General features: G+C 39.6%; 37 protein-coding genes and 1 pseudogene. 26 read left to right on the forward strand and 12 right to left on the reverse strand.

Translation table 11 applies throughout. The features are described 5' to 3' along the window. Positions 1 to 274: 274 nt before the first annotated feature. Positions 275 to 739, forward strand: a complete 465-nt coding sequence (locus tag QZ265_RS00945; protein WP_296402531.1) for a hypothetical protein — start codon at positions 275 to 277, stop codon at positions 737 to 739. Between the two features lie 347 nt (positions 740 to 1,086). Here the strand turns inward: QZ265_RS00945 and gltA are convergent, their stop codons facing one another. Then, complete coding sequence (gene gltA, locus QZ265_RS00950) at positions 1,087 to 2,367, reverse strand: citrate synthase (protein ID WP_296402476.1); 1,281 nt, start codon at positions 2,365 to 2,367, stop codon at positions 1,087 to 1,089. A 1,558-nt stretch (positions 2,368 to 3,925) separates the two neighbouring features. On the opposite strand from gltA, the gene sdhC reads away from it, so the two are divergent. The 12 genes from sdhC to QZ265_RS01010 all read left to right on the forward strand — a co-directional run bounded on the left by sdhC (position 3,926) and on the right by QZ265_RS01010 (position 21,264). Then, the gene (gene sdhC, locus QZ265_RS00955) at positions 3,926 to 4,303 is read left to right on the forward strand and encodes a succinate dehydrogenase, cytochrome b556 subunit (protein ID WP_296402478.1); all 378 of its coding nucleotides are present in this window, start codon (positions 3,926 to 3,928) and stop codon (positions 4,301 to 4,303) included. A 17-nt stretch (positions 4,304 to 4,320) separates the two neighbouring features. Further along, the gene (gene sdhD / locus QZ265_RS00960) at positions 4,321 to 4,674 is read left to right on the forward strand and encodes a succinate dehydrogenase, hydrophobic membrane anchor protein (RefSeq protein ID WP_296402533.1); all 354 of its coding nucleotides are present in this window, start codon (positions 4,321 to 4,323) and stop codon (positions 4,672 to 4,674) included. Positions 4,675 to 4,943: 269 nt separating this feature from the next. Then, positions 4,944 to 6,794, forward strand: a complete 1,851-nt coding sequence (gene sdhA / locus QZ265_RS00965; RefSeq protein WP_296402480.1) for a succinate dehydrogenase flavoprotein subunit — start codon at positions 4,944 to 4,946, stop codon at positions 6,792 to 6,794. Between the two features lie 116 nt (positions 6,795 to 6,910). Beyond that, positions 6,911 to 7,621, forward strand: coding sequence for a succinate dehydrogenase iron-sulfur subunit (locus QZ265_RS00970; protein WP_296402481.1), 711 nt, complete (start codon positions 6,911 to 6,913; stop codon positions 7,619 to 7,621). A gap of 708 nt (positions 7,622 to 8,329) precedes the next feature. After that, positions 8,330 to 11,215, forward strand: coding sequence for a 2-oxoglutarate dehydrogenase E1 component (locus QZ265_RS00975; RefSeq protein WP_296402483.1), 2,886 nt, complete (start codon positions 8,330 to 8,332; stop codon positions 11,213 to 11,215). Between the two features lie 225 nt (positions 11,216 to 11,440). Then, positions 11,441 to 12,760 (forward strand): 2-oxoglutarate dehydrogenase complex dihydrolipoyllysine-residue succinyltransferase, encoded by a 1,320-nt coding sequence (gene odhB / locus QZ265_RS00980; protein ID WP_296402485.1) that lies wholly within the window; start codon positions 11,441 to 11,443, stop codon positions 12,758 to 12,760. Positions 12,761 to 13,002: 242 nt separating this feature from the next. Then, complete coding sequence (gene lpdA / locus QZ265_RS00985) at positions 13,003 to 14,460, forward strand: dihydrolipoyl dehydrogenase (RefSeq protein WP_296402487.1); 1,458 nt, start codon at positions 13,003 to 13,005, stop codon at positions 14,458 to 14,460. 221 nt (positions 14,461 to 14,681) lie between these two features. Beyond that, on the forward strand, positions 14,682 to 15,851 hold the full coding sequence (gene sucC, locus QZ265_RS00990) for an ADP-forming succinate--CoA ligase subunit beta (RefSeq protein WP_296402489.1): 1,170 nt from the start codon (positions 14,682 to 14,684) through the stop codon (positions 15,849 to 15,851). A gap of 57 nt (positions 15,852 to 15,908) precedes the next feature. Next, positions 15,909 to 16,784, forward strand: coding sequence for a succinate--CoA ligase subunit alpha (gene sucD / locus QZ265_RS00995; protein ID WP_296402491.1), 876 nt, complete (start codon positions 15,909 to 15,911; stop codon positions 16,782 to 16,784). A 281-nt stretch (positions 16,785 to 17,065) separates the two neighbouring features. Continuing rightward, the gene (locus QZ265_RS01000) at positions 17,066 to 17,938 is read left to right on the forward strand and encodes a UTP--glucose-1-phosphate uridylyltransferase (RefSeq protein WP_296402493.1); all 873 of its coding nucleotides are present in this window, start codon (positions 17,066 to 17,068) and stop codon (positions 17,936 to 17,938) included. A gap of 178 nt (positions 17,939 to 18,116) precedes the next feature. Next, the gene (pgi, locus tag QZ265_RS01005) at positions 18,117 to 19,832 is read left to right on the forward strand and encodes a glucose-6-phosphate isomerase (protein WP_296402535.1); all 1,716 of its coding nucleotides are present in this window, start codon (positions 18,117 to 18,119) and stop codon (positions 19,830 to 19,832) included. A 100-nt stretch (positions 19,833 to 19,932) separates the two neighbouring features. Next, the gene (locus tag QZ265_RS01010; RefSeq protein WP_296402495.1) at positions 19,933 to 21,264 is read left to right on the forward strand and encodes a UDP-glucose/GDP-mannose dehydrogenase family protein; all 1,332 of its coding nucleotides are present in this window, start codon (positions 19,933 to 19,935) and stop codon (positions 21,262 to 21,264) included. Positions 21,265 to 21,560: 296 nt separating this feature from the next. On the opposite strand, the gene QZ265_RS01015 is transcribed toward QZ265_RS01010, so the two are convergent. Next, complete coding sequence (locus QZ265_RS01015) at positions 21,561 to 23,021, reverse strand: phosphomannomutase CpsG (RefSeq protein ID WP_296402496.1); 1,461 nt, start codon at positions 23,019 to 23,021, stop codon at positions 21,561 to 21,563. 124 nt (positions 23,022 to 23,145) lie between these two features. After that, positions 23,146 to 24,414 carry a nucleotide sugar dehydrogenase gene (locus tag QZ265_RS01020; RefSeq protein ID WP_296402497.1) on the reverse strand — a complete coding sequence of 423 codons (1,269 nt, stop codon included), beginning with the start codon at positions 24,412 to 24,414 and terminating at the stop codon, positions 23,146 to 23,148. Positions 24,415 to 24,707: 293 nt separating this feature from the next. On the opposite strand from QZ265_RS01020, the gene mazG reads away from it, so the two are divergent. Both mazG and QZ265_RS01030 read left to right on the forward strand, forming a co-directional pair. Next, on the forward strand, positions 24,708 to 25,508 hold the full coding sequence (gene mazG, locus QZ265_RS01025) for a nucleoside triphosphate pyrophosphohydrolase (RefSeq protein WP_296402537.1): 801 nt from the start codon (positions 24,708 to 24,710) through the stop codon (positions 25,506 to 25,508). Then, the gene (locus tag QZ265_RS01030; RefSeq protein WP_296402498.1) at positions 25,501 to 25,920 is read left to right on the forward strand and encodes a ComEA family DNA-binding protein; all 420 of its coding nucleotides are present in this window, start codon (positions 25,501 to 25,503) and stop codon (positions 25,918 to 25,920) included. The genes mazG and QZ265_RS01030 overlap by 8 nt, the downstream gene beginning before the upstream one ends. Before the next feature lie 15 nt (positions 25,921 to 25,935). On the opposite strand, the gene QZ265_RS01035 is transcribed toward QZ265_RS01030, so the two are convergent. From QZ265_RS01035 to QZ265_RS01050, 3 genes and pseudogenes are all read right to left on the reverse strand, one after another. After that, positions 25,936 to 26,478, reverse strand: a complete 543-nt coding sequence (locus tag QZ265_RS01035; RefSeq protein ID WP_296402499.1) for a hypothetical protein — start codon at positions 26,476 to 26,478, stop codon at positions 25,936 to 25,938. Between the two features lie 165 nt (positions 26,479 to 26,643). Beyond that, a pseudogene (locus QZ265_RS01040) lies at positions 26,644 to 28,513 on the reverse strand (sodium:solute symporter family protein). 3 nt (positions 28,514 to 28,516) lie between these two features. Beyond that, complete coding sequence (locus QZ265_RS01050) at positions 28,517 to 28,777, reverse strand: DUF4212 domain-containing protein (RefSeq protein WP_028859092.1); 261 nt, start codon at positions 28,775 to 28,777, stop codon at positions 28,517 to 28,519. Between the two features lie 530 nt (positions 28,778 to 29,307). On the opposite strand from QZ265_RS01050, the gene QZ265_RS01055 reads away from it, so the two are divergent. Next, positions 29,308 to 30,816, forward strand: a complete 1,509-nt coding sequence (locus QZ265_RS01055; RefSeq protein WP_296402502.1) for a sodium:alanine symporter family protein — start codon at positions 29,308 to 29,310, stop codon at positions 30,814 to 30,816. A 184-nt stretch (positions 30,817 to 31,000) separates the two neighbouring features. Here the strand turns inward: QZ265_RS01055 and QZ265_RS01060 are convergent, their stop codons facing one another. Further along, positions 31,001 to 32,668: an electron transfer flavoprotein-ubiquinone oxidoreductase gene (locus QZ265_RS01060; RefSeq protein WP_296402503.1), complete on the reverse strand. Its 1,668-nt coding sequence runs from the start codon at positions 32,666 to 32,668 to the stop codon at positions 31,001 to 31,003. 325 nt (positions 32,669 to 32,993) lie between these two features. On the opposite strand from QZ265_RS01060, the gene QZ265_RS01065 reads away from it, so the two are divergent. From QZ265_RS01065 to QZ265_RS01075, 3 genes are all read left to right on the forward strand, one after another. Beyond that, a complete protein-coding gene (locus QZ265_RS01065) occupies positions 32,994 to 33,599 on the forward strand; it encodes a DUF1285 domain-containing protein (protein ID WP_296402504.1) in 606 nt (201 codons plus the stop codon). Between the two features lie 136 nt (positions 33,600 to 33,735). Continuing rightward, positions 33,736 to 34,818, forward strand: coding sequence for a glutamate racemase (gene murI, locus QZ265_RS01070; protein WP_296402506.1), 1,083 nt, complete (start codon positions 33,736 to 33,738; stop codon positions 34,816 to 34,818). A gap of 287 nt (positions 34,819 to 35,105) precedes the next feature. Then, positions 35,106 to 35,402: a hypothetical protein gene (locus QZ265_RS01075; protein WP_296402508.1), complete on the forward strand. Its 297-nt coding sequence runs from the start codon at positions 35,106 to 35,108 to the stop codon at positions 35,400 to 35,402. A gap of 141 nt (positions 35,403 to 35,543) precedes the next feature. Here the strand turns inward: QZ265_RS01075 and QZ265_RS01080 are convergent, their stop codons facing one another. From QZ265_RS01080 to msrA, 4 genes are all read right to left on the reverse strand, one after another. Beyond that, positions 35,544 to 36,953: a lytic murein transglycosylase gene (locus QZ265_RS01080; RefSeq protein ID WP_296402509.1), complete on the reverse strand. Its 1,410-nt coding sequence runs from the start codon at positions 36,951 to 36,953 to the stop codon at positions 35,544 to 35,546. Between the two features lie 229 nt (positions 36,954 to 37,182). Then, the gene (locus QZ265_RS01085; RefSeq protein ID WP_296402511.1) at positions 37,183 to 38,091 is read right to left on the reverse strand and encodes a D-hexose-6-phosphate mutarotase; all 909 of its coding nucleotides are present in this window, start codon (positions 38,089 to 38,091) and stop codon (positions 37,183 to 37,185) included. An 87-nt stretch (positions 38,092 to 38,178) separates the two neighbouring features. Continuing rightward, the gene (locus tag QZ265_RS01090) at positions 38,179 to 38,895 is read right to left on the reverse strand and encodes a thiopurine S-methyltransferase (RefSeq protein WP_296402513.1); all 717 of its coding nucleotides are present in this window, start codon (positions 38,893 to 38,895) and stop codon (positions 38,179 to 38,181) included. A gap of 287 nt (positions 38,896 to 39,182) precedes the next feature. Beyond that, on the reverse strand, positions 39,183 to 39,713 hold the full coding sequence (msrA, locus tag QZ265_RS01095) for a peptide-methionine (S)-S-oxide reductase MsrA (RefSeq protein ID WP_296402514.1): 531 nt from the start codon (positions 39,711 to 39,713) through the stop codon (positions 39,183 to 39,185). A gap of 171 nt (positions 39,714 to 39,884) precedes the next feature. Between msrA and cmoA the strand changes: the two genes are divergently transcribed. From cmoA to QZ265_RS01115, 4 genes are all read left to right on the forward strand, one after another. After that, a complete protein-coding gene (cmoA, locus tag QZ265_RS01100) occupies positions 39,885 to 40,661 on the forward strand; it encodes a carboxy-S-adenosyl-L-methionine synthase CmoA (protein ID WP_296402539.1) in 777 nt (258 codons plus the stop codon). A gap of 116 nt (positions 40,662 to 40,777) precedes the next feature. Further along, the gene (locus QZ265_RS01105; protein ID WP_296402516.1) at positions 40,778 to 41,344 is read left to right on the forward strand and encodes a bifunctional adenosylcobinamide kinase/adenosylcobinamide-phosphate guanylyltransferase; all 567 of its coding nucleotides are present in this window, start codon (positions 40,778 to 40,780) and stop codon (positions 41,342 to 41,344) included. A 110-nt stretch (positions 41,345 to 41,454) separates the two neighbouring features. Continuing rightward, positions 41,455 to 42,549 carry a tRNA 5-methoxyuridine(34)/uridine 5-oxyacetic acid(34) synthase CmoB gene (cmoB, locus tag QZ265_RS01110; protein ID WP_296402518.1) on the forward strand — a complete coding sequence of 365 codons (1,095 nt, stop codon included), beginning with the start codon at positions 41,455 to 41,457 and terminating at the stop codon, positions 42,547 to 42,549. Between the two features lie 145 nt (positions 42,550 to 42,694). Next, a complete protein-coding gene (locus QZ265_RS01115) occupies positions 42,695 to 43,816 on the forward strand; it encodes a DUF1176 domain-containing protein (protein WP_296402520.1) in 1,122 nt (373 codons plus the stop codon). A gap of 135 nt (positions 43,817 to 43,951) precedes the next feature. Here the strand turns inward: QZ265_RS01115 and QZ265_RS01120 are convergent, their stop codons facing one another. Continuing rightward, entirely contained in the window at positions 43,952 to 44,182 is a 231-nt protein-coding gene (locus QZ265_RS01120) for a DUF2788 domain-containing protein (RefSeq protein ID WP_296402522.1), read from the reverse strand. 321 nt (positions 44,183 to 44,503) lie between these two features. Between QZ265_RS01120 and argS the strand changes: the two genes are divergently transcribed. From argS to QZ265_RS01135, 3 genes are all read left to right on the forward strand, one after another. Continuing rightward, positions 44,504 to 46,333 (forward strand): arginine--tRNA ligase, encoded by a 1,830-nt coding sequence (argS, locus tag QZ265_RS01125; protein ID WP_296402524.1) that lies wholly within the window; start codon positions 44,504 to 44,506, stop codon positions 46,331 to 46,333. Positions 46,334 to 46,488: 155 nt separating this feature from the next. Further along, positions 46,489 to 47,316, forward strand: a complete 828-nt coding sequence (locus QZ265_RS01130) for an SPOR domain-containing protein (RefSeq protein ID WP_296402526.1) — start codon at positions 46,489 to 46,491, stop codon at positions 47,314 to 47,316. Positions 47,317 to 47,363: 47 nt separating this feature from the next. After that, complete coding sequence (locus QZ265_RS01135; protein WP_296402528.1) at positions 47,364 to 48,122, forward strand: IclR family transcriptional regulator; 759 nt, start codon at positions 47,364 to 47,366, stop codon at positions 48,120 to 48,122. The last annotated feature ends 155 nt before the right edge of the window (positions 48,123 to 48,277 follow it).

Raw genomic sequence — 48,277 nt, forward strand, 5'->3', positions numbered from 1 at the left:
TACGAACTTAGCTTATGATGAACTGAAATAGTTTTATGTCAGATTAAATTGTTTTTAAATTTGGTATTATTGTCTTAATTGGTTGATGACCTTAATTAATGATGAGACTTAATTAAAATAAACTTTGATTGACTTCTATTTAGTTGGTTAATATAGAATTACTATTCTAACAACCTTTTTTAGAGTATTCGCTATGCGATCAAAATACAGACAGCAGCTGCAAAAATTGCTCAAGCCTCTGAATGGAGTGGCTAAAGTATCCACCCAAGACTTAATGACAAAATTTGGGCCTAAAAAAAGCCGACTGCTAAATGACGCTGAGATAAAAATGGCACAGTCAGTATTTGGTGCCGCCTTTGATGTCAGTGAGGTACGTCTAAAGACGGCATGGTGGGTATTAAAAAACTATGCTGTTAGTCCCAATGGCAATATCTATTTTAATCCAAATGACTGGATTGAGGACTTTAGCAAGCAGTCGTTAGGCAAAAAAAGTTGGTTAATTCATGAGTTAACGCATGTTTGGCAAATTCAACAGGGGTTAAAAGTGGTACGCGGTGCGCTACTCAATCGACGTTATGACTATGTATTAGAAGAAGGCAAATCCTTTTTTAAATACGGTATCGAACAACAAGCGCGTATGGTTGAAGATTACTTTGTGCGCCGCGAACAAGGTAGGGACTGTAACGCTTGGCAAGCTTGTATTCCATTTTTACAGCAAAGCAAGGATTTCCAGGCATGAATAATAGAACAACCTGTAAAACTCTTATAAATCTAACAAATCCAAACTATAGAGTTTAACGATTAAATTGCAAGTCATGACAAGCAGATTGAACAATTCAAACAACAGTTGAAAAAGTTCAAATAAGACTTTATTAGATAAGATAGTTGTACAAGTTTGAATGATTGAGTGCTTTAAATTAATGCATAAAAAAGGCCCCCGGTACTGATATCGGAGGCCTTTCGTTTAGCTTATTAATCATCAGTTGCCTATTAAGTTAGTTTTTATAGCTTAATAAATACTGAGCTTACTAAATATGAAGCTTACGAAATATAAACTACTATTTAGGATTTTCTATACAACTACGCTTATTTACGATCTTCAAGCTTAACAAAGTCACGCTGCGTTTCGCCAGTGTATAACTGACGAGGACGACCAATCTTAAATGGTGCTGAATGCATTTCTAACAAGTGGCTGATCCAACCTGAAGTACGCGCTAAAGCAAAGATAACAGTAAACATTGAAGTTGGGATGCCAATAGCTTTTAGGATGATACCTGAGTAGAAGTCAACGTTTGGATATAAATTACGTTTTACAAAGTACTCATCTTCAAGAGCGATTTTCTCAAGCTTCATAGCCAGCTCAAGCTTAGGATCATTGATACCTAAAGCGCCTAAAACTTCATCACAAGTTTCTTTCATAACTTTGGCACGTGGATCAAAGTTTTTATAAACGCGGTGACCAAAGCCCATTAGCTTCACTTCTTTACGTTTCACTTTTTCCATGAACTCGTCAACGTTTTCAACGGTACCAATTTCGTCTAGCATTTTTAGTACGGCTTCGTTAGCGCCACCGTGTGATGGACCCCAAAGTGCTACAATACCAGCAGCAATACACGCATAAGGGTTAGCGCCAGTTGAAGCTGTCAAACGAACCGTAGAGGTAGAAGCGTTTTGCTCATGGTCTGCATGCAGGGTGAAGATCTTATCCATTGCTTTAGCAATAATTGGATTTACTTTGTAATCTCTATCAGCAGGCGTAGCAAACATCATGTACAAGAAGTTTTCCGCGTAATTGAAGTCATTACGTGGGTACATGAAAGGTTCGCCCTTGGTGTATTTGTAGCTCATCGCGGCGAGAGTTGGCATTTTTGCGATTAAGCGAATAGCCGTAATGTCACGCTGTTTTTCATCAGTTACATCTAAGTTATCATGATAAAAAGCAGATAAAGCGCCGACCACACCTACCATAATAGCCATTGGGTGCGCATCACGACGGAAACCTTCATAAAATTTACGTAATTGATCATGAACGCCTGTATGTTCTCTTATGTTTTTATAGAACTCTTCTTTTTGTTCAGCATTTGGTAAATCACCATGAAGTAAGGCATAGCAAACTTCTAAGTATTCAGCATTATCAGCCAATTGATCGATGGGATAACCACGGTGTAACAACTCACCTTTATCACCATCAATATAGGTGATTTCTGATTCAACAGGTGCCGTTACTTTGAAACCTGGGTCATAAGTCCAATAGCCTGCTTCTTGAAAAGCTGAAACGTCAACTACTGATGGACCAAGAGTGCCCTTAATAATCGGTAATTCATATTCCTGTCCATCTACCTTTAGATATGCAGTTTCGTTAGCCATAAAATCCTCTTAATTATTGTAATAACAGTAAGTTTGGGGTGAATAACATTGATATAAGTCGAAAAGCATTGAGTTGGCTTTAAACCAATCTTAATCGCTTTATAAATAATAGTAATGCTATCGGGTCTAACACTTTAGTATAAATTTAATCTTTGCTCTATTTAATCTTTGTTCTATTAACTATCAATCCCTTTAGAATTAATGCTTTTAATAAAAAAAATGACTAAAACAGCGTTAAATAAATTTTTCAAAGCATTAATTTTACGCCTTGTTTAATAACACATGCCAGTATTTAGTAAATAATTACCCTTAAATATGCACTAACTCTGGCTTTATGTATGCACTATTTATGCCTTTTCCACAGTAAGGATGACTGAAAAAGGCCAAAATTGCTAGTTTTCTTCATCAATCGATTGCTTACAGTAGATAAGGGAGCACAGTAAGATTAAATCAAATCAATGATTTGATAGATTTAGGCATATACAAAGATCTAGATATATACCGACCATATAATATCAGTAAACAGACGATATTGAAAAAAACATTTATAACGTAAAATCGCCCCTATAGTCAATGTAAAGACTATATATGAACGTATCTTACAGGCTGATTTTTTAGTACATTTTGATGACAATTAAAATATTTAGCTATCATATAACCATAACCTAGAATTTTATTAACAAGTTTTGATTATTGTATGATTTTAAATTCGATTAATACAACTGAGTTACAGGATTGGACGGATTAGCGAATCCTGTTAATACGCTTTGATAGCAGTTATTTTATTATGCCTAAAAATATCAATCTAGCTGATTAAATTTGAATAAATAGGATGCAATCATTAAAAAAATACTACAATAGTTTGGTGTTAATTAAACGATAATATTAATAAGCATAAGATATAAGCATTTAACATCTTAGTTGCTTATAAAAAATTTGATGTAGCTTTATCAATAGTAACTAAATTGTTAGCGAATAAGTGACTGTTTAAGCTTATTTGGTATTTTAATTGTAATTGATAACAACAAACTCTATAATTACAGCGTTATAGATGCTGGCTTAGTATTTATCTGTTAGATTGCAAACTTTTTAAATAGTATAAATTTTGACTAGTAATAGCCTACACTTTATAAATAGTGGATGGTTACAACGTTTATTGTGAATAAAATTCGCTACATAACTAAAATAGTTTTAAATTTTTATGATATTTTTTGCGAATCAACAAATGATAGTTAAGTCGCCAACGCCTTTTGAGCGTAAGCTTTTGCATCGAATCTTAATACTCTAAAATTTTTATTTGTAATCATTCTTAGTTGTTCATATTACAAAAATTAGAGTGCTGTAGCTTTACAGTACGGCTAAATACTAATTTAGCTTGTTAGCAACTCCTTAACTTATAAGTCTCGTGCACGTATTAGACAACAGAACTTAAGCATTGAATCAAACAGATGGCATTGATAAAAGCTTGTAATGTTAAATAGGTTTGAAATTTTGCTTTTAGTAAGTGAAAGGTCTTAATAGCGTAATCACGAGTGTCAACCGCAAAAGGACGCCCGCTGTGAAAAGCAATCGACCGATTAATCTGCCACTTAGCCAAGTGATTAGCGTTAACAGTTCACCGACAGCCAGAGCATCGATTTTACATCGTATTTCAGGAGTTATTCTATTTTTATTAATTCCAGTTTTGCTATGGCTTCTACAAACTTCAATATATTCTCCTGAACGTTTTAATGCTGTTTTTGACAACATGGTATTGCGCTTTATTGTGTGGATATTTGTTGCTGCAACTGCTTACCATTTTGTGATGGGCATCAAGCATTTACTTGCCGATATGGGCTTTAATGAAGAGCTTCAATCTGGTAGAAGAGCGTCAATTGTGACCTTTATTATTGCTGCTATACTAATAGTGCTGTCATTTATATGGGTGATGTTCTAATGAGAAATGATTCTGGAATTAAAAGTGCGACCGGCCTAACTGGCTCAGGATCGCGCGATTGGATTATGCAACGTATAAGTGCTGTGGTATTAGCTGTATACACAGTGGTGATGGTGGCTTTCTTCTTGCTTCATGGTAGCGTAAATTATGAGCAATGGGTAACGTTCGTCATGAGCATGCCAATGCGTTTATTAAGTTTACTGGCGATAGTTGCCTTAGCGGTACACGCTTGGGTAGGCATGTGGACGATCTTTACTGACTATGTTAAATCTACTGGTCTGCGCATTGTATTACAGGCTGCTATGATCATCGCAATTTTAGTATACCTATTTTGGGGCGTCATGATTTTTTGGGGCCGTGGCATCATGTAACTTAATAGCTCGTTTATTTATATGATCTCTAAGTTTTAATACTTTAATTGGAATCTATAAATAGGCGCTATATAGTTAATAGATGAACCAAAACAACTTTAGACAAAAGCGAGCCTGTCTGGTAATGAGAGGCTATTTTAGTAACTTAATTGATTCAAGCAGCATTGGCTATATTAGCTAAAAAGTCTTAAGACAAGCTTGAAATAAGTTGCTTAATAGTGACCATCGCCAGCTAATATGACGACTAACGTATTCATTAGGAAAACGTAATGGCAACTAGACAAGACAATACAATAAGCAATATTAAAACCCTAAATTACGACTCTGTTATCGTTGGCGGTGGCGGCTCAGGTATGCGTGCAGCTCTGCAATTAGCAGATGGTGGCATGAAAGTAGCTGTTATTACCAAAGTATTCCCAACTCGTTCGCACACTGTTGCGGCTCAGGGTGGTATCGGTGCAAGTTTAGGTAACATGAGTGATGATAACTGGCACTTCCATTTTTATGACACTGTAAAAGGTTCAGATTGGTTGGGTGACCAAGACGCTATCGAATTTATGTGCCGTGAAGCGCCAAAAGTGGTTTATGAGCTTGAGCACATGGGTATGCCGTTTGACCGTAACCCAGATGGTACGATTTATCAACGTCCTTTTGGTGGTCATACCTCTAACTATGGTGAAAAAGCAGTACAACGTGCTTGTGCAGCGGCTGACCGTACAGGGCATGCTTTATTGCATACTTTATATCAAAAGAACTTAGAAGCGGGTACTGAATTCTTCATCGAGTGGATCGCATTAGATTTAATCAAAGATGAAAAAGGCGATATCAACGGTGTGGTAGCAATTGAACAAGAAACTGGTACCGTTGCTGTATTCCAAGCCACCAATACTGTATTAGCTACAGGTGGTGCAGGTCGTATATTCTCAGCATCAACAAACGCCTATATTAATACAGGTGATGGTTTAGGTATGGCAGTTCGTGCTGGTATTCCTTTACAAGATATGGAATTTTGGCAATTCCACCCTACCGGTGTATTCGGTGCAGGGGTACTTCTAACAGAAGGTTGTCGTGGTGAAGGTGCTATCTTACGTAATAAAGATGGTGAAGCCTTCATGGAACGTTACGCGCCTACGGTTAAAGATTTGGCGCCTCGTGACTTAGTATCACGTTCTATGGACCAAGAGATTAAAGAAGGTCGTGGCTGTGGACCAAATGCGGATCATATCGTAATGGACATGACGCATTTGGGTGTCGATACTATAATGAAGCGTCTGCCTTCAGTATTTGAAATTGGTAAAAACTTTGCTAACGTTGATATTACTAAAGAGCCAATCCCAGTTATTCCAACTATTCACTATATGATGGGCGGTATTCCAACCACTATTCATGGTCAGGTAATTGTTCCTAATTTAGAAGGGAATGTTGACGAGCACGGCTTATATACAGAAGGTAAGATTGTTAAAGGTCTATATGCCATTGGTGAGTGTGCTTGTGTAAGCGTTCACGGTGCTAACCGTTTAGGAACCAACTCTTTACTTGACTTGGTTGTCTTTGGACGCGCCGCTGGTAAACATATTATTGATAACTTTAGCAGCTCTGACCATACCTATCATCCTTTAAATCCACGTGTATTAGACTATACCGTTGGTCGCTTAAATAAATTACAGCAATCAACCCAAGGTTATAACGCACAAGAAGTAGCAGATGAAATCCGTGCCACCATGCAGAAGCATGCTAGTGTGTTCCGTACTCAAGCTTTGATGGACGAAGGGGTTCAAAAGTTATTAGCGCTTCAAGATAAGGTCGATAACATTCATTTAGCTGACAAGTCTCAAGTATTTAACACAGCGCGTATTGAAGCCTTAGAAGTTGCTAACCTTTATGAAGTTGCAAAAGCTACTATGCTTTCAGCTTCAAAACGTCAAGAGTGTCGTGGTGCGCATACTGTACTTGATTATGAGCGTCCAGAAGACGATGCAGTTGCGCCAAACGGTCGTAATGATAACGAGTGGATGAAGCATACAATATGGTATTCTGAAGGCAACAAGATTGTTTATAAGCCAGTTCGTAAAGTACCATTGACTGTTGATTATGTTGAACCAAAAGTGCGCGTTTACTAAGATAAGCTTGATTGACGTAGCCTATTTGAATTTAATTTTTTGAATTAGTAAAGCTGTTTAACTTTACCTTAGTTTGGTATTAAATTAGCAGTTTTACGCCGTGTGGAGTTAGCAATATGAGCCGAGGTACTCGCACCATAGAAATATACCGCTACGACCCTGATAAGGACGCAGCCCCTTACATGCAAACTTATACGATTGAGCTTCTAGACTCTGATCGTATGTTGCTTGACGTTTTACTTCGTTTGAAAAAACAAGATGAAGGCATCACCTTTAGACGCTCTTGCCGCGAAGGCATTTGTGGTTCTGATGGGGTTAACATCAATGGTAAAAACGGTCTAGCATGTTTAATTAACATGAACACTTTACCTGAGAAAATCACAGTACGTCCTCTACCAGGTCTGCCTGTGGTACGTGATTTGGTTGTGGACATGAACCAGTTCTATGAACAATATGAAAAAGTACACCCGTACTTAATCAATGATCAACCTGCACCGCCTACTGAGCGTTTACAATCTCCTGAAGACCGTGAGAAGTTAAATGGCTTATACGAGTGTATTTTATGTGCATGTTGTTCTACTAGCTGTCCATCATTTTGGTGGAATCCTGATAAATTCTTAGGACCATCTGCGTTACTCAATGCATATCGCTTTGTTGCAGATAGCCGTGACAGTGATACCCAAGCACGTTTAGCTCGTATGGACGATCCATTCAGTCTATTCCGTTGCCGCGGTATTATGAACTGTGTTGCAGTATGTCCTAAAGGTTTAAATCCAACTCGTGCTATTGGGCATCTACGTAACATGTTACTAGAGCAAGCTGGTTAAATTGAGTTAGCAATACTTTACGTGAATACCACAGACCTCTATTTGTTGATAGGGGTCTTTTTTTGTTAAAATTAACTCTGCTCAAATGATGAACATTTAGATTATAAATAGCTAATATTAATCATTCAAAACTTATTATTTTTGGTTATGTGATACCCTTATATTGAGTGTGCAACTGTATTCTAAAATTGTTACGATATACAGTATGGTGCATTAACATGGCGTAATAATTGCATAAATTATATAGATAACTAACTATGCCAATAGCTGCCAAAATGAAGTGCTTTAAACAAATGCTTTAGTTATTAGGTGATTTAGTTATCAGGTGATTTAGCTATTAAAATTCTATTTAAAATTTAATCGTATACAGCCGAATTTAGAACTAAAATAAAAATATGCAAAATTAATAAATTTAAAAAAATTTAGCTCTATATTAAAAATCTTAAAACAAATAATAAAATGAATAAATTACAGTTGATATAAGTGATGTATCCTATTATGAAAGAACAAATAAAAACATAGAAAGATAATAAAACTTATATCAATAAGTTTGTATATTTGACTTGCCGTAATTGTTGATTATTTCATAAATATTTTAAATCATTATATTTGAATATTTTAAATGCTTATTATTAATTATCAATTCATGCAATAGCTCTTTAAATGAGTTTTATTTTAATCAAACCTTAATGTTAATAAGAAAAGACTATGACTACTATGACTAATGAAGATGCTATAAAAGCAGCAGCAGGTTCTGAGCTTGCAGGCGACAATGCAACTTATATCGAGTCGCTTTATGAACAATACTTACAAGACCCAGATAGCGTTGATGAAGATTGGCAAGCATATTTTGAACAGTACAAATCAGCTAATGATGCTTTACACCATGCCATTCAGGATCAGTTTTTACTTTTAGCCCGTAATCAAACCGCAAATAAAGGGGTAGCCCTCGCGGCCTCTGAAGTCTCTACCGATGCAAATCCTAATTGTCAAGACCCTAGAAATATGGGTGTACAGAAGTTAATATCTGCTTATCGTCGTCGCGGACATCGCCGCGCTCAGTTAGATCCTTTGCAATTACATCCACGTGCACCTGTTGAAGATTTAGCCCTAGAGTATCATGGGTTGTCTGAAGCCGATTTAGACACTGTATTTCCAACTAGTGACTTTAAGATTGGCAAACCTGAAGCAACACTTCGTGAAATAATCGAAACTGCAAATCGTATTTACTGTCGCCACATTGGCCTTGAATATATGCATGTAACCACTAGTGTTGAAAAACGCTGGTTTGAAAATTACATGGAAACCAATCTTGGTTACATCAAGTTTGATACTGATAAGAAAAAAGAGATTCTTGAGCGTCTCACGGCAGCAGAAGGTCTAGAAAAATATTTAGCTCGTAAATATACTGGGGTGAAACGTTTTGGTCTTGAGGGCGGCGAGAGCTTTATCCCAGCGGTTCATGAGATTATTCAACGTGCAGGAGGCTACGGTACCAAAGAAATGGTTATCGGTATGGCTCACCGTGGCCGTCTTAATTTATTGGTAAACATTTTAGGTAAAAATCCTGCCGATTTATTTGATGAGTTTGATGGTAAAGTAATGCCTCAAAAAGGGTCAGGAGATGTTAAGTATCATAATGGATATTCATCTAACATAATGACGCCTGGTGGTGAAGCGCATCTTGCCTTAGCGTTTAACCCTTCACATTTAGAAATCGTCTCTCCAGTACTTGAAGGTTCAGTTCGTGCTCGTCAAGTCCGTCGTAATGATACCGATGGTAACTTGGTTCTACCGTTGGTAATTCACGGTGATGCTGCTATTGCAGCTCAGGGTGTGGTTCAAGAAACCTTCCAGATGTCGCAGACTCGTGCGTACACTACTGGCGGTACGGTACATATTGTCATTAATAACCAAGTGGGTTTTACCACTAGCCGTCAAGAAGATGCACGTTCTACTGAGTATTGTACAGATATTGCTAAGATGGTCCATGCGCCAATATTACACGTCAATGGTGACGACCCCGAAGCAGTGGTATTCGCAGCACAAATGGCTCTAGATTATCGTCATGAATTCCATAAAGATATTGTGATTGACTTATTCTGCTATCGTCGTAACGGTCACAACGAAGCCGATGAGCCTTCAGCAACTCAGCCATTAATGTATGCCATCATCAAGAAGCTACCTACTACTCGTACATTGTATGCCGAAAAATTGTTGCAAGAAGGTGTTATTTCACAAGGTGATGATAAAATTCTTGAAGATGAATACCGTGAAGCTTTAGACAAAGGAGAGTATGTAGCCAATTCACTGGTACGTGAGCCAAATAAAAAGCTGTTCGTAGATTGGAGTCCTTATTTAGGTCATGAATTGCAGGATGATTGGGATACCAGTGTTGATATTGAAAAACTACAAGCTTATGGCCGTCGTATGGCTGAAATGCCAGAAGGATTTAAGCTACAACGTCAAGTTCAAAAAGTTGTTGAACAACGTTTAGCGATGCAAACTGGCGAAGAGCCATTAAATTGGGGTGCCGCTGAAACTTTAGCTTATGCTACTTTGGTAGATGAGGGTGTGCTAGTTCGTATTACAGGTGAAGATGTGGGTCGTGGTACTTTCTCGCATCGTCACGCTGAGATCTTTAACGTTGAAAATGGTGAAATGTATGTACCATTGGCTCATTTAAATAAATCGCAAGCACGTTTTGCTACTTATAACTCGTTATTGTCAGAAGAAGCGGTACTAGCATTTGAGTATGGCTATGCGACCACAGTGCCTAACGCACTGATCATTTGGGAAGCACAGTTCGGAGATTTCGTAAACGGTGCACAAGTGGTTATCGACCAATTTATTTCAAGCGGTGAGACCAAATGGCAACGTGCGTGTGGTTTGACCATGCTGTTACCGCATGGTTTTGAAGGTCAAGGTCCAGAGCATTCTTCAGCACGTTTAGAACGTTTCTTACAGTTATGTGCTGAAGACAACATGCAGGTTATCACGCCAACTACACCTGCTCAGATCTTCCATGCACTTCGTCGTCAGGCTGTACGTCCAATACGTAAACCTTTAGTAGTTATGTCACCTAAGAGCTTACTACGTCATAAACTGGCTACTTCAGAATTAGAAGAGTTAGCTAATGGTAAGTTTGAGACAGTATTGCCAGAGTTTGATCAGCTAGCTAATGACAAAGTTACTCGTATCGTGATGTGCGGTGGTAAGGTCTATTATGATTTACTAGAACAGCGTCGTGAATTAGGTTTAGATCATGTGGCTATTGTACGTATTGAGCAGTTATACCCATTACCAGAAAAACGTATGGTTGAAGAAGTGCAGAAATATGCCAATTTAGAAGAGATTGTCTGGTGTCAAGAAGAACCGCTGAATCAAGGTGCATGGTATTATTTAGCACCGCATATGTTCCGTATTTTTGGTCCAAAGGGTGACCAACCTCGTGTCACTAAAGCTCACATTGTTGAGCCAGTTGCTCGTCCTGCTTCTGCAGCGCCTGCAACCGGTTTACCCGCTATCCATGCTCGTCAGCAACGAGAATTGGTAGCTGGTGGCTTGGGTGTATCAGTAGATCAATTAAAATAAGTCAAACTAAGGTCTAAGTAGGTAACTGCTTAGACCTTTAGTATTAGTCCTTTTTATCCCTATTTTTGGAATCAATCTAGTTTATTTTGACAGTAAGCAATGTATCAATTAAAACAAGTATTATGCATAAGTTGCTTATTATCCAATCATAAAAACGATGTGCTTACTTAAACCTTATTAGTAAGCCATTGATAACTTTATATTAATATAACAGGAGCACTTCCCATGGCAGAAATTAAAGCGCCCGTATTTCCAGAATCAGTTGCTGACGGTACTATCGTTGAATGGCACGTAAGTGAAGGCGAACAAGTAAAGCGTGATGACATTCTAGCTGAAATTGAAACCGATAAAGTTGTTTTAGAAGTAGTTGCTCCAGACGATGGTGTGGTTACCAAAATTGTTAAGCATGTGGATGACATTGTCTTATCTGATGAGTTAATAGGTGAGTTTGAAGCGGGTGCTACAGCAACTTCTGATAATAATACTAGCAGCAGCGATAGCAACAGTAATAGTAATAGTCAGAATAATAGTAACAATCAAAATAATAGTAACAACGAGGGTAACAGTGAACAGTCGCCAGCTAATCAATCCACAGACGATGCACCTAAACAAGTAGGCTATGGTGATAAGTCTTCGGGCACTGAGGCACCTGTTGAGCAAGATCATAAAGATCAAAGCCCAGCGGTCCGTAAAGCGGCTAAAGAGGCTGGCGTAGATCCTAAAAATGTAGAAGGAACAGGCCGTGACGGTCGTGTTACCAAACAAGATATGGCCAATCCTACGCTTAAGGCAGACAGTTCTATTAAGTCTGACAGTGGTCGTCCTGTAGCTGAGTCAGTAGGCGAGCGTACTGAGAAGCGTGTTCCTATGACTCGTTTACGTAAGACTGTGGCCAACCGTCTATTGGCTGCATCACAAGAAACGGCTATGTTAACCACGTTCAACGAAGTAAATATGAAACCGTTAATGGATCTGCGTGCTAAGTACAAGGATCAGTTTGAAAAACGTCACGGTACCCGTTTAGGCTTTATGTCTTTATTCGTAAAAGCGGCTACCGAAGCTCTAAAACGTTTCCCAGCAGTTAATGCTTCAATTGACGGCGATGATATCGTATATCATGGCTATTATGATGTAGGTGTGGCGGTATCTTCAGATCGTGGACTAGTGGTCCCTGTACTACGTGACACAGATCGTATGAGCATGGCAGATATCGAAGGTGGCATTCGCGATTTCGCAGGTAAAGCACGTGACGGTAAATTGTCTTTACAAGAAATGACTGGTGGTACATTTACTATCACTAACGGTGGTGTATTCGGTTCATTAATGTCAACACCAATTTTGAACCCACCTCAAACTGCTATCCTTGGTATGCACGCTATCAATGATCGTCCAATGGCTGTAAATGGTCAAGTTGAGATTTTACCAATGATGTATTTGGCCTTATCTTATGATCATCGTATGATTGATGGTAAAGATGCGGTACAGTTCTTAGTGACCATTAAAGAAATGATTGAAGACCCAGCTCGACTATTATTTGATCTGTAAGGTCAACAGGCTTGTATCGGAGTGTTTCTGGTACAAGCTTTTTAGTTATGGAGTGATTGATTATTATGTTATTACGAAGATAGTTTAAGTGTTATCAGTTCAATGCTGATAATTCAATACAAACATCAAGCTAAACTGTAATTACCATAATAATTGAAATTCTAATAATTATTTATAATTCTAACTATAAATAGATAAATAATAGAGCTTTTAAAATTCTTGAATAAAAAACGGAATATATTATGAAAGACACTTATGATTTAGTAGTTATTGGCGGTGGTCCTGGTGGTTATGAAGCTGCTATCCGTGCCGGTCAATTAGGTATGAGCGTCGCTTGTATCGAAAAACGCGTTTATAAAGGCGAGCCTGCATTGGGCGGGACTTGTTTAAACGTAGGCTGTATCCCCTCAAAAGCCTTACTTGATTCTTCACATCGTTTTGGAGCTACCAAGCATGACCTTGAAGAGCATGGTATCACTACCGGTGATGTTAAGATTGATGTTGCTAAAATGATTGAGCGCAAAGAAGGCATCGTTAAACAATTAACTGGCGGTGTTGCTATGTTGCTTAAAGGCAACGGTGTAGACTGGCTAAAAGGTTGGGGCACATTGGTTGATGGTAAAAGCAGTGACAAGAAAGTTAAGTTTACCGCTTTAGAAGACGAGTCAGAAACAGTAATCACTGCTAAAAATGTTATCTTAGCAGCAGGTTCAGTGCCTATTAATATCCCTGTTGCTCCTGTAAATAACGAAGAAGGTATTATTGTTGATTCAACAGGTGCCCTTGATTTCACCGAAACGCCTAAGCGCCTTGGTGTCATTGGTGCCGGTGTCATCGGTCTAGAGTTAGGTTCTGTATGGCGCCGCCTTGGTTCTGAAGTGGTTATTTATGAAGCACTTCCAGAGTTTTTAGGCGCTGCTGATAAAGACATTGCTAAAGAAGCCGCCAAGCTGCTTAAAAATCAAGGCTTAGACATTCGCGTAGATACCAAAGTTACCAATGCTGAAGTAAAAGATGGCCAAGTAGTAGTTACTAGTGAAAAAGGTGGTGAATCTTCAGAAGACACTTTTGATAAGTTAATTGTCTGTGTAGGTCGCCGTGCTTATTCAGAAAAATTACTTGAAGAAGGCTGTGGTGTTGAGTTGACTGAACGTGGCTTAGTCAATGTAGACGAGCAATGTAAAACTAACCTTGACGGTGTTTATGCCATTGGTGACTTAGTTCGTGGTCCAATGCTTGCTCATAAAGCAATGGAAGAGGGTATGATGGCGGTTGAGCGTATCCATGGTGAAAAAGCTCAAGTGAATTATGATACCATTATCAACGTTATCTATACTCATCCAGAAATTGCTTGGGTGGGTTTAACCGAGCAACAAGCTACTGAACAAGGTTATGAGGTTAAGACGGGGTCTTTTAACTTAGCTGCGAACGGCCGTGCACTCGCTCAAAGCGAAGGCCAAGGTTCAATCAAAGTGGTTGCTGATGCAAAAACAGATCGTCTATTGGGTATGCATGCGATTAGTGCTGGCGCTGGTGATATCGTTCACCAAGGTATGATTGCTATGGAATTTGTATCAAGCATTGAAGATTTACAGTTAATGACTTTCGCTCACCCAACAATCAGTGAAGCGGTTCATGAAGCTGCACTGTCTGCTGATGGTCGTGCTATTCATGCAATCCAACGTAAAAAACGTAAATAAAGTTAATAACGTAAAAAATATTAATAAAAAATAAGTTATAGACCCATAAAGTGCTAATAAGTATTTATATAAAAGTCTGTTACTAAATAAGTTGCTGATATGAAAAGTAGTAGGAGTATGGGCGTTAACTGGCGGTTTAATCTAATCTGTTAACGACTATAATTGCGATATTTTCTCGTATCAGCTTTACCTGTTAAATAATAAAATTAAAGGATAACTTTATGAATTTACATGAGTATCAAGCAAAACTATTGCTAGAAAGCTATGGTCTACCTATCCAAAAGGGTATCATTGCTTATAATGGTGAAGAGGCTGCTGAAGCTTTTGACAAGACGCCAACGGATGTAGCCGTAATTAAGGCGCAGGTACACGCTGGTGGCCGTGGTAAAGCGGGTGGTGTTAAGCTTGCTAAAACTCGTGAAGAAGCCAAAGAGATTGCCGATTCTTTAATCGGTACCAACTTAGTCACCTATCAAACTGATGCTGAAGGTCAGCCAGTAAACTTTGTATTGGTGGCCGAAGATATGTACCCAGTACAAACCGAATTGTATCTTGGTGCTGTAGTTGACCGTGCTACTCGTCGTGTAACTTTCATGGCATCAACTGAAGGTGGTGTTGAGATTGAAAAAGTAGCTGAAGAAACGCCTGAGAAAATCTTTAGTATCCAAGTTGATCCTCTAGTAGGTCTATTGCCATTTCAAGCACGTGAAGTAGGTTTCAACTTAGGTCTTGAAGGCAAGCAAATTAATCAGTTTGTTAAATTAATGACTGGTGCTTATCAAGCCTTTATCGAAAACGATTTTGATATGATTGAAATCAACCCATTAGCCGTTCGTGAAAATGGCGAATTGGCTTGTGTAGATGGCAAAATTGGTGTCGATTCAAACGCGTTGTTCCGTCATCCAAAAATTGCTGAACTTCATGATCCTTCACAAGAAAATGAGCGTGAGCTTAAAGCGGCCGAATTTGATCTAAACTATGTGGCTTTAGAAGGCAATATCGGTTGTATGGTTAATGGTGCCGGACTTGCTATGGCAACCATGGACATCATTAAATTATATGGTGGTAAGCCAGCTAACTTCCTAGACGTTGGCGGTGGAGCTACTAAAGAGCGTGTAGTTGAAGCCTTCAAAATTATCTTAGAAGATTCAAGTGTGAAAGGCGTTCTAATCAATATTTTTGGTGGTATCGTACGTTGTGACATGATTGCTGAAGCCATTATTGCTGCAGTTAAAGAAGTAAACGTTACTGTACCTGTTGTGGTTCGCTTAGAAGGTAACAATGCTGAGTTGGGTGCTAAATTATTAGATGAGTCTGACGTTGAAATCATTTCAGCTCAAGGCTTATCAGACGCTGCACAAAAAATTGTTGATGCTGTCAAAGTAGCATAATCTGCCTATAACAAACGTATCGACCCTATAATAAGTGAATCCTACTAGGAGTAAATAATGAGTGTATTAATTGATAAAGACACCAAAGTATTGGTGCAAGGTTTTACTGGTAAAAATGGCACTTTCCATTCAGAACAAGCTATTGAATACGGTACTAAAGTTGTTGGTGGTGTAACGCCAGGTAAAGGTGGTCAAACTCACCTAGGTTTGCCAGTGTTTAACACTATGGCAGAAGCTATGGCAGCGACACAAGCTGATGCTTCAGTTATCTATGTACCAGCACCTTTCGTGTTGGATTCTATCATTGAAGCGGTAGATGCAGGTGTTAAGCTAATCGTTGTGATCACTGAAGGCGTACCTACTTTAGATATGCTTAAAGCAAAGCGTTATATCGAAGAAGCTGGTGATGTAAAAATGGTTGGCCCAAACTGCCCAGGCGTTATTACTCCAGGTCAGTGTAAAATCGGTATTATGCCAGGCCATATTCATTTACCAGGTAAAGTGGGTATCATCTCACGCTCTGGTACATTGACTTATGAAGCTGTGGCTCAAACCACTAAGCTTGGTTTTGGTCAGTCAACTTGTATCGGTATTGGTGGTGACCCAATCCCAGGTATGAATCAAATCGATTGTTTGAAGATGTTTCAAGAAGATCCTCAAACTGAAGCTATCGTACTAATTGGTGAAATTGGTGGTACTGCTGAAGAAGAAGCAGCTGCCTACATCAAACAGCACGTAACCAAACCAGTAATCGGTTATATTGCTGGAGTTACAGCGCCTAAAGGTAAGCGCATGGGACATGCTGGTGCCATTATCTCTGGTGGTAAAGGCACTGCTGAAGAGAAGTTCAAAGCATTTGAAGATGCGGGTATCGCCTATACTCGTGATCCATCTAAGATTGGTGAGACGGTTAAAGAGGTTACTGGTTGGTAATTTTCCAGTATTGGTTTCAGTTAACAGTCAGTAGATATCTGAGTTAACTGGAATATGTAAGAATAAAAAGAGCATCCTTCGTGGTGCTCTTTTTTTTGTTTTGATAATGTTTAACTTTTATTTAGCTTATTGGTTAATGCAGGTAGTCTAAGTCTTAAAGTTTGCTACAATATAGGTAGAAATTTATATCAGATAGCCCTCATTTACCAATCAAAACTATACTTATAAATCAAATAACTATACTTAATAATCAAAACTATACGAATTAAAATTGGATGCTTATGACCACTCAAGTTACTCATGCTGTTATCCCTGTTGCCGGCTTCGGTACGCGTATGCTACCTTTATCAAAAGCAGTTCCTAAAGAACTATTACCTTTAGGCAATCGTCCGGCAATTCATTATGTCGTAGAGGAGGCTATCGCTGCTGGTATTAAAAATATTGTTTTGGTTGGACATGCTCAAAAAAGCGCCATTGAAAACTATTTTGATATGAATGCTGAACTTGATAATCAGTTGCGGGCTAAGGATAAAGTTGAAATAGCTGATAGCTTAAACTGGTTGCCAGAAGATGTATCTGTTTCTATGATTCGTCAGGGGAAGCCATTAGGTCTGGGTCATGCAGTGCTTAAGGCGCGCCCTATTGTTGGAGACAGTCCATTTGCTGTTATGCTTCCTGATGTGGTATTAAATCCATTTACTACCAAGATGGATCAAGACAATTTGGCTTACATGATTCATGCTTTTGAGCAAACCCATCATTCACAGATCTTAGTGAGTCAAGTTGATGATAAAGACGTACATAAATATGGTATTGCTAAGTTAAAAGATGCTGATCAATTGTCTCAGCTAACTGGGGATAAAAATGCTAACTTTGCAGTTGCAGGTTTTGTAGAAAAGCCGCAGTTAGCAGATGCGCCTTCTAATTTAGCTGTGGTCGGTCGTTATGTATTTACCTCAACTATATTTGATTATTTGGCGAACACTCAACCCTCAGTCGGTGGTGAAATTCAGTTGACGGATGCCATTGATGCGTTAATAAGCACCCAAGGGGTTGATATCACGACTATGTTAGGGGACAGCTTCGACGCTGGAGATATGACCAGTTATATGCAAGCTTTTATCTATTTTGCTCAGCAGCAACTATCAGCTTAACCTATTATCAGCTTAACCTATTATCAGCATAAATTACTATCAGCATAAATTACGATCAGCATAAACTATCAGCCCAAATTTAGTCAGATTATGTCATCATTTATTGAGCTATCCTATTATGTCAAAAGAAGCTATGTCAAAAGAAGCTATGTCAAAAGAAACTAGTGTAAAACAAAGCATGTCGACACAAACTAGTATAAAACAATCCAAATTAAATAATAAAAGCACCAATGCCTTACCAACCCAGTTACCACAATGGCAAAAGCTACAACAATTGGCCCAACGCTCCTGGTCTTTAACTGAGTTATTTAATACTGAAATGGATAGAGCAAAAAAATACAGTGTCAGTGCTGAAGGCATTTATTTTGATTATTCTAAGCAGTGTCTTGATTCGGATGTAAAAAAGCAGTTAATGGCATTGGCAAATGCTTGTAACCTACAACTAAAAATAAATGCGCTGTATCAGGGTGAAAAGGTAAACAGCAGTGAGGATAGAGCGGCTTTACATACTGCCCTTCGCCTTCCTAAAACGGCAAAACTGTCCCATCAAGGTATTGATGTGGTGGCAGAAGTGCATGACAGCCTAGATAAATCTGCTGATTTAGTAGACAGAATACGCAATGGTATCTGGCGTGGATACTCTGGTAAGGCTATTACTGATGTGGTAAATATCGGAGTTGGTGGGTCTGATTTGGGACCTGTAATGACCAATACAGCGCTTGATGAATGGGCAGATAGCGACATTCAAGTGCATTTTGTGTCCAACATGGATGGTACTCAGTTAGGCAATTTATTAGAGCGTTTAAATCCAGAGACTACCTTATTCATTATCTCGTCTAAATCTTTTGGCACCGTCGACACCCTTTCTAATGCAGAGACGGCTAGAGCTTGGTTGCTAGAGACTGGGGCCAGTCAAGCGACGTTGCTACGCCGTCATTTTATTGGTATTTCTGCCAATACTAAAAAGGTCAGTGCTTGGGGAATTGCCAAAGAGCATCAATTAAAGCTATGGAATTGGGTGGGGGGCCGCTTTTCAATGTGGTCTGCCATTGGCTTGGCTGTAGCAATCCGTATTGGCACTGAGCGTTTTAATGAAATGCTACAAGGTGCTTATGCCATGGATCAGCATTTTTTAAACACTGAGTTTGAGCATAATTTACCGGTACTATTAGGTCTGATAGGCGTTTGGAACAGTACTTTTTTGGATATAAATGCCCATACTGTCCTACCTTATGATGGCCGTCTTAAGTATTTCCCAAGCTACTTGACCCAACTTGAGATGGAAAGTAATGGTAAGTCGGTCACCCATCAAGGCCAAGCGGTTGCTTATGCAACTTGTCCTATCCTATGGGGTGAGATTGGCTCTAATGCTCAGCATGCATTCTATCAATTACTGCATCAAGGTACGCAGAAAGTCTCTTGCGACTTTATAGCCTGTGTCAATTATTATCAAGACTCTGAATCTAACGAATTAAAGCGCCAGCATGCCCTGTCGTTGGCCAACTGCTTGGCCCAAAGCCGAGTCTTAGCGTTTGGTAACGATGCCTTAGTAGCTAAACCTGATCAAGAAGTGTCTGATCTTGATAAGTTTAAGCGCTATCGTGGTAATCAACCGTCTACCACTATTTTGTTAGATGAGTTGACACCAAGAAGTTTTGGGTCGCTTATCGCCTTGTATGAACATAAAGTGTTCGTTATGGCCAGCATTTGGGACATTAATCCATTTGATCAATGGGGGGTGGAAATGGGCAAAAAGGTGGCGGATGAGGTGTTTGCGCATATCAATCTTGCAAAATCATTCTCGAATTCTTTGGAAGGTGCCGATCCTGAAGTAAACTTTGATAGCTCTACCCAAGCTTTATTACAGCATATTAATAAGAAAATTGAAGTTTAAGTTTAGGTTTAAGTTGTCTCAGTGAAGTTTATAGTACCAAAAGCCCTAACGATAAAAACAATAAAAACAATAAAAAACTATAAGGATGAATCTCATGGTTATGCCAGCCAAAACTATGAACAATAACTCTGCTGTAGGCAATCATTGTATCATAGTAGGTCATTCTATTGATGCCATTACCACAGCAACAGTCATGGTAAGTCTCGGCAATAGAGTAAGCTTATATGCCAATTCACAAGCGCTGGAGAATACACTAGCCAATTACAACTTTGAATATCAGCAACAGGCTTTATGGCAACTGTACTTAAGCCAGCACAGCATCGTTGTAGAGTCTATCCCCGAACAAGCAAGTGCAGTTTTTGGTGAAGAGTCTGCTAATTTATACTGGTTATTTCATAGTGATCTTCCGGCTTCTTGGCAAAAGTCCAAAGATAATAAACCCAGTTGGGTGGTTCATCTGAATGAAAGCCAAACTCCCAGTCAGATACCGCTGATTTTAAGTGGTATCAGTACCTTGGGGGTATTTTCAGATATTGCCACTTATTGTCAACGTCCTTGGGTATATTATGTGCCGTTTGTGTTCCTACAAGATGGCAACACCTATCCTTCAATGTTGTCTCCGAAGTTGTGGTTGATGGGTGAGAAGACCAAAGATTCTATCGATAAAGTTGCAGTGTTACAGCCCTTGATAGCCCAAGCACAACAAAGCTATATCAGTGATATTGCTACCATTGAGTTCTCACGTAGTGCCATTATGAGTATGCTAGCCACGCGAGTCAGCTTTATGAATGAATGGTCGAGATTGGCAGATTATAAAGGTGTCGACATCCAAGAGGTAGCAAATATTATGGGCTTGGATACACGAATAGGGAGCAGTTATCTTAAAGCTGGTTGGGGCTTTGGAGGGCGAACTTTACCGGCAGAAATCAAGGCGTTACAACAGACATTAGACAATACTCAGGTTGATCATCATCTTATTCATGCGGTAAATCTAATTAATAATGACCAAAAAGAGCTGATTTTCCGTAAGTTTTGGCAATATTTTGATGGGGCAATCGAAAACAAGCAGGTCACTATTTGGGGTGCGAGCTACAAAACTGGTTCGGGCCGTACTTCTGAAGCAGCCATACATCCTTTATTACGTCTAATATGGTCATATAATATCACCACCCATGTCTATGCCCTAGAAGCCGAAAGCGAGCTGGCAGGCTTATATCCTGAACAGCCATTGTTAAAGTTCATCGCAATTTCAACCGAACAGTTGGCTAATAGCGATGCCTTATTTGTGTTGTCATGGCCAGGTACTAAGCGTTTACCTATTAGTGCTATTAATGAAGTGGTGGTGCCGGTGTTTGATGCTCAAAATGCCTTTAGTAAGACTCAGATAGACTCTTTAAAAGGAGATTATCAAGGTATTGGCCGTCGCAAATAGCAATGGTGTTTAGAATTGTTTAGAATCATTTACTATTAAATTTTATCAGTTTAGATGCAATATACCCGTTAATCTCTATTTAGTACTTGAGTGAATTAGTTGATTGAACTGCATGAGTCAATTGCCTGTGTCAATATTCAAGTATCTGACTCTATGATTAACGGGTTTTTTAAATATTTGATGGTAAGGCTATTAAACTAGCCTGCCAATTGAATAACTGATGAATCAACTAACTAATCACCTTACTAATCAACTGACAACAAACAAAGCAATCACAATCAAGCGACTACTCTAGACTAGGCAACTTGCGCGCCTTGCTGACCTAACCACTGTTTAATCTCTTCAATTTTTTTAGTTAGTAAGGCTTCATCACCTTTGGTTTCTATGTTAAGACGAATTAAAGGTTCGGTATTAGAGGTGCGAAGATTAAAGCGCCATTCACTAAAATCTAGGCTCAGACCATCTAAGGTGTTTTTGTTAGGGTTCTGCGATTTAAAATATTCTTCAATACCCGTGATAATCTCATCGCTACTTAGACCAGTTAGCTTAAAGTTAATTTCGCCAGAACTTGGATATGCGCTGATACGTTCATTCACCAACTGACCTAATGACTTACCTGAAGTGGATAATAGCTCAATGGTTAGTAACCAAGGAATCATGCCGCTATCACAATAAAAGAAATCACGGAAGTAGTGATGCGCACTCATTTCGCCCCCATATACTGCTCCGGACTCGCGCATTACTTGCTTGATAAAAGAGTGACCTGACTTGCTGATAACCCCTTTACCGCCAGCCTCTTCGATAAGGGCTTCAGTGTTATATATCACACGAGGGTCATAGACAATGGCGGCTCCTTCATGCTTTTGCAAAAACGCCTGAGCCAACATACCAACCACATAGCTACCTTCTACAAACTCGCCATTGGCATCAAATAAGAAGCAGCGGTCAAAATCCCCGTCAAAAGCAATGCCTAAATCCGCGTTATTTTTAATAACCGTTTGTTTGGTGGACTCTCGATTGGCAATAATCATTGGGTTAGGGATGCCATTAGGGAAGCTACCATCTGGCGTATGATGCACTTTAATGATTTCAATAGGCGCACCACTTTGTTGCAGGCGTTGCTCGATTAGATCTACAGTAGGAGCCGCACTACCATTTCCTGAATTAATAACAACTTTTAATGGTGTGAGTTTATCGGTGTCAATAAAGCTCATAAGATGGTCGACATACGCCGTTTTATCAAATTTATCTATTACTTGTCCTGTGTTAGAGATAGCGGCAAAGTTGCCTTGTTCTGCAAGTGCCTGAATATCGGCCAATCCTGAATCCGCACTTATCGGTTTTGACTGGTCACGTACTAATTTTAAGCCATTGTAATTAATAGGGTTGTGGCTGGCAGTAACTTCAATACCGCCCAAGGCTTGGTAATGACTAGTTGCAAAGTAAACCTCTTCGGTACCCGTCATACCTAGGTCTATCACATCAACGCCTGCATCGACAATGCCGCGAATAGTAGCCTGCTTTAAGGTTTCACTTGAATCTCGAATGTCACAGCCAATAACGATGCTATTTTGGACGCCATCACTAACTTGGTTTTGGGTACGCTGACCGGCAAGAATCTCGGCAAAAGCACGACCAATACGGTAGGCAATGTCTTCATCCAAATTAACCCCTAATTCACCACGTATATCGTAAGCTTTGAAAGAAGTAATAGAACGATGTGCAAAATTATCAGTAGCAGTAGGTGTTGTAGTCATTTTGAGCCTTGTTTTAGTAATTTATAAAATATAGGGATTTAATTTAATAGTGAGCTGAACTATGAATCAGCTTAATGCGTTATATCTAAATTAAAAGTTTGAGTAAAAAACTTAAACTAAAAAATTAACTATAACCAAACACATCTCTTGAGTAAACCTTATCAGACACATCTTCTAGTTCGGTATGCCAACGGTTGGCAACAATCAAATCATTACTTTGCTTAAATTGTTGCAGATCATTGATAACTTGACACCCTTCAAAGGTATCCTCGACTAAAGCCGGCTCATAAATGGTAATACTCATACCATGCTGCTTTAAGGTTTGTATCACATCAAGTACTGCCGAATCTCTAAAGTTATCAGCGTCTTTTTTCATACTAAGACGATAAATTCCCACTTGGCTAGGATTTTTGTCAATAATTTGGCGAGCGATAAAGCGCTTTCTAGTATTGTTGGCATCGACTACTGCGTGGATTAGATTGGCAGGAATACCGGCATAGTTGGCTTGAAGCTGTTGGGTATCTTTGGGTAGACAGTAGCCTCCGTAGCCGAAAGACGGGTTATTGTAATGCTGACCAATACGCGGATCTAATCCTACGCCTGTGATGATAGCTTGGCTGTTTAATTGGTGCTTTTCAGCAAAACTATCTAACTCGTTAAAAAATGCTATACGAGTGGCCAAATAACTGTTGGCAAAGAGCTTCACAGCTTCAGCTTCAGTAGGCGGCATCATCAATGTAGGCGCATCTTTTGACTCACTTGCTTGCTGATATAGTCTCATCAATGCTTGTGCCAATACTTGCTGCGACTCTGTAGCACCAACAATGATACGCGAGGGATGCAGGTTATCGTATAAAGCCTGGCCTTCACGTAAAAACTCAGGCATAAACAAAATTTGAGTATCAAATTGCTGACGCATACTATCCGTAAAGCCAATAGGAATTGTAGACTTGATAACAATAGGCACTTGACTGTTTTGAGCCCGAACCGCGCTGATACTCGCTTCTACTGAAGAAGTATCAAATTGTCCCGAAGCCACATCATAGTTGGTTGGGGTAGCAATAATAACCAAGTCACTTTTTTCATAAATACCTTGGCCGTCTATCTGGGTTTGAGAGCTGGCTTGTAGATTCAGTTGTCTATTGGCCAAATAGTCACAAATCTCTGAATCTTGTAATGGCGATTGATTTTGCTGCAGCTGGTTAATCTTAATCTGATCAATATCAAATAGCATCACTTGGGTATTTAAATGAGCTTGAGCCAACAAAATGGCATTCGATAGTCCCACATAGCCTGCGCCAATGACCACGATTTTTGATAATTTAATGGTTGTGGATTGGTCATATAAGATTTGTGAGTTAGAAGTAGTTAAGTTGTTTTCAGAGTCGCTCATATCTTTATTCTTATATATTTTAAAATTATTGGGGCTGCGTATAATCTGTTTACTATATATCAGTTTACTATATTCTGATGAGCTCATAATTACAATTCTAAAATGATACACTGCTGATATGACAGATTAAAAACGGCTATATTAGCGAATAACTAAAACACTGAGAGTAAGGTGCTATGCATAATAAGCAAAATAACCAGAGTAAGCCAAATACCACCGATATAAATGATAAACAAGATACACAAATTATTGCACCAATACCAATACTTGGTATACCTGAGCCTACAACGCGCATGGAAGATCTAGTAGCGCTGATGGCACGACTGCGTGCTGACTGTCCTTGGGACATTAAGCAAACCAATCACAGCCTAATTCCCTATGCTATAGAAGAGGCTTATGAGCTAGCTGAAGCAATACAAGAGGGTGATATCGAGGACATTAAAGGTGAGTTAGGTGATGTGCTGTTGCAAGTCATCTTTCATTGTCAAATTTATGCCGAGCAGCATCAATTTGATTTAGCTGATGTGGTGTTTACTTTGCAAAGTAAACTGATTCGTCGCCACCCGCATGTATTCGAGGCAGAACAACTGCCCGATGAAGCAGCAGTGAAACAGCGCTGGGATGACATAAAGGCTATAGAAACTACAGAGCGAGAGCGTCGAGGCAAACCAAAGCGTAGCTTAGATAAAGTAAAGGCGGGTAGCGCTTTGATGCAAGCGCAAAGCCTACAAAAAGCAGCCAGTAAATTGGGGTTTGACTGGGATGGGGTAAGTGATGCGATTGAGAAATTAGAAGAGGAAATTGCTGAGTTGAAGCAAATCCTTCCAAGCGACCTTCAACTTGAGAACGAAAAACTAGATGAGGCGTTAAAGCTTGAGCTTGAAAAAGAACTGGGGGATTGCATTTTTGGTTTGGTAAATGTCGCCCGCAAGTTAAATCTTGATGCGGAGGCAGCGACATTGACTTGCGTGCATAAGTTCCGGAGTCGCTTTGGTTTTATTGAAGAACAACTGGCCAAGCAAGGAAAAACAGCTGAAACCAGCACCCTTCAAGAAATGGATACCTTGTGGGAGCTTGCCAAACAGTATGAGTAAAACGTTTGGACTAGAGTCTATCCTATTTAGAATTAATACTAAACTGACATGTACGATAGACTATTTATCGAAATTTATTCAGGTATTACTATTATTGTTGAGCCTGCTTCTAACTAACCAGGCATTAGCTAAACAATGTTTTGCGGATTCAAATCAAGCATATAGATATCTTGTTGAACAGCAACAAGCTCAAGAGGCAAATTTAACGGGTAAAAACAAAATTATAGATATCAATCAAGCGACTGAAGCTGAATTGACTACCTTAAAGGGCATTGGTAGTAACAAAGCTCAACAAATTATCTTATATCGTCAGGCTTTTGGAGAGTTTAAGCGTATAGAGGAATTGGCCAAAGTAAAAGGAATTGGCGAGAAGACCGTCGCTAATAATAAAGCGCGTCTGAAAGTTGATTAACTTATTAAGCTGTGTTTATTGCGAACAAACCGCTTGATATAAGGGTTCATTGATAGCCAACGTATGCCAGCTTAATTGCTTAAAATTAGCAGCAGTGAGTTTAGCCTCTGAGGTTGATTGGGTTAATGTAGTAGTGGCAGGATGAGTGCAATTTACCAATTGAGGAATGACTTTGGTACTGATACGTCTTTCAAAAAGATAGAGATTGCTAAGTCTTATATCATCAGTGGTACTGCTAATGGCTCTATCAATAGTTTTAGCCTCGCCAGATGCCATAAAGCGTATTACTTGTGGCTTAATATAACTCCACGGGCGATACCAGAGACTGCCTTCAACATTTTTTATCACCTGTACCGATTCCGGTATTGTTTGTAATTGTTGTTTATCCCAGTGGTATTCTTGATGAATTTGAAAACCTAACATACCAAAACCTGCAAAGATAGGAATAAGCCATTTCGGTGCTTTACGGCCCATAAGTTTTGCCAATTGGCGCAAGATCATAGCAATGCCTGCCATCCCAAATCCGGCAGTAACTGTGGCAATAAATTCGTAAATCATAAGACAACACTTCCATGTAAAAGAGCGTTAAGAATTTAGTTGATATAAAAATGAATAAGCCACAGTCATGACTTATTCATTTTAACGTCAAGTTGTTGTTGACTAGCGAAGTTGTAGCAACTAACTTCGCAAGCTTTGGTTTAGATTAAGGAGATGGTCTGTTAACTAATGATCAATCGCTTCTGCAGCACCGCGTGGGGAGCGAACACTTTCCACCAACTGTTGAATGTGCAGTGGAGGCGCTTGAGTTGCATAAGAGACTAAGAAGGCTACGATAAAGTTAATGAGCGCTCCAATCACCCCAAATGACAAGGGTGAAATGCCCAATAACCAATACTCAGCAGTATCAGGGAAGTTAGCGGTATCTGGAATAAACAACCAACCTTTGTACATAAAGATGTATACCAAGGTAGTGATTAGACCGGCCAACATACCAGCAATGGCACCATAGTTATTAATGCGTTTTGAAAAAATACCCATCATTAACGCTGGGAATAATGAAGCACCAGCAATACCAAAGGCAAGAGCCACAACTTGAGCTGCAAAACCAGGCGGATTAATGCCTAGATAGGTGGCAATAACGATGGCAACACCCATAGATATACGTGCCACCATCAGCTCCCCTTTATCGCTAATGTCTGGGTTGAAGTTTCGTTTCACCAAGTCATGACTAATTGCAGAAGAAATGGCCAATAGTAAACCTGCAGCGGTAGATAATGCAGCCGCCAAACCACCAGCAGCAATTAAACCAATAACCCAAGGTGGTAAATTGGCAATCTCAGGGTTGGCCAAGACCATAATGTCATTATTAACGTCAAGCTCGTTACCTGCCAAGCCCGCTTTAGCAAATTTACCGTCTAGCTCCGAGGCATGAGCCATTTCAGCATCTTTAACAGCGATAGTGGCCGCCGCAACATCACCGCCTGATTTCTCGGCAGTGGCTAAGGCAGCTTTTGCTGAACCTAAGCCGCTATCGTTATACATTTGAATGCGACCATCACCATTTAAATCGTTGTACTGAATCAACCCTGTATTTTCCCAAGTTTGCATCCAGCTTGGACGCTCTTTGTAATTTATGGCAGGAGCATTAACCCCTTGAGGATAAACAGTATCAATTAAGTTTAAACGAGCCATAGCACCAACAGCTGGCGCGGTAAAATATAGTAGGGCAATAAATACTAATGCCCAGCCAGCTGACCAGCGCGCATCAGCAACTTTTAGTACAGTAAAAAAGCGAATAATAACGTGTGGAAGACCAGCGGTACCAATCATTAGCGATAAGGTAAATAGCACCATATTTAGCTTATTGGGGACATCAGCTGTGTAAGCGGTAAAACCCAACTCAGTCACTACCTGATCAAGTTTAGTCAGCAGAGGGATTCCAGATTCAGTATGATTTGAAAACAGGCCCAATCCTGGGATAGGGTTACCCGTTAACTCAAGTGAAATGAATACAGCAGGAATGGTATAAGCAATAATCAGAACCACATACTGAGCCACCTGAGTATAAGTGATACCCTTCATACCGCCCAGTACGGCGTAGAAAAACACCACGAATGCAGCAATAATAAGACCAGTAGTATTTTCTACCTCTAAGAAGCGTGAGAATGCAACGCCTGCACCGGTCATTTGTCCAATGACATATGTTGTCGAAGCAATGATTAAACAGGCCACAGCTACTAAAGCGGCTGTCTTTGAATAGAAGCGATCGCCAATAAAGTCAGGAACCGTATACTTACCAAATTTACGTAAGTAAGGCGCCAATAGCATAGCCAATAAGACGTAGCCACCTGTCCAACCCATTAGATAGGTGGAAGCACCCATAACCGCCAGCAGCCAATAAACCTGCCATAGAGATAAACGAGGCCGCACTCATCCAGTCTGCACCGGTTGCCATGCCATTTAATACGGGATGAACCCCACCGCCGGCGACATAAAACTCTTTAGTAGATCCTGCTCTTGCCCAAATAGCAATGCCAAAATAGAGTAGGAAGGATGCGCCGACAAATAAAATATTGATTGTAAACTGACTCATAACTTACTCCTCATCTAAGCCGTATTGTTTATCCAGCTTATTCATACGCCAAGCGTAGAAGAAGATGAGAATAATAAAGGTGATTATCGAGCCCTGTTGAGCGAACCAGAAACCTAAATCAGCGCCACCGAATTTTATACCCGCCAATAGTGGACGGAATAAAATACCACAACCATATGAGCAAAAAGCCCAGATAAAAAGACATATTAGAATCAGACGGACATTGGCTTTCCAATAGCCTGACGAATCTTGCGAGGGATTCATAAGACAAACTCCTTTTGTCATAGAGGGTGTAAATTACAACCCTTATAGAAAACTGCTTCCTGCAGTAAAAAGATTAATATTAATATTGTTTAATTTATCTTCCTAAAATAAACCAGATTGTATCAAGTTAGTTACTTTAAGATATTTTAGTTTACAGTTGTCTACCTAGTATATCAATTAAATAATTTAAAAAAAATTAACATTATAAATTAGTAAAACTAAAATTCATTAAATATAAATTATCTGTAGATTAATGATGAGTTGGTATTGTGATTGAGTCTAAATTTTTATAGAATGACCAACTTATTTTAATACCAGTTTTATTGATCGAGATATGATTTAGCTTTTAAAAATCGCCCCTATTGTAAATAGCCCTATTTTCATTGATTTATTTAGCTATTAATTTAGCTAGTGATTTAACTATCTATTAATTGAGTTGTTTGTCGCATCAAGATCCAATTTTATTCTTTTGGTCAAAGCTGCTTTACGACTTGTTATCTATAAATGGTTAGGGTAAAAGGAGAATGACAATGCTTGAGCAACCGAATGCCTTTACTGAAGGGTTTAATGCGTTTGTAGATTGGGGTAATGGGATAATCTGGGGAAGTGACTCCTGGTTAATCATGAACAATCCTTGGTATGGCCTTTTAGTTTTTGTACTTATTGGGGCAGGTTTGTATTTTACAGTGGCGACTCGTTTTATTCAGTTTCGCCATTTTGGACACATGTGGAACCTTTTACGATCTTCGGGTCAAGGACGAAAAGAGGGCGGCATTAGTTCTTTTGAAGCTTTGATGACATCTCTGGCTGCTCGTGTCGGTACTGGTAACTTAGCGGGTGTAGCCATTGCGGTGTATATTGGCGGACCTGGGGCAGTATTCTGGATGTGGATCACAGCAATTTTAGGTATGTCCACCAGCTTTATTGAATCTACACTGGCTCAAGCTTATAAGGTGCCGCATGAAGACAATGTATATCGCGGAGGTCCTGCATATTATATTGAAAAAGGTTTAGGTCAACGCTGGATGGCAATATTCTTCTCGCTTTGCCTATTGGTTGCCTTTGGTTTAGCCTTTAATGGCGTTCAAGCAAACTCTATCGCACAAGCTACGAACCAAGCCTTTGATACCCCTAGTTGGGTAACTGGCTTGGTATTGGTAGTATTGGTAGCGCCTGTGGTATTTGGAGGACTACGCTCAGTGGCCAAAGTTGCGGGTAAGGTAGTGCCTATCATGGCTATTTTGTACGTGGGATTAGCGCTATATATTATCGTAACCAATATTACTCAGTTTCCAGCAGCGATTGCTTTAATTTTTAAGTCAGCATTTGGGTTCGAGCAAGCAGCAGGTGGTGTTCTAGGCTATGGTATTGCTCAAGCAATGATCAATGGTATTAAGCGTGGTTTATTCTCAAACGAAGCAGGGATGGGATCAGCCCCGAACGCAGCAGCCACAGCCAAGAGTCACCCTGACCACCCAGCAGTTCAAGGCTTTATGCAAATGTTAGGGGTTTTCATTGATACTTTGGTAATTTGTTCTGCCACTGCTGCTATTATTATTTTGTCAGGGGTTATTGGCGATCCAAACGTAGAAGAGGAAGGGATTAAACTGACTCAGTTGGCGTTATCGAAGTTTGTAGGTGACTGGGGTATCTACTTTGTGGCCGTGGCTATCTTCTTCTTTGCTTTTACCTCTATTATTGCCAATTATAGTTATGGCGAGTCAAACTTAGAGTTTATCTCCGGTCATAAAAGTGCCAAAGTGCCGATTATAATTTTTCGTTTCTTAGTATTGGTTATGGTGTTCATTGGTTCTGTGGCTAGTTTGCCAGCTATTTGGAACTTCGCCGATCTATCAATGGGTCTGATGGCGTTAACCAACTTGGTGGCGATAGTTATTTTATCGCCTGTAGCGCTACGAGTACTGCGTGACTATGAGCGTCAGGTAAAAGAAGGAAAAACACTTGAACAAATCACTTTTGATCCTGATCGGTTCAAAAAATTAAAAGATGAAGCAAACCGTGACGCTTGGAAAGATTAACTAGCTTTAAAATACTAGCTATTAAATTCTACCTATAGCGTATAACTAAAAAACCCCGTTCATTTTGAACGGGGTTTTCATTTATCTATCTATTAGCAATAAAATAGCTAAGATCAGCTACCTGTATTCTTTACAGACTTGGATAGTCTTACCTATTGGGATAGTTTTACATGTTTGGATAGTCTTACATATTTGGATAGTTAGGACCGCCACCACCTTCAGGAGCTACCCAAGTGATGTTTTGTGAAGGGTCTTTAATATCACAAGTCTTACAGTGCACACAGTTTTGAGCGTTAATAACGAACTTAGCGCCTTCTGCATCTTTAACAATCTCATATACCCCAGCTGGACAATAGCGCTGTGCAGGCTCTGCGTAGATTGGTAAGTTCACAGTGACTGGTACTGTCGGATCAGTAAGCTTCAAATGACAAGGCTGGTCTTCTGCATGGTTGGTATTAGAGATAAATACTGAAGACAATTTATCGAAAGTTAACTTACCATCTGGCTTAGGATAGTCTGGCTTATAAGACGTACTGGCTTTATCAAGGCTATCATAATCAGGGGTAGTATCGCGAATAGTTAATGGCATTTTACCTTTTAATAAATTATGCTCGATAAAGGTAAATGCGCCACCCATAAACATGCCCATGCGGTGCATTGCAGGTGAGAAGTTACGCACTTCGTAATTATCTTCATACAACCAAGACTGTTTATACATTGTGGTATAGCTTTCGACTTCATCGTGCTGACGACCGGCTTGCACTGCCTCAAAAATAGCTTCAGCTGCCAACATACCAGACTTCATTGAAGTATGGGTGCCTTTAATCTTGGCTGGGTTCAAGAATCCAGCATCATCACCTACCAATACACCACCTGGGAAGGTTAATTTTGGTAACGAATTTAAACCACCTTTGGTTAATGCACGAGCACCATAAGATAAGCGCTTACCGCCTTCTAATACTTGTCTTATAACAGGATGCGTCTTTAGGCGCTGCATTTCATCAAATGGAGACACATAAGGGTTGTGATACGCTAAGTCAATAACCATACCAAAGCTAACCTGGTTATTTTCATCATGGTATAACCACCAGCCACCAGTAGACCCTGTCTCGGTTAATGGCCAACCTAAACCATGCATAACCACACCTGGCTCATGCTTGCTTGGGTCAATGTCCCATAGCTCTTTAATACCAATACCGTAATGTTGTGGATCGCTGTCTTTATCTAAGCCAAAGCGGCTAATTAAACGCTTACCTAAATGTCCACGGCAACCTTCGGCAAAGATTGTGTATTTAGCATTTAATTCATAGCCTGGCTCAAAACCTGATTTATGTGAGCCATCAGACGCCACACCCATATCACCAGTTAGGACACCGCGAACTGATCCATCATCGTTATATATAATATCAGAAGCAGGGAAGCCTGGGAACATCATGACTTCAAGCTCTTCAGCTTGCTCAGCCAACCAGCGCACCACATTACCTAATGAGACTATGTAGTTGCCTTCATTGTGCATTGGGGTAGGTACAAGTGCATTAGGTACATTGGTTGAACGCGTTGCTGAATTTAAATAATAAATTCTATCTTCAGTCGCAGGGACATTTAAAGGGGCGCCTTTTTCTTTCCAATCAGGAATAAGCTCATTTAGGGCGCGAGGTTCAATAACTGCACCAGATAAAATATGAGCCCCAAATTCAGAGCCTTTTTCTACCACACAAACCATAAACTCGTCGTTACCAGCTTCTAGAGCAAGTTGACGCAGACGAATGGCTGCTGAAAGACCAGAAGGGCCTCCTCCAACAATAACAACATCGAAATCCATTGACTCACGTTCTATTTGTTCATCTTGCATTTGAAACTCCTTATAGCTGGCTTAATCACACCAACACCATACATTAATGGCAGGTATGAGCACTATTAATTTAATCGCTAGCAAACATTAATTTGAATATCTGTCAATATACCCAATTGTATAATATGCGACAACAATTAGACATAAAAAACAGGTCTTTATGTCAGGAGCTGGCGGAAATATAAAAAAAGGGTTGCAGTTAGTTACCCATTATAAAATAAAAGTTGGATAAAGACGACACGAATTGTGACTCACTCGTGATAAAGTAAGCTTACTTATTGTTTTAACTTAATGTTAGCGAAAATAATTAGAGGAATAAAATAAAATGCAATATTCAGAACATCAACCAACAGTCTCTAACAGTTTAGATTCATTATCAGAATTTATAAAAAAAGAAAGCAGCGATCGCCGTGGTCGTTCAATTCCGCCTTTAGATAAGTGGAATCCTGAACGTGAAGCTGATATGGATATGGTTATCAAAGCCAATGGTGAGTGGTGGCATGAGGGCAGCAAGGTGACTCGTCAATCCTTGGTAGATCTCTTTTCAACCGTGCTTTGGCGAGAGGGGACTGATAATGAACCACAGTATTTTTTAAAAACGCCGGTTGAAAAATTACGCATTCGTGTTGAAGATGTGCCTTTTTTAATGACTGAAGTAAATATTATTAAGAACCAAGGTGCGCAGCAAATTGAATTTATTAGCAGTACTGGTGATGTGGTGTATTTAGATGATGAGCATCCGCTTGAGATGCGAGATTATCAAGGTGAGCAGCGACCTTATATAGAAGTACGCTTCGGCATGTTGGGTCTTATCTCTCGTAATGTTTTAATGCATCTCATAAAACTTGGCGACTTGACCGAAGATGGGGATAATACGACTTTGACACTACATAGTGGCGGTAAAGCTTATTCAGTTACTGTTGCAAACTAGTCTTTAATTAATTATCCTGAATAAAACAAGTTAACCTCAATCAACCCAATGATTACCAATTAAACTAGCATTAAGCTAGCGTAGTTGTCTGATTGGGCTGGTTATGATGTTCTACAAAGGTAGCAATATATAGGTCATGACAACCGCTGTGAACACACAATCTATTAATTTTAGCTCTTCTGACCCTGCTCCCATTGGTATTTTTGACTCTGGTGTAGGTGGCTTGTCGGTCTACTTACACCTTAAACAGCAGATGCCAAATGAAAGTTATCTTTATTATGCCGATACTCTAAATGTCCCTTATGGGTCTAGATCAAGTACAGAAATAAAAGATTTAACTTTATTGGCAGTGGATTGGTTAGTTGCTTCAGGTTGTAAGTTGGTTGTTATAGCTTGCAACAGTGCTTCAGCTTATGGTCTACAATTGGCTCGTCAAAAGTACCCCAATGTTCCGATAGTGGGTTTAGTGCCTGCCTTAAAGCCAGCAGTCTTAAGCAGTAATAGTAAAAGCGTGGCGGTTTTAGCCACTAAAGCTACTTTAGATGGCGAGTTATTAAACACAGTTATCAAAGATTATGCCTATCCTGCTCAAGTTAATGTAGTCAAATGGTTTAATCCCAATCTTGTGCCTTGGGTAGAAGCGGGTATGCCACTAGACTGTGAAACACCCAAGCAGTTAAAGGCACAGTTAAAGCATTTTTATGAGCAAAAAGTTGATCATTTAGTTCTAGGCTGTACTCATTACCCTTTCTTTAGAGACTTTGTGCTAGCTGAGGTAGCCAATGAGAACTTAGACATTAAAGTACTCGACTCAGGAGCTGCAATTGCCGCTAGAGTTAAAGCTTTATTAACGCAGTCAAAGTCTTTGGTATCCTCGAAGCTTACCAATGGTTCCAAAAATGACTTATATGTTGGATATACTTCTGCTTATAACCCTACTTATTCTTTCAATCCTAATCATTCCAAAAGCTCTGCACTTATTCAGAGCATCGCCTTGGATACTATTGAGAATAAAACTCCAAGCTTAAACCCATATCAAGATCTACTCCAAATACAAAATGAAACTCAAGACATAGATCATACTATTAAAGCCTGTAAAAATGATGAAAATTTAACTCCCCTACACGCTGGGTTGTCTTTTTTTGTCTCTGACCCGAAAGCGAACTTAGCAGAGGTATCGCGAATGGTACAACGCCTAATTTTTCGTAAATCTCTTTAAACCACTTATAACACTCTAGGTATTGTTCCAGCTTTGACTATTTCAAACTAAGCCTTATTCAAATTCGAACTAAGCATTATTCAAACTTTGTGGATTATGTTACCAAAAGCATGCCTTGTTAATATAATAGATACGAGTTTTGTTTGTTTAACTCAGAAGCTTACAGTAGAATTTAGGTCTGCAATAATCAATTGTTGAACAAAAACTAACTCTTAAATATAGAATTAAATGTTAAGTTAGTAGCTATAAATATAAATTTATGACCAGAGTGGTCTGAGGAAAATGATATGTCTAATCCAAATAATGATAAATTAAAAGAAGAAATCAACCACTTAGAAGACTCTATGCACGATGCCGAAAAGCCTCATACTTTGGAGGAGCAAGTGGCAGACATGAAGCGTCGTGGCATCGATCCTAGTAAATCATATAAAGAATGGGATGATCAAAAAGAAGACGATTGGGGTAATGAGACTTGGAAAGAAAATGGTAAGTGGGAGCATAAAACTCCTGAAGACTTAGATCCAAAAGCTAAAGAAGAGTGGGACGGCGAGAATGGTAAGCCAAATCCACCTCCTATTGTTTAACATCATTTATCATAACCATTAAATCATTATCTGTTAAAAAATTTTCTAATTATAGTCTCAAAATAACAGTCTCAAACAAAAGCCACCCAATTAGATGATTGAGTGGCTTTTTTGATTTTAAGGAATGTACAGAGCTGTGAGCTATTTACCTGTATCAGTACGAATAATACGAAGGCTACCATCTTTTAAAATTACTTTGCCCGCGCCATCTTGTTGTTTAATAAGACGGCCAATACTGTCGGTATTAGTAGTGGACGCAACACCTTGCTGAATTCTAGTTTGGTTGTATTGCGGATAACTAGACTGTGAAGAAGCTCCTTGATTGCTATTAATTAAGCGATAAAACTTCTGACCTGCACGGCCATCGGCTGGGAACATACCTTTACTGGTTTGGTATTGTTGAATGGCCTTTCGGGTATTGTCACCAATGATACCGTCTACTTCACCAATATCATAACCGGCGTTGATTAGACCTTGCTGAATGTCTTTGGCTTGTTGACGGCTTATGCCTGGATCATCAGTCGGCCAAGCAGTGATAAAGTCAGTATTAGAGCTGTTCTCTTTTTCGATCAAATCTGATAGATGCGCAATGGCCAAAGCATAGTTCTCTGACGCATTATAAGAGTAGAAAGTATCGAAGTTTTTACCCACTAGGAATGCAGGACCTTTTAAACCTGCTGGTAATAATAGACCTGCACTGCTTAAATCATACGGAATAGGACGACCGTCAGCTAGAGTAAAGCCCTTATCACGCCAATAGCTCATTGGTTTTTTGTCTGTACGGCTATTTGAACCCCAATATCCTGATGGAATCTTTACTTCATAACCCCATGGCTCACCACTGCGATATCCACGTTTGGCTAAGAAATTGGCGGTTGAGGCTAGGGCATCAGGTTTACTGTTTACCAAGTCACGGCGACCATCACCATCGAAGTCAACCGCTAAGTCTAAGAATGTACCGGGCATAAATTGAGTTTGACCAAAGGCGCCCGCCCAAGAGCCTTTCATGTCACTGGCAGCAATATCACCGTTTTGCACAATTTTTAGGGCATTGGCATATTCACCACGAAAATAAGATTGACGGCGGTCAAAGCAAGACAAGGTTGCCAGCGACTGAAATAAGTCTTTTTTACCTAGCGTCTGACCGAAGTTCGACTCTACACCCCAGACTCCTAAAACGTGCTCGGCTTTTACCCCATAACGGGATTCAATGCGGCGTAGGGTATCTGCCATTTCATGTTTGGCACGGATACCATCTTCAACACGCTCTTTATCAACTAGTGATGATAAGTAATCCCACACATCTTTTTGGAATTCTGGTTGATAGTTTAATGAGGAGATAACACTCGAATCAGGCTCGCTAGGACGATATTGCTCAAAAGTAGAGCTGTTTACACCGCGAAAGGTACTAGAGTTCTTTAGGCCATCTAGGCATTGTTGAAACTGAGAGTTAGATAAGTAAGGGGCTTCTGCAGCAGCTTGAGCACTGGTAGCTGCCAAAGATAGGCCAATAACACTGGTTAAAGCAGCCACTATACGAGTATGCAGCATAAGATTAATCCTTAATATGATAAATTTTTATAGTGTTAGAAGTGAAAGAGGATATAAGCTATATATTCAAAAATATAAATCAAGATGCCTTTTTTACAAAGCTATCAAAAAATCGCTAACTTTAAATGTTATGTCAGGGTAACCAAAATAAAGAATAAATAAAAGGTATGAATAGATTTGGTTACCATATCAAGACGTCAAAAAAGGGATTGGTTAAGATAATTCTAATTTAAAAAGGAAGAACACACATTGTTAACCTAAGCTCGTGACTCTCACCCGCCTCCAAAGTAACACTGTCCAAATGCGCATTAGCCGTCTCAATACAAAGCATACGCTGATAGTCATCAGCAGCAAATTGTGAGACCTGTTTTGCTTTCTCAATCCAAGGGTTCCAAACCACAGTGCTGTTACTACCCTTGGCTTGTAAATGGTAAGTTTGCGCTGGCGTGTTTAAAGTAATATTTGGAGCGCCATGATAAATACGATCAACACCCTCACTAAAGGTTACATTGCCTTGTTGGGTCTTGGTTTCCCATTTATCTAAAGTATCAGTATAAGGCACTTTACTAAGACCATAGATATAACTTTGCGTAATGTCTATTGCGGGTAAGTAGGTGTGTAGTGCTTGAGAGAAGTTTATGGTTTGCTTGCTGTGATTGGTCGTAATCAAACTAATATGAAAATGATCGGCATTAAATAGGAATTTTACTTGTAAACTTAGCTTAGGATGAAAATCCTTTAATTCTGGCAACTGTAAAGTTAAGCTAGCATAGTGTTGTAGCTGATGATCCACGTGAAGCGGGTTAAACATAACCATATTAAAATTCTGCGTACGGGCGAAACCATGTTGCTTTAGATCAAGTTTACAGTCTTTAAAACTTTCTTGAACCGCTTCTGGATTGGCGCTAAATTGCCCAAAGACCGGCCAGCAGATAGGAATACCACCGCGTACGGATTCCCCAGTTTTATACTCAGCTTTTTCGCTAACCCAAAGCCAGTTATTATGATCATCGTTCATACGTGTAGAGAAATGTATCAGCTGGGCGCCTTGCAATAATACAGTAGCACGATAATCAGCTGAAGTAATGGTGACGGCATCGAGTTCATCAATTTTGCTATAAGCTATAGTCGGTAACAAGTTGGTTCCTTTGTATTGAATACTTAGGTTATGGTTGTTCATTTAATTATAAATAAGTTTATGGGCTTTTTATATTACACCATACCGCTATAAATGCTTTAAAACCCAAGCGATATTTAAAAAAGGTCTACCTTTTGTAGACAGGGATGGTGCTTGCTGTTCTTCCACTATGTCGATGATATAGCTATCTGCATAATACGAATGTATCTTGGCCTTGGTAATAAAAAAGGGCGGACCAGATATTTTATCGTATTTATCTTCAAATTCATCATCCAAACCAAAGGTTAACAATAACTGGTCAGCATATCTAGTTAATGCCATTAAATGCTGGGTATAACGTACTCGTAGCGAATGGTTGCCTAAAGCGTCATCACCGTCATCAGGCAAAGCAACTAGCGCCGCACGATCATAGATAGCAGCAATCTGCCCAATATCCTCAGCGGTTAGCTCAAAGATATCACCGACCCAAATGATAATGGTTTGAGATTTATGATTATCACCATAGCTTCCCTTGTAGAACTTAAGTTTGGGATTAGTAGAGTGGGAATGAATGGTAGGCGTTATTTGATTCTCAGCAAAAAATTCAACCACCGCTTGCTCAACAAGTTCAACGCCCACAACATCATAACCTTGCTCTGCTAGCCAAACCATATCAATACTTTTGCCGCACAATGGCACACAAACGGTACTGCCAGCAGGGGCATTAAGCTTGGTGAAGTGCGATTTGAGTAGTGAATTTGGCTCCGATTGATTGAACCCTATTTGTTTGCTTTGCCATTTATCTTGCCAGAAGTTGGGATTCATGTGGTGATTCTGCCATTATTGTGATGATTTAATAGATTGCTTAGCTCTTGCTAGTGAACAACATATTTAGTAGTGAATAACCAATTTAGTAGTGAATAAACAATTTGGATATTAGTATAAAACAATGGCTACCTTATCGGGTAGCCATTATCTAGTGTTAAATAATTTTTAACTTAATAGTTTATATTTAGTCATTAGCATTCAGTCATTAGTATTTTGTCATGAATATCTAGTCGTAAATAGTTAGTCATTACTATTAAACCTAAGCCAATGCAAAAAAACATAGTTTAGCTTTGAAGATATTGCTTAAACTCTTTACGTAATTTACTAAGTTTTGGTGGGATAACGGCTTGGCAATACCCCTGCGTTGGGTTCTTATTGAAGTAATCTTGATGGTAGTCTTCTGCCACATGGAACTCGTGTACAGGATGTACTTCAGTGACAATATTTAGACCCATTTCATCTCGCAGCTTACCAATAACTCGATCTATAGTCGGTTTTTGTTTTTCTTCATCGGTATAAAAAACCACAGATCGGTATTGACTGCCGACATCATTGCCTTGACGGTCACGAGTGGTAGGATCATGAGTGGCAAAGAAAATATCTAAGATAACCTCTAAAGGCACCACCGACTCATCGAAGTCTACTCGCACCACCTCTACATGACCAGTTGTACCCGAGCAGACATCTTTATAATTCGCCAAGTTGGCATCTTCTCCGCCCATATAGCCCGAAGTGACTTTTTGCACACCTTTAACCGACTGGAAAACAGACTCAGTACACCAAAAACAACCGCCACCTAAAATAATCGTTTGCATAATTTATCCTTATTATGAATTAGCTTGGTCTTAATTCTACCAAAATACAAACAGACGATAAGTTAAAAACAGTAATGATATAATACAGCGTGTTCAAAATTGAATAAGAGACTCGATATGTCTAATACAGTAAATGACGACGTTAAGCGCCATGCCATTGATAGCGAAAATATGGCTAAAGATAATGTGGTTTATGATAACGTATTTACGACGCCCTTAGACAAGGCAGCTCGCTTTTCATTTGATGAGCAAGTGGTAGCTTGCTTTCCCGATATGATTCGTCGTAGCGTCCCAGGTTATGGTCAGATGTTAGCAATGCTTTCCATATTTGCCAAGCGTCACTGTAAGTTTGGCCAAGTAAATGATGATGGACAACGGGTTAGCCGAGTATATGATTTAGGCACCTCATTGGGCGGTGCGACTATGGCACTACTGAATGAGACAGGAGGGTTTGCGCCTGACGAGCTACAAATAAAAGCGGTAGATATCTCGCCTGCGATGACCCAAAAAGCTGAAGATCTACTCAAAGAGAATTACCCAGATCATGATATCGAAGTCATTACTGCTGACATTCGCGGATTTAAGATTGAGCCTTGCGATATGGTGATATTAAATCTTACTTTGCAGTTCTTGCCGCCTGCCGATCGCATTCAAGTATTACAGAACATTTATAACGCGCTAAGTGATGGTGGTATTTTGATATTGACCGAAAAAAATCACACTGGTGATGAGCAAGATGATGCTTGGCTGATTGAGCGCTATTATGATTTCAAACGTGCCAATGGTTATAGCGAGCTTGAGATTAGTGGTAAGCGCAATGCTTTAGAAAATGTGCTCATTACTGATACCTTAGAGTTGCATCATCAACGCTTAAAACAAGTGGGTTTTAGTCGCAGTTTGACTTGGTTCCAGTTTTTAAACTTTGCGTCTGTTGTGGCTTTTAAGTAGTAGTTTATTTTTAATAATGTAGTAGCTTAGTTGAGTAATAAAGTTTTAAGCAGCACATGATTTGAGGCAGATAGAAACACTCTATCTTTTACTTACAATCTCAATAGGACTATCGTTTGATTCATTACATAACCGGCGGAGAGCGCTCTGGTAAAAGCAGTTTTGCACAACACTTGGCTGAAAAAATCAGTGAATCTCCTTATTATCTAGCGACTGCTCGGGTTTTAGACATTAGTTTTGCTGAGCGAGTTGAGCGTCATATTGACGACAGGGTGCAATCAAAGCGTCAGTGGACAACTATAGAAGCGGATTTGAAGTTAACAGATGCTTTACAGCCCCATTTTAATCATCAAATCCTTGATTCAGAACAGTCCTTTAAATCACCAACTATTGTTGTAGACTGCGTTACCCTGTGGCTCACCAATTATGTTATGGATTATGACTATGCCATTGATAAGTGCCTGATACTCGCTAAGCAAGAAATCGATGAGCTTGTAACTTTTGCCAATCAATACAACGCCACAGTGTTTATTATTTCCAATGAAATCGGTATGAGTTTGCACGCCAGTACTCCAGAAGGACGCAAATTTGTATCACTTCAAGGCTGGGTGAATCAGTATCTGGCACACTTGGCTGATAAAGCGACTTTGGTGGTTTCGGGTTTACCGGTAACTTTGAAGTGAATGCTAACATTGCTTAAGTTCACCCGGACAGCCATAGCCCTTATAATAGCCAGCTTAATATCTATCACAATTATACTAACCTCCCTATATTCAAAAACAACGAACCGTTTATGACAAACCAAACAACCAATATGACAAACCAAACATCCAATCAAACCATCGAAACCGCTGAACGTGAACTCTATCTAGCACTGATTCAACGTGCTCAATATCGCCCCATTGCTACCCAGTGGTTGGCGAATCTACCACAGTGGCTCAGTGACGTGAAAGACAAACGGCGCTATGCTCATGCGCCAGCCTATTTATCTGCGGTGGAAAATCTGCCAAAAATCGAAGTCAACGGAGTAGACTTAAACAGTGACGTGTTGACCATAGAGGCTCAATTAAACGAGGGGCAAAGTAAGCAGATTACTGCCTTGATGAAGCAGTTAATGCCGTGGCGTAAGGGCCCATTTCAGATTGGTACCGGCGACAATAAAGTATTCATTGATACCGAATGGCACAGTGATTGGAAATGGAATCGTATTAAACCTCATATCGGCACGCTTGAGGGCCGTTATGTGCTTGATGTGGGTGGTGGTTCAGGCTATCACGGCTGGCGTATGGCGGGCGCGGGCGCGAAACAAGTGGTTATTATTGACCCGTCATGCCTTTTTTATCATCAATTTATGGCGATTCGACATTTTGTGGCCGGCTTTGATACTGATATGGACATCGACAAAACAGGTATCGGTTATCGCACCCACTATATCCCCGTCGGTTTAGAGGAGTTGCCTTCAAGCTCGGATGAAGGCAATCAGCTGTTTGACACGGTATTTTGTATGGGGGTGCTTTATCACAGACAGTCGCCCTTTGAACATCTCAATCAATTAAAAAATCAGTTAATAAACGGCGGTCAATTGGTGTTAGAGACCTTAGTGGTAGAAGGTGATAAAAATACGGTATTGGTACCGCATAACCGCTATGCGCAAATGAACAATGTTTATTTTATTCCATCTGTAGCGGCACTAACAGGCTGGCTCGAAAAGGTAGGGTTTAGAGATGTCAAATGCGTGGATATTGATATCACTTCAGTTGAGGAGCAGCGAGCCACGGAGTGGATGACCTATCAATCGCTTAAAGACTTTTTAGATCCGAATGATCCTATGATGACAATTGAAGGCTATCCTGCGCCGATGCGAGCGACATTGATTGCGACTAAGTAATTTAAATTACACGATAATAGTTAGTATGTATAAGATCGGTAAATAAGTTTTATTCCATTTGTTTTACTTATTTAATAGGGTTTATCTATGATAATATTTCAAATGATATCAATATATTAATATAGGTTTAATAGGAAATATCCTAATGACTAACTATTTGACTAGATACTGTACTAAGCATTCCATCTTTATTTTGACTTTAATGGGACTTATGGGAGCAACTGGCTTACCTGCTACCGCATCAGATGCGTTTGGTACTCCTTTTAGTAATAATGGGTTTGAGAAAGATGATTGGCAAGTCGTTTGTGATAATACTTTAACCTGCCGCGCTGCAGGATATCAAGATGAGACGACAGAGACTAAACCTGCATCTATAATGTTGGTTGCAAAGCCGAAAGTAGCGCTGCCAGAGGGTTATGTCAAGCTTATCGATGACAATAGGAATAAGCCGCAAACTATACAGCTTTGGTTAAATGGTAAAAATTATGGCAATTTAAGCCCCAAATTGCAGCTAACATCGCAGCAAACCCAGCAATTGCTTAATTCTGCAGACAACAACCTATCTATCGTATTGAAATCGCCAAAGATGACATGGCAAATCAGTGATAAAGGCATGAACGCCGTATTGTTAAAACTCGATGAGGTGCAAGGCCGTGTGGGCACAAAACTGGCATTGGTCAGTAAAAACAACCCCAATCTGCAAACACCAAAAGATCAACGTCCACAACCTATCATCCACAAAGCGTATGCTTATCCTGATGATACTCGTCATTCATTAACACCAGCTAAAAAAGCTTACTTCAATAACAATATTAATAAATGGATTAATATCAATGCCAAACAATTCATAGGCTCTAAAGATAGCATGGGCGAATGTGAGCTGATTAATCCAGCCAGTGAGCAGTCACAAAACTATAAAAGCGAGACTTTTGAATGGACATTTTCGCCTATTGATGCCAACAACACCTTGGCCAGTCATCCGTGCTGGCGCGCTGCTTATAATGAAGGGTACGGTTATTGGCTGATTAACAATGCCAAGCCCAATCAACCTCAGCTTATCACCACCTCAGGCATTAGTTATGCCAATGGCCAAATTTCATCCGCTAGTAAAGGGCGCGGGATAGGTGACTGCTGGAGTGGAACGGTATGGACCTGGAATGGCAAAACATTTGTTAAATCATCGGAACTGACCACAGGTATGTGCCGAGGCTTTGAGGGTGGTGCGTGGGAATTGCCCACTTATGTTACTAAGGTTGTTAAAAATTAGACTATAACTAACTAAGCTATAAAATACTAAACTATAAAAAATTATGCTACATATTTAGTTTAGGCAAAGCGTCAAGGGCAGAGTAGCCAATAGCGCTTAAACTTGAAAAAATAATATTACTTAAATTTAGCCTCCTTAAAGCACCCATCTTTCGAACACAACTTCTAATACCAGCTTCAATAAAAAGCCCACAAATCCTGCACCTAAGGCGAGAAAAATCCAAAAGGTACCGGCACGACCTGCATCAGATTTTTTAGAAATGTCCCACATAATAAAAAACAAAAAAGCGATAAAAATAGGTAATAAAACGTATAGGCCCCACTGGGTAACAGTTTCAGCGGCAATAGCAAACACAGCAGCAAGCATAAGTGCATTCCAAAGTTAATGATAAAAATAGGGAGGTACTATTTTGACAGTACTTTAAATCAGTACGCTAAATCAGCATGTTAGAATAGTACGCTAAGTGTTAAAAGTTTATCTACTATTTGCCATTATAGAGGAGTCTGGCCCCATAATGCCATTTTGGTGGACAATGATAACAAAACAACAAAATTGAAAGATGATGGAAAAAAACAGCCAACCTTGATATATTAAAGGGCTGCTTCTAATATATAAGCACCATTTCAATATTGTCCTCAAACCTATATTTAAATCTCCTATTTACTTAACTTCAGAGTTTAATTCATTATGTCGCAAGCTCAAATTGATGAAATCTTTGCATTACTTGATAGCGCCGCCAAAGTATTGATTGATCAAGACGTATTGCCAGTAGATTGGCAAAATAACAGTCAAATTACCCGAAGCAAAAGCCCTGAGCACGGCGACTATGCCAGTAATATCGCTTTAACTGCCGCCAAAGCAGCCAAGTCAAATCCACGCCTTTTAGCAGATCAGCTAATCGCGGCATTACCTGACTATGATAGCATTGCTAAGTTAGAGGTGGCCGGTCCTGGTTTTATCAATATATTCTTAAATACTGAAGCTAAGTTTGCTGTATTAGATGCAATCTTTGATAAACATGAGCGTTATGGCTTAACTGATGAATTCTCCGATAAAAAGATTCAAGTAGAGTTTGTTTCCGCCAACCCAACTTCAAGTTTGCATGTGGGTCATGGTCGTGGTGCTGCTTTTGGTATGAGTGTTGCTAACTTATTGGAAGCAGTGGGTTATCATGTCACACGTGAATACTACGTTAATGACGCAGGTCGTCAAATGGACATCCTAGCCGCTAGTACTTATTTACGTTATTTAGAATTAAATGGTGAGCAAGTACACTTCCCTGTAGGTGGCTATCAAGGCGATTATGTGACCCAAATTGCCCAAACCGTCAAAACTCAGCAAGCAGATGCTTATGTTCATCCTTATGCTGAGATTAGCAATAACGCTCCTGAAGATGAAGTATCTCAAGTTAGTGAAGCGGGCGCAAAAGAGATAGTCTCTGGTGATAAAAATGCGCATATTGACGTAATTATCGCCAACAGTAAAAAAGCCTTAGGAGCAGATTACGATATCTTCCTAAAAGCCGCTTTAAGTGACATCCTAGCAGACATCAAAGATGACTTGAATGACTTTGGGGTACGTTTTGAGCAGTGGTTTAGCGAAAAGTCTATTGCTGAAGAGATTGAGCCAGTACTCGCTGAGCTTGATAGCAAAGGTTATTTGTACCAAAAAGACGGTAACACATGGTTCCGTTCAACTGACTTTGGGGACGAAAAAGACCGCGTGGTTCGTCGTGCCAATGGTTTGACCACTTACTTTGCATCCGACATTGCTTATCATAAGAATAAATTTGAGCGTGGGTTTGATACGGTGATTAATGTTTGGGGTGCTGATCACCATGGATATATTGCTCGTGTACGTGCTGCACTGACAGCACTGGGTATCGATGAAAAACGTCTAGAAGTTATTTTAGTGCAGTTTGTAGCGCTATGGCGTGGTGAAGAAAAAATTCAAATGTCATCTCGTTCAGGCAAATTTGTGACCTTGCGTGAGTTGCGTGAAGAAGTGGGTAATGACGCCGCACGTTTTTATTATGTGGCCCGTAAGCCAGAAGTCCACATTGATTTTGATTTAGAATTGGCGAAGTCGCAGAGCAAAGACAACGCCGTTTATTACATTCAATATGCCCATGCTCGTGTCTGTAGTGTGCTTGAAAAAATCAATGACAAAGGTTTTACCGTCGATGATGCACAAGGCCAAGCGCAGCAAATATTGCTACAAGCAGAAGCCGAAAGCGAGCTTATGAAATTAATGGCCGCTTACCCAGCCACCTTAAAGCGAGCTGCCACAGGTTATGACCCACATGTATTAACCAATTACTTAAAGGATTTGGCCTCATTATTCCACGCTTGGTATAACGACAATCGTATTTTACCAGTGAGTATCATTGCTGATGAAACCCCAAGTCAAGAAGAGTTAGACTTAATGCAAGCCCGTTTGCGTCTGTCTAAGGCAGTGCGCCAAGTGCTGGCTAATGGTTTAAGTTTATTGGGATTGTCAGCGCCTACCAGCATGTAGCATGTAAAAGTTAGCTTATGAGGTTAAGATGTTTCTTTTTTAAGCTGCATACCTTATCAATTAGTAAGTTGCCTTAATTTGTTATGCTAGGTTGATAAAGTTGGCTATAACTATAACAAACATGCCCCGATTGAATTTGAAAGTGGAGAAAGTTTATGTTAGCAAAAAAACCCAAAGGTGCGGTAGAAACACGACAAGGCGGTGGGATGGCTAGCTTACTGTGGATGTTCCTAGGGGCCTTATTAACCGTAATATGTATAGTGGTGCTGTATCTGTGGAATCCCTTCGATATGGGTTCAGAAAAAAAAGCCGAAGAGCATACTGTAGCACCTATTACACAGCCTAAAAATAAAAACGAAGACTTTGAGTTCTATGATCTTTTGCCAGACCAAGAAATGATAAGCTTGCCTGATCAAGCGGTGTCTGTTGACGATAATATGTCTACTAACCCTACTGATTTACAGCCTGATGTGGTGATAACTGAGCCTGGTAGAAACCCTCAAAATCCAGATAATACTATTGTTAGTTCTGATAATACGGTTATTTCGGAAGATAGAACAAACACGCCAAAACCTAGTCCACAGTCGCCAACATCAAATAATGATCAAGACATCGTTATTGTGGAAGAACAAGGCACTTATGACGACCCTACGCCTGCAAATTCTCAGGACAATCCACAAGGTTCGACACAAAGCGATAAGGGTAATGGAGCTTCTCAAGCGGCAACCCTGCCTACATCAATGAAACAAAGCTACATACTACAAATAAATAGCTATAGTAATGCTGAAGAAGCCGATAAACGTCGTGCACAAGTACTCATGGCTGGAGTTGATGCTCGTGTCGTTAAGTCCAAAATGGCTAATGGCCAAGTGGTTTATCAAGTGGTTTCTCCTACCATGACCAATCGCCAAAACGTTATATCGGCTCAGCAGAAACTACAAAATAATGGTATCGATTCTTTGGTCGTTGAACAGCGTCGTTAGTATTGTCATTTATAATCTAAAGATGTGTGAAACAGGGTGTGTTAACTATGGCAAAGGTCTCCTCCATTACGCGAGTACTGCAGATTATCGAAGCAGTGTCTTATTCCGCTACGCCAACCACACCTTTAGAGTTATCCCAGCAACTTGATATTCCTAAGCCCACTATTCATCGTCTATTACAACAGTTAATAGAAGAGGGTTATGTTATGGTGGATATTACCGGAGGGATTGTTGCTGGAAAAAGAGTGCGTAATTTAAGTGTTGAGCTTTGGCAGCAGCGCCAATTTTATAGCGAGCGTCATGTCATTTTGCAGCACTTGGTGCGTGATGTAAAAGAAACATGCGGAATTAGTGTACCGCATAACATGCATATGATTTATACCAACCGTGCCAAGACTGAGTTACCGTTACAGATTTATTTGCCAGTAGGATCTAAGTCGCCGTTATGGTGTACTGCAACAGGTAAGCTATACCTTAGTCAATTATCTCCTGAGCGACGTGGTAAAATGTTGCAAAATTTAAGCTTAGATAAGTTTACCAAGAACACCATTACTAATATTGATGAGCTTAATAAAGAGCTAGATCATATTGCTGAAACTGGCATTGGCATCGACGATGAAGAGTTTATATCAGAAATGGTCGCAGTTTCGGTACCTATCTTAGATAAGAAAGACCGTTATTTAGCCTCCTTATATATGCACGCCCCAACCGTAAGAATATCCTTAAAAGATATGATGCATTTTGTGCCGCGTTTACGAGAAGCGGCGCTTGATATCCAGTCTTTGGTTTACGAATTGCAAAGTTAATGCTTTACTTTACGTATACAAATAGCCCAGGTCATTGACTTGGGCTTTTCATGATAATTTTGATGCTAGACAGATAAATAGGTACAAAGAATTCTAAATTTAAATCAAAGTACTATTCATCTAAGACATCACTGAGTTAAAACACTGTCGTCAAA

This window comes from Psychrobacter sp. (genome assembly GCF_018260395.1).
Taxonomy (GTDB): Bacteria; Pseudomonadota; Gammaproteobacteria; order Pseudomonadales; family Moraxellaceae; genus Psychrobacter.

Coding starts and splice junctions, on each gene's coding strand:
- QZ265_RS00945 (WP_296402531.1), top strand. CDS start 275: ATGACAAAATTTGGGCCTAAAAAAAGCCGACTGCTAAATGACGCTGAG.
- gltA (WP_296402476.1), bottom strand. CDS start 2,367: ATGGCTAACGAAACTGCATATCTAAAGGTAGATGGACAGGAATATGAA.
- sdhA (WP_296402480.1), top strand. CDS start 4,944: ATGGCAACTAGACAAGACAATACAATAAGCAATATTAAAACCCTAAAT.
- QZ265_RS00970 (WP_296402481.1), top strand. CDS start 6,911: ATGAGCCGAGGTACTCGCACCATAGAAATATACCGCTACGACCCTGAT.
- QZ265_RS00975 (WP_296402483.1), top strand. CDS start 8,330: ATGACTACTATGACTAATGAAGATGCTATAAAAGCAGCAGCAGGTTCT.
- odhB (WP_296402485.1), top strand. CDS start 11,441: ATGGCAGAAATTAAAGCGCCCGTATTTCCAGAATCAGTTGCTGACGGT.
- lpdA (WP_296402487.1), top strand. CDS start 13,003: ATGAAAGACACTTATGATTTAGTAGTTATTGGCGGTGGTCCTGGTGGT.
- sucC (WP_296402489.1), top strand. CDS start 14,682: ATGAATTTACATGAGTATCAAGCAAAACTATTGCTAGAAAGCTATGGT.
- sucD (WP_296402491.1), top strand. CDS start 15,909: ATGAGTGTATTAATTGATAAAGACACCAAAGTATTGGTGCAAGGTTTT.
- QZ265_RS01000 (WP_296402493.1), top strand. CDS start 17,066: ATGACCACTCAAGTTACTCATGCTGTTATCCCTGTTGCCGGCTTCGGT.
- pgi (WP_296402535.1), top strand. CDS start 18,117: ATGTCGACACAAACTAGTATAAAACAATCCAAATTAAATAATAAAAGC.
- QZ265_RS01010 (WP_296402495.1), top strand. CDS start 19,933: ATGCCAGCCAAAACTATGAACAATAACTCTGCTGTAGGCAATCATTGT.
- QZ265_RS01015 (WP_296402496.1), bottom strand. CDS start 23,021: ATGACTACAACACCTACTGCTACTGATAATTTTGCACATCGTTCTATT.
- QZ265_RS01020 (WP_296402497.1), bottom strand. CDS start 24,414: ATGAGCGACTCTGAAAACAACTTAACTACTTCTAACTCACAAATCTTA.
- mazG (WP_296402537.1), top strand. CDS start 24,708: ATGGAAGATCTAGTAGCGCTGATGGCACGACTGCGTGCTGACTGTCCT.
- QZ265_RS01030 (WP_296402498.1), top strand. CDS start 25,501: ATGAGTAAAACGTTTGGACTAGAGTCTATCCTATTTAGAATTAATACT.
- QZ265_RS01035 (WP_296402499.1), bottom strand. CDS start 26,478: ATGATTTACGAATTTATTGCCACAGTTACTGCCGGATTTGGGATGGCA.
- QZ265_RS01050 (WP_028859092.1), bottom strand. CDS start 28,777: ATGAATCCCTCGCAAGATTCGTCAGGCTATTGGAAAGCCAATGTCCGT.
- QZ265_RS01055 (WP_296402502.1), top strand. CDS start 29,308: ATGCTTGAGCAACCGAATGCCTTTACTGAAGGGTTTAATGCGTTTGTA.
- QZ265_RS01060 (WP_296402503.1), bottom strand. CDS start 32,668: ATGCAAGATGAACAAATAGAACGTGAGTCAATGGATTTCGATGTTGTT.
- QZ265_RS01065 (WP_296402504.1), top strand. CDS start 32,994: ATGCAATATTCAGAACATCAACCAACAGTCTCTAACAGTTTAGATTCA.
- murI (WP_296402506.1), top strand. CDS start 33,736: ATGACAACCGCTGTGAACACACAATCTATTAATTTTAGCTCTTCTGAC.
- QZ265_RS01075 (WP_296402508.1), top strand. CDS start 35,106: ATGTCTAATCCAAATAATGATAAATTAAAAGAAGAAATCAACCACTTA.
- QZ265_RS01080 (WP_296402509.1), bottom strand. CDS start 36,953: ATGCTGCATACTCGTATAGTGGCTGCTTTAACCAGTGTTATTGGCCTA.
- QZ265_RS01090 (WP_296402513.1), bottom strand. CDS start 38,895: ATGAATCCCAACTTCTGGCAAGATAAATGGCAAAGCAAACAAATAGGG.
- msrA (WP_296402514.1), bottom strand. CDS start 39,713: ATGCAAACGATTATTTTAGGTGGCGGTTGTTTTTGGTGTACTGAGTCT.
- cmoA (WP_296402539.1), top strand. CDS start 39,885: ATGGCTAAAGATAATGTGGTTTATGATAACGTATTTACGACGCCCTTA.
- cmoB (WP_296402518.1), top strand. CDS start 41,455: ATGACAAACCAAACAACCAATATGACAAACCAAACATCCAATCAAACC.
- QZ265_RS01115 (WP_296402520.1), top strand. CDS start 42,695: ATGACTAACTATTTGACTAGATACTGTACTAAGCATTCCATCTTTATT.
- QZ265_RS01120 (WP_296402522.1), bottom strand. CDS start 44,182: ATGCTTGCTGCTGTGTTTGCTATTGCCGCTGAAACTGTTACCCAGTGG.
- argS (WP_296402524.1), top strand. CDS start 44,504: ATGTCGCAAGCTCAAATTGATGAAATCTTTGCATTACTTGATAGCGCC.
- QZ265_RS01130 (WP_296402526.1), top strand. CDS start 46,489: ATGTTAGCAAAAAAACCCAAAGGTGCGGTAGAAACACGACAAGGCGGT.
- QZ265_RS01135 (WP_296402528.1), top strand. CDS start 47,364: ATGGCAAAGGTCTCCTCCATTACGCGAGTACTGCAGATTATCGAAGCA.